The sequence below is a fragment of the Pseudidiomarina donghaiensis genome, assembly GCF_900116895.1.
In the GTDB taxonomy this organism is placed as follows: Bacteria; Pseudomonadota; Gammaproteobacteria; order Enterobacterales; family Alteromonadaceae; genus Pseudidiomarina; species Pseudidiomarina donghaiensis.
In genome coordinates, this window is the sequence record NZ_FPCF01000009.1 from 1 (window position 1) to 57,050 (window position 57,050).

General features: G+C 46.8%; 63 protein-coding genes, 1 tRNA gene and 1 pseudogene (1 of these 65 running past the window's edge). 21 read left to right on the forward strand and 44 right to left on the reverse strand.

The features are described 5' to 3' along the window. Both BM334_RS11560 and BM334_RS12865 read left to right on the forward strand, forming a co-directional pair. Window positions 1-292 (forward strand): integrase core domain-containing protein (locus tag BM334_RS11560; RefSeq protein ID WP_141656140.1); only part of this gene is annotated, 292 nt, incomplete at its 5' end. A gap of 65 nt (window positions 293-357) precedes the next feature. Beyond that, entirely contained in the window at window positions 358-480 is a 123-nt protein-coding gene (locus tag BM334_RS12865) for a hypothetical protein (RefSeq protein ID WP_256209452.1), read from the forward strand. Between the two features lie 277 nt (window positions 481-757). On the opposite strand, the gene BM334_RS11570 is transcribed toward BM334_RS12865, so the two are convergent. The 11 genes and pseudogenes from BM334_RS11570 to BM334_RS11620 form a co-directional block, all read right to left on the reverse strand. Further along, window positions 758-1,747, reverse strand: a complete 990-nt coding sequence (locus BM334_RS11570) for an RHS repeat-associated core domain-containing protein (RefSeq protein ID WP_338052172.1) — start codon at window positions 1,745-1,747, stop codon at window positions 758-760. A 5-nt stretch (window positions 1,748-1,752) separates the two neighbouring features. Continuing rightward, window positions 1,753-2,322 (reverse strand): hypothetical protein, encoded by a 570-nt coding sequence (locus tag BM334_RS11575; RefSeq protein WP_092841910.1) that lies wholly within the window; start codon window positions 2,320-2,322, stop codon window positions 1,753-1,755. Window positions 2,323-2,367: 45 nt separating this feature from the next. Next, window positions 2,368-2,778, reverse strand: coding sequence for a hypothetical protein (locus tag BM334_RS11580; protein WP_092841912.1), 411 nt, complete (start codon window positions 2,776-2,778; stop codon window positions 2,368-2,370). Between the two features lie 814 nt (window positions 2,779-3,592). Then, window positions 3,593-3,757 (reverse strand): annotated as a pseudogene (locus BM334_RS13025) (RHS repeat-associated core domain-containing protein); the annotation flags it as partial. Window positions 3,758-3,787: 30 nt separating this feature from the next. Further along, the gene (locus tag BM334_RS11590; RefSeq protein ID WP_092841914.1) at window positions 3,788-4,051 is read right to left on the reverse strand and encodes a hypothetical protein; all 264 of its coding nucleotides are present in this window, start codon (window positions 4,049-4,051) and stop codon (window positions 3,788-3,790) included. A gap of 164 nt (window positions 4,052-4,215) precedes the next feature. Next, window positions 4,216-4,896, reverse strand: coding sequence for a hypothetical protein (locus BM334_RS11595; protein WP_055438860.1), 681 nt, complete (start codon window positions 4,894-4,896; stop codon window positions 4,216-4,218). Window positions 4,897-4,904: 8 nt separating this feature from the next. Then, window positions 4,905-6,065: an RHS repeat domain-containing protein gene (locus BM334_RS11600; protein WP_092841916.1), complete on the reverse strand. Its 1,161-nt coding sequence runs from the start codon at window positions 6,063-6,065 to the stop codon at window positions 4,905-4,907. A gap of 199 nt (window positions 6,066-6,264) precedes the next feature. Next, a complete protein-coding gene (locus BM334_RS11605; protein ID WP_092841919.1) occupies window positions 6,265-7,134 on the reverse strand; it encodes an NAD(P)-dependent oxidoreductase in 870 nt (289 codons plus the stop codon). Window positions 7,135-7,145: 11 nt separating this feature from the next. After that, window positions 7,146-8,039, reverse strand: a complete 894-nt coding sequence (locus BM334_RS11610) for a diacylglycerol/lipid kinase family protein (protein WP_092841921.1) — start codon at window positions 8,037-8,039, stop codon at window positions 7,146-7,148. Next, window positions 8,032-8,814, reverse strand: coding sequence for a methyltransferase domain-containing protein (locus BM334_RS11615; protein WP_092841923.1), 783 nt, complete (start codon window positions 8,812-8,814; stop codon window positions 8,032-8,034). Before BM334_RS11615 ends, BM334_RS11610 begins: the two co-directional genes overlap by 8 nt. A gap of 26 nt (window positions 8,815-8,840) precedes the next feature. Continuing rightward, window positions 8,841-9,596, reverse strand: coding sequence for a Nif3-like dinuclear metal center hexameric protein (locus BM334_RS11620; RefSeq protein ID WP_092841924.1), 756 nt, complete (start codon window positions 9,594-9,596; stop codon window positions 8,841-8,843). A 190-nt stretch (window positions 9,597-9,786) separates the two neighbouring features. On the opposite strand from BM334_RS11620, the gene BM334_RS11625 reads away from it, so the two are divergent. Next, window positions 9,787-10,155, forward strand: a complete 369-nt coding sequence (locus tag BM334_RS11625) for a hypothetical protein (protein WP_092841926.1) — start codon at window positions 9,787-9,789, stop codon at window positions 10,153-10,155. 59 nt (window positions 10,156-10,214) lie between these two features. Next, entirely contained in the window at window positions 10,215-10,856 is a 642-nt protein-coding gene (locus tag BM334_RS11630) for a hypothetical protein (protein ID WP_126801852.1), read from the forward strand. Window positions 10,857-10,893: 37 nt separating this feature from the next. On the opposite strand, the gene BM334_RS11635 is transcribed toward BM334_RS11630, so the two are convergent. The 10 genes from BM334_RS11635 to BM334_RS11680 are packed head-to-tail and all read right to left on the reverse strand — an operon-like array spanning window position 10,894 to window position 19,395. Further along, entirely contained in the window at window positions 10,894-11,430 is a 537-nt protein-coding gene (locus BM334_RS11635; RefSeq protein ID WP_198677386.1) for a DUF3833 domain-containing protein, read from the reverse strand. Next, window positions 11,427-11,975: a chalcone isomerase family protein gene (locus BM334_RS11640; protein ID WP_241970990.1), complete on the reverse strand. Its 549-nt coding sequence runs from the start codon at window positions 11,973-11,975 to the stop codon at window positions 11,427-11,429. Before BM334_RS11640 ends, BM334_RS11635 begins: the two co-directional genes overlap by 4 nt. Window positions 11,976-12,032: 57 nt before the next feature. Continuing rightward, window positions 12,033-12,596 carry a DUF2878 domain-containing protein gene (locus BM334_RS11645; RefSeq protein ID WP_092841929.1) on the reverse strand — a complete coding sequence of 188 codons (564 nt, stop codon included), beginning with the start codon at window positions 12,594-12,596 and terminating at the stop codon, window positions 12,033-12,035. Further along, on the reverse strand, window positions 12,568-13,818 hold the full coding sequence (locus BM334_RS11650; RefSeq protein WP_241970991.1) for an SAM-dependent methyltransferase: 1,251 nt from the start codon (window positions 13,816-13,818) through the stop codon (window positions 12,568-12,570). Before BM334_RS11650 ends, BM334_RS11645 begins: the two co-directional genes overlap by 29 nt. 11 nt (window positions 13,819-13,829) lie before the next feature. Continuing rightward, the gene (locus BM334_RS11655) at window positions 13,830-14,573 is read right to left on the reverse strand and encodes a DUF1365 domain-containing protein (protein ID WP_092841931.1); all 744 of its coding nucleotides are present in this window, start codon (window positions 14,571-14,573) and stop codon (window positions 13,830-13,832) included. Next, window positions 14,563-15,840, reverse strand: coding sequence for an NAD(P)/FAD-dependent oxidoreductase (locus BM334_RS11660; protein ID WP_092841933.1), 1,278 nt, complete (start codon window positions 15,838-15,840; stop codon window positions 14,563-14,565). The genes BM334_RS11655 and BM334_RS11660 overlap by 11 nt, the downstream gene beginning before the upstream one ends. Window positions 15,841-15,853: 13 nt before the next feature. Beyond that, window positions 15,854-16,567 (reverse strand): SDR family NAD(P)-dependent oxidoreductase, encoded by a 714-nt coding sequence (locus BM334_RS11665; protein ID WP_092841935.1) that lies wholly within the window; start codon window positions 16,565-16,567, stop codon window positions 15,854-15,856. Then, window positions 16,564-17,004, reverse strand: a complete 441-nt coding sequence (locus BM334_RS11670; RefSeq protein ID WP_055437826.1) for a nuclear transport factor 2 family protein — start codon at window positions 17,002-17,004, stop codon at window positions 16,564-16,566. Before BM334_RS11670 ends, BM334_RS11665 begins: the two co-directional genes overlap by 4 nt. 22 nt (window positions 17,005-17,026) lie before the next feature. Next, window positions 17,027-18,436, reverse strand: a complete 1,410-nt coding sequence (locus tag BM334_RS11675) for a cryptochrome/photolyase family protein (RefSeq protein WP_092841937.1) — start codon at window positions 18,434-18,436, stop codon at window positions 17,027-17,029. Further along, window positions 18,433-19,395, reverse strand: coding sequence for a YbgA family protein (locus BM334_RS11680; RefSeq protein WP_092841939.1), 963 nt, complete (start codon window positions 19,393-19,395; stop codon window positions 18,433-18,435). Before BM334_RS11680 ends, BM334_RS11675 begins: the two co-directional genes overlap by 4 nt. A gap of 132 nt (window positions 19,396-19,527) precedes the next feature. On the opposite strand from BM334_RS11680, the gene BM334_RS11685 reads away from it, so the two are divergent. The 3 genes from BM334_RS11685 to BM334_RS11695 all read left to right on the forward strand — a co-directional run bounded on the left by BM334_RS11685 (window position 19,528) and on the right by BM334_RS11695 (window position 21,509). Beyond that, window positions 19,528-20,139, forward strand: a complete 612-nt coding sequence (locus BM334_RS11685; RefSeq protein ID WP_241970993.1) for an LON peptidase substrate-binding domain-containing protein — start codon at window positions 19,528-19,530, stop codon at window positions 20,137-20,139. 118 nt (window positions 20,140-20,257) lie between these two features. After that, window positions 20,258-20,839: a sigma-70 family RNA polymerase sigma factor gene (locus tag BM334_RS11690; RefSeq protein WP_241970994.1), complete on the forward strand. Its 582-nt coding sequence runs from the start codon at window positions 20,258-20,260 to the stop codon at window positions 20,837-20,839. Further along, window positions 20,832-21,509: a ChrR family anti-sigma-E factor gene (locus BM334_RS11695; protein WP_092841943.1), complete on the forward strand. Its 678-nt coding sequence runs from the start codon at window positions 20,832-20,834 to the stop codon at window positions 21,507-21,509. The genes BM334_RS11690 and BM334_RS11695 overlap by 8 nt, the downstream gene beginning before the upstream one ends. A 58-nt stretch (window positions 21,510-21,567) precedes the next feature. Here BM334_RS11695 and BM334_RS11700 read toward each other — a convergent pair whose 3' ends face one another. The 7 genes from BM334_RS11700 to thrS form a co-directional block, all read right to left on the reverse strand. Next, the gene (locus tag BM334_RS11700; RefSeq protein WP_092841945.1) at window positions 21,568-21,864 is read right to left on the reverse strand and encodes an integration host factor subunit alpha; all 297 of its coding nucleotides are present in this window, start codon (window positions 21,862-21,864) and stop codon (window positions 21,568-21,570) included. A 3-nt stretch (window positions 21,865-21,867) separates the two neighbouring features. Further along, a complete protein-coding gene (gene pheT / locus BM334_RS11705) occupies window positions 21,868-24,255 on the reverse strand; it encodes a phenylalanine--tRNA ligase subunit beta (RefSeq protein WP_092841947.1) in 2,388 nt (795 codons plus the stop codon). Window positions 24,256-24,272: 17 nt separating this feature from the next. Beyond that, the gene (gene pheS, locus BM334_RS11710; protein WP_092841949.1) at window positions 24,273-25,253 is read right to left on the reverse strand and encodes a phenylalanine--tRNA ligase subunit alpha; all 981 of its coding nucleotides are present in this window, start codon (window positions 25,251-25,253) and stop codon (window positions 24,273-24,275) included. A gap of 115 nt (window positions 25,254-25,368) precedes the next feature. Next, a complete protein-coding gene (rplT, locus tag BM334_RS11715; protein ID WP_055437818.1) occupies window positions 25,369-25,722 on the reverse strand; it encodes a 50S ribosomal protein L20 in 354 nt (117 codons plus the stop codon). Between the two features lie 16 nt (window positions 25,723-25,738). Beyond that, complete coding sequence (gene rpmI / locus BM334_RS11720; RefSeq protein ID WP_055437817.1) at window positions 25,739-25,936, reverse strand: 50S ribosomal protein L35; 198 nt, start codon at window positions 25,934-25,936, stop codon at window positions 25,739-25,741. A gap of 84 nt (window positions 25,937-26,020) precedes the next feature. Continuing rightward, window positions 26,021-26,563 (reverse strand): translation initiation factor IF-3, encoded by a 543-nt coding sequence (gene infC, locus BM334_RS11725; RefSeq protein WP_072243343.1) that lies wholly within the window; start codon window positions 26,561-26,563, stop codon window positions 26,021-26,023. Between the two features lie 19 nt (window positions 26,564-26,582). Continuing rightward, window positions 26,583-28,499, reverse strand: coding sequence for a threonine--tRNA ligase (thrS, locus tag BM334_RS11730; protein ID WP_092841951.1), 1,917 nt, complete (start codon window positions 28,497-28,499; stop codon window positions 26,583-26,585). A gap of 84 nt (window positions 28,500-28,583) precedes the next feature. Between thrS and BM334_RS11735 the strand changes: the two genes are divergently transcribed. Then, a complete protein-coding gene (locus BM334_RS11735) occupies window positions 28,584-29,489 on the forward strand; it encodes a DMT family transporter (protein WP_092842035.1) in 906 nt (301 codons plus the stop codon). A 107-nt stretch (window positions 29,490-29,596) separates the two neighbouring features. Further along, entirely contained in the window at window positions 29,597-29,806 is a 210-nt protein-coding gene (locus BM334_RS11740) for a CPXCG motif-containing cysteine-rich protein (RefSeq protein WP_092841953.1), read from the forward strand. Here the strand turns inward: BM334_RS11740 and BM334_RS11745 are convergent. After that, entirely contained in the window at window positions 29,803-30,399 is a 597-nt protein-coding gene (locus BM334_RS11745) for a riboflavin synthase (protein WP_055437813.1), read from the reverse strand. The genes BM334_RS11740 and BM334_RS11745 overlap by 4 nt on opposite strands. Window positions 30,400-30,441: 42 nt before the next feature. On the opposite strand from BM334_RS11745, the gene BM334_RS11750 reads away from it, so the two are divergent. The 4 genes from BM334_RS11750 (at window position 30,442) to BM334_RS11765 (ending at window position 34,078) form a co-directional block, all read left to right on the forward strand. Beyond that, on the forward strand, window positions 30,442-31,497 hold the full coding sequence (locus BM334_RS11750) for a DUF3080 family protein (protein WP_092841955.1): 1,056 nt from the start codon (window positions 30,442-30,444) through the stop codon (window positions 31,495-31,497). A 114-nt stretch (window positions 31,498-31,611) separates the two neighbouring features. Beyond that, entirely contained in the window at window positions 31,612-31,989 is a 378-nt protein-coding gene (locus BM334_RS11755; RefSeq protein WP_092841957.1) for a DUF6746 family protein, read from the forward strand. 22 nt (window positions 31,990-32,011) lie between these two features. Further along, window positions 32,012-32,848 (forward strand): AAA family ATPase, encoded by an 837-nt coding sequence (locus tag BM334_RS11760; protein ID WP_092841959.1) that lies wholly within the window; start codon window positions 32,012-32,014, stop codon window positions 32,846-32,848. Window positions 32,849-32,866: 18 nt separating this feature from the next. Further along, window positions 32,867-34,078 carry a vWA domain-containing protein gene (locus tag BM334_RS11765; RefSeq protein WP_092841961.1) on the forward strand — a complete coding sequence of 404 codons (1,212 nt, stop codon included), beginning with the start codon at window positions 32,867-32,869 and terminating at the stop codon, window positions 34,076-34,078. On the opposite strand, the gene BM334_RS11770 is transcribed toward BM334_RS11765, so the two are convergent. Beyond that, entirely contained in the window at window positions 34,020-34,469 is a 450-nt protein-coding gene (locus BM334_RS11770; RefSeq protein WP_055437808.1) for an RrF2 family transcriptional regulator, read from the reverse strand. The genes BM334_RS11765 and BM334_RS11770 overlap by 59 nt on opposite strands. Window positions 34,470-34,627: 158 nt before the next feature. Here BM334_RS11770 and BM334_RS11775 point away from each other — a divergent pair, with 158 nt between their 5' ends. Beyond that, window positions 34,628-34,861 (forward strand): hypothetical protein, encoded by a 234-nt coding sequence (locus BM334_RS11775; RefSeq protein WP_092841962.1) that lies wholly within the window; start codon window positions 34,628-34,630, stop codon window positions 34,859-34,861. Between the two features lie 27 nt (window positions 34,862-34,888). Here BM334_RS11775 and BM334_RS11780 read toward each other — a convergent pair whose 3' ends face one another. Beyond that, window positions 34,889-35,176, reverse strand: a complete 288-nt coding sequence (locus tag BM334_RS11780) for a hypothetical protein (RefSeq protein ID WP_198677387.1) — start codon at window positions 35,174-35,176, stop codon at window positions 34,889-34,891. Between the two features lie 203 nt (window positions 35,177-35,379). Here BM334_RS11780 and BM334_RS11785 point away from each other — a divergent pair, with 203 nt between their 5' ends. From BM334_RS11785 to BM334_RS11810, 6 genes are all read left to right on the forward strand, one after another. Next, window positions 35,380-36,351: a cytochrome P450 gene (locus BM334_RS11785; RefSeq protein WP_092841964.1), complete on the forward strand. Its 972-nt coding sequence runs from the start codon at window positions 35,380-35,382 to the stop codon at window positions 36,349-36,351. A 156-nt stretch (window positions 36,352-36,507) separates the two neighbouring features. Further along, window positions 36,508-37,128, forward strand: a complete 621-nt coding sequence (locus BM334_RS11790) for a TetR/AcrR family transcriptional regulator (RefSeq protein ID WP_198677388.1) — start codon at window positions 36,508-36,510, stop codon at window positions 37,126-37,128. Window positions 37,129-37,150: 22 nt separating this feature from the next. Next, window positions 37,151-38,812, forward strand: a complete 1,662-nt coding sequence (locus tag BM334_RS11795; RefSeq protein ID WP_092841966.1) for an isovaleryl-CoA dehydrogenase — start codon at window positions 37,151-37,153, stop codon at window positions 38,810-38,812. Further along, window positions 38,809-40,296, forward strand: a complete 1,488-nt coding sequence (locus BM334_RS11800; RefSeq protein ID WP_092841968.1) for a class I adenylate-forming enzyme family protein — start codon at window positions 38,809-38,811, stop codon at window positions 40,294-40,296. The genes BM334_RS11795 and BM334_RS11800 overlap by 4 nt, the downstream gene beginning before the upstream one ends. 235 nt (window positions 40,297-40,531) lie before the next feature. Then, window positions 40,532-42,088: an AbgT family transporter gene (locus BM334_RS11805; protein ID WP_092841970.1), complete on the forward strand. Its 1,557-nt coding sequence runs from the start codon at window positions 40,532-40,534 to the stop codon at window positions 42,086-42,088. Window positions 42,089-42,204: 116 nt separating this feature from the next. Further along, window positions 42,205-42,281, forward strand: a tRNA-Val gene (locus tag BM334_RS11810). 249 nt (window positions 42,282-42,530) lie between these two features. On the opposite strand, the gene BM334_RS11815 is transcribed toward BM334_RS11810, so the two are convergent. From BM334_RS11815 to BM334_RS12875, 12 genes are all read right to left on the reverse strand, one after another. Then, window positions 42,531-43,097 carry a hypothetical protein gene (locus BM334_RS11815; RefSeq protein WP_092841972.1) on the reverse strand — a complete coding sequence of 189 codons (567 nt, stop codon included), beginning with the start codon at window positions 43,095-43,097 and terminating at the stop codon, window positions 42,531-42,533. A gap of 89 nt (window positions 43,098-43,186) precedes the next feature. Next, complete coding sequence (locus BM334_RS11820; protein ID WP_126801853.1) at window positions 43,187-43,960, reverse strand: IS3 family transposase; 774 nt, start codon at window positions 43,958-43,960, stop codon at window positions 43,187-43,189. An 18-nt stretch (window positions 43,961-43,978) separates the two neighbouring features. Further along, window positions 43,979-44,332 (reverse strand): cupredoxin domain-containing protein, encoded by a 354-nt coding sequence (locus BM334_RS11825; RefSeq protein ID WP_034732779.1) that lies wholly within the window; start codon window positions 44,330-44,332, stop codon window positions 43,979-43,981. A gap of 37 nt (window positions 44,333-44,369) precedes the next feature. After that, window positions 44,370-46,631: a heavy metal translocating P-type ATPase gene (locus BM334_RS11830; protein WP_092841977.1), complete on the reverse strand. Its 2,262-nt coding sequence runs from the start codon at window positions 46,629-46,631 to the stop codon at window positions 44,370-44,372. A gap of 79 nt (window positions 46,632-46,710) precedes the next feature. Next, window positions 46,711-47,169, reverse strand: a complete 459-nt coding sequence (locus tag BM334_RS11835; protein WP_092841979.1) for an ATPase — start codon at window positions 47,167-47,169, stop codon at window positions 46,711-46,713. Between the two features lie 27 nt (window positions 47,170-47,196). Next, window positions 47,197-47,568 (reverse strand): cation transporter, encoded by a 372-nt coding sequence (locus tag BM334_RS11840; protein ID WP_055437796.1) that lies wholly within the window; start codon window positions 47,566-47,568, stop codon window positions 47,197-47,199. 57 nt (window positions 47,569-47,625) lie between these two features. Next, a complete protein-coding gene (locus tag BM334_RS11845; protein ID WP_092841981.1) occupies window positions 47,626-47,964 on the reverse strand; it encodes a P-II family nitrogen regulator in 339 nt (112 codons plus the stop codon). A gap of 96 nt (window positions 47,965-48,060) precedes the next feature. After that, window positions 48,061-48,429: a hypothetical protein gene (locus BM334_RS11850; protein WP_092841983.1), complete on the reverse strand. Its 369-nt coding sequence runs from the start codon at window positions 48,427-48,429 to the stop codon at window positions 48,061-48,063. Window positions 48,430-48,528: 99 nt separating this feature from the next. Then, entirely contained in the window at window positions 48,529-51,654 is a 3,126-nt protein-coding gene (locus tag BM334_RS11855) for an efflux RND transporter permease subunit (protein WP_092841985.1), read from the reverse strand. Continuing rightward, entirely contained in the window at window positions 51,647-53,173 is a 1,527-nt protein-coding gene (locus BM334_RS11860; protein WP_092841987.1) for an efflux RND transporter periplasmic adaptor subunit, read from the reverse strand. Before BM334_RS11860 ends, BM334_RS11855 begins: the two co-directional genes overlap by 8 nt. A 1-nt stretch (window position 53,174) precedes the next feature. After that, on the reverse strand, window positions 53,175-54,464 hold the full coding sequence (locus tag BM334_RS11865) for a TolC family protein (protein WP_241970995.1): 1,290 nt from the start codon (window positions 54,462-54,464) through the stop codon (window positions 53,175-53,177). A 659-nt stretch (window positions 54,465-55,123) separates the two neighbouring features. Beyond that, window positions 55,124-55,735: a ferredoxin reductase domain-containing protein gene (locus BM334_RS12875; RefSeq protein WP_241970996.1), complete on the reverse strand. Its 612-nt coding sequence runs from the start codon at window positions 55,733-55,735 to the stop codon at window positions 55,124-55,126. A 220-nt stretch (window positions 55,736-55,955) separates the two neighbouring features. Here BM334_RS12875 and BM334_RS11880 point away from each other — a divergent pair, with 220 nt between their 5' ends. Further along, entirely contained in the window at window positions 55,956-56,702 is a 747-nt protein-coding gene (locus tag BM334_RS11880) for a MauE/DoxX family redox-associated membrane protein (protein WP_092841991.1), read from the forward strand. 26 nt (window positions 56,703-56,728) lie between these two features. On the opposite strand, the gene BM334_RS11885 is transcribed toward BM334_RS11880, so the two are convergent. Next, a protein-coding gene (locus BM334_RS11885; protein WP_092841993.1) for an APC family permease crosses the window boundary here: on the reverse strand, window positions 56,729-57,050 show its 3' end. The gene runs 989 nt beyond the window's last position; the window shows 322 of its 1,311 coding nt (coding positions 990-1,311); the start codon falls outside the window, past its right edge; its stop codon occupies window positions 56,729-56,731.

Consider the following 57,050-nt stretch of genomic DNA (forward strand, 5'->3'; position numbering starts at 1 on the left):
GGCGATTCGCTGCGACAATGGCCCAGAATATTTGTCAAGCGAGCTGATTAACTGGGCTGAAAAGCATCAAATTACGATGCTCTACATTCAACCAGGTAAACCGACTCAGAATGCTTATGTTGAGCGATTTAATCGAACAGTACGGCATGAATGGCTCGATTTACACCTGTTTGAAAGCGTCGAACATGCACAAGAACTTGCCACTCAGTGGCTTTGGCTTTATAACAACGAACGCCCTAACACGGCTATCGGAGGCATTCCGCCCAAACAATTAACGCAAGCGGTTCATTAATTCTACGAATAACTGCTGCTTAAAATGGGGGAATTACAACACGACTCGACGTACTCGCCCGAAACATGAAGGTAAACCGGCACAAAACCATGGCCATGGAATACTTGGATGAGCAGGCTGCACTGGAGACCGAGCAAACCAAGGAACAACGAGCCGAAGCCAGCCAAGAGGCTGAACTGGCAGCCTAAGACAACAAAGCCCGCTGATGCGGGCTTTGTTTATCTATTCTAACCATCTAAAAATAGGTGGCACTTGTCCTCTAAAAGTCATGTATGCAAATAAATAGCATCCGACTACACAAGCAAGAATGAAAGCAATACCACTAAGAGTTATACCTTCGACTATCAGAAAATATGCAATGATTAAGAATGCGATCACAGTGCAGAACAATATAAACCCCGCACCAACCCTTGCCACCGCACCTAACTTCACTGGTTGGTTTTCTCGATTCATAATTAATAACCTCTATTCATCGGCAAGGTATCTTGCGAACCTGTTTACACCCACTCGTATACCGCTACCAACAGCATTGCCAAATTCATATGCTGCGGTAACGACTGCTCCATTGATCGCTGATGTTCGTCCTACGTAACCCAAAGTAGCGGCTCTAGTTTGAAGGTGAGGCGCAGGCCTAAAACCAGTCTTAGCCCACTGGCCGAATGTCATCCCGCCATTTGTTTTCGCTAATTGCCCTCCAACAAGCATCCCTGTAGCTTTTTTGTCTAAGTCGGCGATAGGACCTAGCACAATACTTGTTTCAGCGTAATTTCGTCGAAAATCTTCTAGGGCACTGGTATCAGTTCTCCCGCCCGTGAAATTAATAACACCTTCAAGGAAACCTTCAGAAAAATCTTCTGATATTCCGTCAGCTACTGCGTTATAACGCCATGCGATACCATCCGCAACGTCCCCAAACATTTCTTTGGTCGCTCCAAAAGCATCGTCAATAAAGCTTTGTTCTCCATTTGTACCAGAACCTCCGCCTTGATCTTGGAAACTAAGAGTAGCCGTCTGTTGCTGACTTCCTATATCGGTGACACTTACAGTTGCATTACCTTTTGTGGCACTCATAGATGTCACACTGCCGTTATCAAAATTAGCAGTGACTGTCGTCCCGTTAGATTTTGTAGATGATATTGAATCGACCTTAATATAGTCGCCACTACCATCACCGGCACTTACATACTTATTACCATCAGAATCAGAGTAGACTTGAGAATCAGCCGACACTTCTATTGTTTCCTTTTCAGGATCGTAGCCAGTTGGGTCAATTCCGGCCAATGGATTATTCATTAAGTAAGAATAAGGATTGATTCCCTGACTACCGCCTTCCATGTGGATCAGAGGATCTACGCTGAGGAATCGGCCTAAATTGTAGTCATACACCCGCCCGTTCATATGAATCAACTGCGCTTCATTAATGTGCTCATGGTCAAAGCTGTATAAAGATACTATTCCTACTAATGGCTAAACTTGCTTACTGCGGAAAGAAATTGTTTAAAATTTACTTTAACACCTGCTTTCTTCATGGCATATGTAATAATCACCGAATAAAGTACATCATCAGAAACTAATAAGTCATTATTGTATTTCTTGAAAAATAGTGAGTTATCATCAAAAGACCATATATCTTTTAAGAATCGCTCTAAATCAAGAACAAAATAGCAAGGGTAGTTTATTTTATTCTTAAGATATATACATGATTTTTTTTCAAATGAAGACCAGTACACATCATATAAGCGTGCGCCTGATGCATCAGACTTAACACCTCTTATTGTCTGTGCAAAAGCTAGCTGGATAGGTTCTGGTAACATTTTATCCAGTTCTTCATGAGCTTCATTTATATCGCTTGGCTTAAGATAAACACTCTCCTCACCCCCTATAGTTGTTGGTGTCAGAGCTAAGTTGTAATATACGGCTGTGCTACCTTCTAATAATACGCCTGTATTAACTTTAATATACGTTTCTTTTACCCTTCCACATGAAACCACTAAAACAGTGAAGAGCATAAGAGTAAGTATTCTTATCATATCGATACCCTATTATTTGTATGAGGTCGGTGTTTTTCAAGATAATTACTTACTTTCAATTCTTTTATTTAAAATAAAATAGCTTATTGAAAGAACTATGCTCACGATAACCACGAAAAACAATCCTTCTAAATCAATAAAATCGAAGTTAGTAGAGTTATTGTTTTTTGGCTTTTGGTCAATAAACTCCCAAGTAACAAATAACAACAGATTAATCCCCACAGCACCAATAACAAAATATATCTTTTTAAGGGGCTTAAAGTATAAACCACATAAAACCATTAGGTAAAAACCTATAATTCCTAACTTTAAAGTATACACAGCAAGATATACTCCATAATAAAATGTAAGCCCAAATGATATGAAAAATATAACTACATAACTTAAAATTAATGTTATTAACGATGCTAATACACTATTAATTAGCTTTATTCCTGTTTTTTGCTTATTTAACATAGTTTTCTCTCCAATATCTTTCCGCCATCTTATCAAGAGCTTTAAATGCCTTGGGGCCATTTATATCGTTACTTTCTGCTAATTGTTTATTTAAAAAGCGTGAAGATGTTGCCTTATTAATACCTATACCATGAGTCCAGATTCCCAGCTTTCCATCTCTTTCAACAACATGACGTGATATTGTCCCAAAGAATAATGCATGGTCTCTCATCGTAACGTTCTGAATGCCACCACTAGGAAGCCTTAATTGTATAACTCTACCAGCAGGAACGTCATAATCTCTGTAATCCGATGTATCTCCCCACAGCGGATTAACAACATATGCGACTACCGGCCTTCCGTCTAAGGCAGCCTCAGCAGGACTTAAATACATGTCAGGGTAACTGAAATTATCTAACACTTCATTTAGTATGTCCGAACTACAACCAGTCCCTCCTAGAGAACAAAATGGCGTAAACTCATCGTAGTGATGGAAGGTAGGGTCATCTGGATCAAACAAAGAATCACCGAACATAGGATCATGGTCAAAATGATTGTCACTAAAGTCATCACCAGAACCTTTATGATCACTATTAAGGAAACTCTGTCCTGTAAGCGTCGACTTGCTACCTTCAGATCCTATTGAAGAAGTATCAGCCATTGAATTATATAAAGACTGGAAAGCCCCATGCATATCCTTGCCGTTACTAGTTTCTACTGTAAATGATTTTCCGTCTTTGGTATTTACTACCGCATTTCCATCCTTAGTAATTTGAATGTTTTCAACATCTTCTGTTTTTATATCTCCAACTTTACAGCTTCCACCTACTTCTACATCAGCACAGGATGTATACCCACTCGGATCTGTCCCTGCAAGTGGATTATTCATGATATAACTGTAAGGATTCATGCTCTGGCTGTTGCCAGGCGCTTGAATGAAAGGGTCAACCGATAGGAATCTACCGAGATTATAATCATACGCGCGTCCATTCATATGAATGCACATGATTATTTATTCATAAATAACATCCTAAGCACAGTCTTTATAACGCTCCAGCGTATTCAAAACATCGCAAATTAATTTTGCTCTTTTTGGATCTCCATTCCAAGCTACTCTTACCGCTGATTCAATCTCTTCGGGGATTGGCTTTTGATACTGTCCTTGTGAAAGCTCATCCATGGTCTCAACGACTTTTTTAGCATTTTCTGTAAATCTTTTACCAATTCCACGAGACCAATTTGATACCTGCGATTGAGGTACACCAGCTTTTTTGGCCAATGCATTCTTGCTCATGTACTGGCACCGCAACAAATTCCGAGCCCTGCTGTTCCCACTTCCGAGCCCAAACCACAAAGACCTCCGAGGGCTGCTGGTGATGCTCCGAATGCCTATCCGAAAAAGCCAAGCGGGGGCTTGGCTTAATAAGTTACTCTTTTATCATTAAATAATTTACTCAGCTATAAATTATCATCCAGTAATTTAATCGACTGAACAATTGACGTTTCTATCTCTTTTGCGGCAGCTCTCCAATTACTTTCTGACTCTTTAGAATTGGGTGTATAGTCAAAACTAAGCTGTAAGTAATGAGTATCGGACAGTTTTGTCACATAATTAGAATTAGGCTGATTACGATAAGTGATATTATAATATACAAATTCTTTTCCATTAATTTCGATCTCTTCATATTTCTTTGGTAATTCCACAACGGCTACACCATCAATATAATTCCCGATCATTTCTTCATGCTCTTTTCTAGTCTGCTCCTTAAGGTGTGTTTTTAAGGCTTGACTATTTTTCAAGGATTCACTATCTGTAATTTGAACTAAAGCAATAAAAGACAAATTTCCATAAGTGCGGCCAATAAAGCGTGACTTCCATCCCCAAACATTTTTTATAAAAATATGAACATTATGTTTATTGTAAATAGACCTATCAGCTATATTCACAGTCGAAGGAATTTCTTTTTCTTTTCCAAAGATAAACTCTTTATCCTGTTCTTTGGCAGGCAGCGAAATTTCTAATACCTTATCACCAAGGTTAATTTTGTGATGAATCATTTGTTCATTTCCAGAATCTTGTTTACTTAAAGTACAGCTTGTAAATAACAATGTTGTCGCTAATAGTACTACAGTTTTCATGGTTGCTCCTAATGAGTATATTCGCACATTTGGCACGGCATTGTATGAGGACTCCAGTAGGGATCATTCTCACTCCCAACCAAAGATGGTGCGTTCCATATAGACCGAATTATTTTGAAAGGATTTGCTGTATTGAGACCGATAATGTTAGGGACTGCATCACCAGGGTGATTTAAAAAGCCTCGAATGCTCACGTTAGAAGATGCCATAATTATTTTGGTCATCCAAGTATTGCTGGCTGATGCATGAAACGCAACTGTAGTATTAGATAAATCTTTTCCTAAATACCTGACAGCTTCTGCAAAAATGGCACCGCCTTGACTATGGGCAACCCACTTTACTCTTATCCTAGCCTTTTGAGTATCATCCAGTACTCTCGCAAGCCCTTTTGCAACATCAGTAGTCCAACCCATTTTATCTCGGAAGGTTTCCCATGAATCCAAAAACACACCTTCTGTTGGGTTATGGTACAGTGTGTATTCTGTAATTTCGTCATCTTCGTATGCATGCTCTAAATGATCACCCATCAGCCCTGCCGCCCTATCAGCTTCATTCAGAATTCCATTTACAGCCGCATGCGCCGTCGTCACAGAATCGACTTCCCCTGCAATCTGCCACTTACCTTTAACTTTAACTACTTTATAAAGTGTTCCGCCAGATGAGGATTTTGAGCTACTACCTCCTCGCCTTTTCTTGATATATCCATCATCTTCAAGCTTACTCATTAACTTTTCAGCTTCTTGACCCTTAATGGCTTTAGGATGATTTAAGTTAACGTATCCATTCGATACTTCGAAGCCAAGTTTGGTTAACACTTGCTCTAACTCTTCCAACGTGCCTGTTTCGCGATCCCATATGGTTTCCCATTTATACCCACTCGGATCCGTCCCTGCCAATGGGTTGTTCATGATGTAGCTGTAGGGGTTCATGGACTGGCTGTTACCAGGGCTTTGAACGAATGGATCAACGGAGAGGAATCGGCCAAGATTGTAGTCGTACGCGCATCCATTCATATGAATCAACTGCGCTTCATCAATGTGCTCATGGTCGGTGAAGCCGCGTTGGGTGAACGGTGTGCCGCTGGCGATGGTCAATAGCGTGGCCGTGGAGCTAGCCTGCATGGTGCCATAGCGCGGCTTGCCAAATGGGTCGTAGCTACGATGCTCCATAATGAGATTGTGGTGGTTGGTTAGCGTTACCACCGAGCCTAAGCGGTCGCGCAAGGTGTAGGTGATGTCGTAGCGCGGTGCTTCCTTGTTGAGTTTGCATGAACGTCCGTGCTTTTATTGGTTTGTTATATAAAGCCAGTCAGTTACAAACTGACTGGCTTTAGCCGCTATGGCGGTTTTTTTATTCTGACAGTTCACTCTACTTTTCTAAACGCGCCAGTAAGCTAGAGGTATCCCAGCGCGAGCCGCCCATTTTTTGCACTTCAGCATAAAACTGATCAACCAACGCAGTAAGTGGCATACTCAGGCCTTGGCGCTCGGCTTCGGTTAACGCAATTTTTAAATCTTTGCGCATCCAGTCAACCGCAAAGCCATGTTCATAGTGTTGTTCCCACATGGTTTTGTAGCGGTTCTTCATCTGCCATGAACCGGCTGCGCCTTGGCTAATCGCATTAATTAATGTATCAGGATCTAACCCAACCTTGCGCGCAAGCTGCAGGCCTTCCGCTAAGCCTTGTACCACCCCGGCTATGCAAATTTGGTTGACCATTTTGGCCAACTGCCCGTGCCCTGCTGGCCCCATATACTCGCGCGTTTTGGCATAACAAGCTAACACGGCATCGGTGCGCTCAAGCGCCTCGCGATCGCCGCCAATCATCGCTGTTAGCACACCGTTTTCGGCCCCCTGTTGCCCACCAGATACCGGCGCATCCAAAAGTCCAATACCTTTGGCATGAGCAGCTTCGGCAAGTTCTTTCGCTAATTCTGCCGAAGCCGTGGTGTGATCAATCAATATACTGCCTTCGCGCATGGCTGCAAGCACACCATGCTCGCCAAACACCACTTGGCGAACATCATCATCGTTGCCGACACACAGCATTACAACGTCAGCATGTGCGGCCGCTTGCGCGGGCGTTTCAGCATACTTACCAGCAAATTGCTGTGCCCATTTTTCTGCTTTTGTGGTGGTGCGGTTATACACTGTGGTGGTAAACCCATTGCTTTGCAAGTGGCCTGCCATGGGGTAGCCCATCACGCCCAAACCAATAAAAGCACATGCTTGACTCATAACTTCGCCCTCTAACTTTTTTGCGCTGCAACCACTGGCAGCGTGACAACTAAGGCATTTGCAACAGCGCTAACTGTTGCTGGCCCATGAAAGTAAATATCGCCGTCTAATTCAATACGGTGCTCGGCATCACCCAAGCTAAACTGCTGGCCAATGGCATACTCTAACTCGGATACCCTATCAACGTGACCACGCCACACATTAAATAAGGCTTTCAGTTGGCACCAACGTGGCATTTTCGGAATACCAATCCAGGCTAACTGCGTGTGTTGCCGTGTGGCCTGTGGGTACACCGTAATACCACCGCCAATACAGCGCCCTAATGCGACAATTTGGCCGTCATCCCAATGTGACGCGTGCCGTATGCGCGAGCGTAATGACTCACGGCCAAATAAATAGCGCAATAACGCGATTGAATAGCTTAATTTGCCAACCGATTGTTTCAGCCAACGTGGCTGCAAAGCCATGAGATCAACACTTAATCCGCACCCCACATGGTTAACAAAGTACTGCTCTTTCATGTGCGAGTTTGCGGGTTGCACACGACCTATTGCTTGTGTCTGCTGTATAACCTCATTGCGCATGCGCCAGCGCCAGTGTGTCAGCCCCTGACTGTATGCAAAGTCATTGCCGGTACCCATAGGAATGGCGCTTAGGGCGGTTGCCGTATGCGCCAACACATTGGCTGCAATATTCATACTGCCGTCACCGCCAATCACCACACACTCGGTGGCGTGTTTGCAGTGCTGACGTAGCTGTTCGATGTCTTGATGACGGCTAGCGGTGCTGGCAAGGGTTGCTACCTTATATTGCTGATGGTTAAAAAACCGTTCATAGGCCTGTGCATAACGCTTGGCACGTTGGCACAACACATTGTAATAAATAACCACGTGCAACTTAGGCATGCCTGATCTGCCAGTGTAAATACCGACCGATATCGACAAATGGCGCTTGGCGGTTGTACTTCAATTCAAGTGCCAACAACTCATCAAAACGCTGTTGGTCACTGCGGTTACGTAAATAATCATGAAAACACCGAACACCGGTTTTTTCCGTAATCGTTAACCCAATCGCACCAATCCACTGCTCCACTTGCTGCGGCGACAACGGCTGCTGTGGGCTCATGCGAACGGTCTTTTTCACGGTTAAGTCAGCCTGCACATAATCAAAATTACCAAAAATAACGTTGGCTAAAATTTTCGCGTCCCGATTGTAAAACATCAATGATAAATGCCCCTGTGGGCTCATTAGTTGTTTTAGCGTATCAAGCGCTAACCGCGGTTCACTCAGCCATTCTAAAACCGCATGACACAGCACCACATCATAGGTTTGCTTGAGGCTTTCAGGCAGCGCTTGCAGCGGCGCCACTAAATAGCGATAGCGCTCAGCAACACCCGCTTTTTGGTGCACCTGTTTGGCCGCCTCAACAATTTCATCAGAAATATCGGTATGGGTAACATCGCAACCTAGCTCAGCAAAACGCATCGACAATTGGCCTAGGCCACCACCCACGTCTAACACGCGCAGCTTTTGCTGCTTAGCCTGTTCATATAAGGGTTGTAAATCACGTTCGAGTACCGCTAAACGCAATTTCCCCTTAGTGGTGGCATAAATATTCTTGGAAAACTTTTGCGTACGACCATCGAAACTGGTGTCTTTGCGCGCTTGTTTTTTCAACATGGGTTCTGCAGCCTAGAAAGCCCAGACTACGCTGGGTTGTCAATATCAATAAAATGATGTGTCACACCAAATTTTTCAGCCAGGTGCTCACCTAAAGCTTTAATGCCATAGCGCTCGGTCGCGTGATGGCCCGCAGCAAAGTAAGCCATACCTTGTTCGACCGCGCTGTGGGTTGTTTGCTCGGAAATCTCGCCACTTAAAAATGCATCGCAGCCAGCAACTGCGGCTTGGTCAATAAAGCCTTGCCCGCCTCCAGTACACCAAGCTATACGCTGTATAGGCTGTGGCGAGTCAATGCGCACCGTTAATGCACGAGATAAACATGCAGAAATATGCGTACCAAGCTGCTGTGACGTAACCGGCTCGGGTAATTCACAATGCATAACCACGCCTTGTGGCTCTACGCTGGCGAGAACTTGTGGTTGTGGCCAACCAAACACCTTGGCTAATTGTGCGTTATTACCAAGTTCGGGGTGAACATCAAGCGGCAAATGGTAAGCAAACAAATTCATATCAGCTTGCAACAACGCTTTAATGCGACGTTGTTTCATACCGGTAATGATTTCGGGCTCATTTTTCCAAAAATAACCATGATGAACCAAAATGGCGTCGGCATTCAGAGCAATTGCTTTATCAATGAGTGCTTGGTTAGCGGTAACGCCCGTAACAATGGTGTAAATTTGTTGACGCCCCTCAATTTGCAGCCCATTCGGACAATAATCACGAATACGCTCAACCTGCAGTAATTCATTGAGATACTGTTGTAATTCTGTACGTCGCACAATGCCCTCTTTTGTTCTATAAAATGCTAATTTCAGCCACCGTTTTAGCACATTTTGTAACTAATTTGCGCATAAAAGTGTCAGCGATTAGACAATGCTCATAAAAAACGGTATAAATTTGAAACACCTTAGTGAACGCGCGTTTATTGTAACGCATTCTTTGTAACGCATGGCCGATAGGATTATATCCATGAGCAAACTTGATAAAGACCAAGTGCTTGCTGATTTTACTGCAGCGTACCAGCAAGCTCACGGTAAAAAGCCAACTATTGAAGCAAAAGGCGGTTGGTACAGTGTTGATGGCGGCAAAAATGTTCGCCTCGCGCAATTAGCTGAAGAAGCTGAAGCACTTGCCGGTGGTAAGTCAGCTGATAAAGCCAAACCAGCGAAAAAAGCTGATTCTGCACCCAAAGCTGCCAAGAAAACTGCGCCAGCTAAAAAGCCAGCGGCGAAAGCAAAAGTGGCAAAATCGGGTGGTGGTTTAACCGCCAAAGAAGCTTGGCGTCAACGGCTCGAGCAAGACGCGACATTGTCTCGCCTGCCGCGTGGTTACGACTAACAGCACTGCGCCCCATCTAAGGATTCAATTATTAAACACACCGTACTCACGTTGAACCCATGAGTACGGTGTTTTTTCATGGACGTATTACCATGCCGCAACCCACCTTTCGTTCCTTTAGCCTCGTCATAATAATAGCGTTGTGTTTGTATTTGCCCTTGTGGGAAAGCTTAGCTGGAGGAGTCTTATGGCGGGTACATTGGCACTCGCCCTTAATGATGGACTACATCAGTAGTTACTTGCGCTTTATTAAACTGGTGATGGTCTTGATAGGTTTGTATTTATTTATTGCCAAGCAACATCTTATTGCGACAACAATCGATCATTGGCTAGCGCGCAAGGTATTTAATTGTTTTGGTTATTTGTTTGGATACACGCAACTTGTGGTGTTGACGCTAGGTGTCTTCGCCATGTTTATATTCCCCACAAATTTCCAGTATGTTCATAGAAACCAAGACGTAGAAGGCGGAACTATTTATGTATACACGGCTGACCCTGGAGCCATGGGTACCGCGTATCATTACGTTTATTTGCAGTGCACTCTGCCACTTAATCGTTACCAATTAACGTATATTGCACAGCTAACATGGATGCGTAATTTTCAGATTGCCGTCGACAACGACGACGTTGTCATTACCGACACGAATAACCCGGAAACGGTTCACCGTCACCCTATTCCTGATTACCCGTGTGCATTGTAAGGCTGTATTGATGGCTCGATGAAGCCACTATTTCTCGCTACTTTTTACCGATGTACAAGGTGATCTCACCCACTTCAATACCAAACTTGTACATTTTTGTACGATTGATCATGTTGTCTTCATCAACCAAATACAGCCAATCATCCAACTGCACTTCGAACGGTTCGCCGTCACGCTGAATAATCAGCGTATAGCTCCAGTTCAATACGTTACCTGCTGTGGTGCCTACGGCTACGTCGGCTACATCGTCAGCACGGCCTTCGTAGGTGTTTTCACCGGTTTTTGTAATACGCCAAATACGCTCTTGGGTGGTGCCATCGGCGTAATAAAATTGCTCATCTAACACGCCATTATTGCCGTTCCAAGTGCCCTGCAAGTCAGCTTTAAAGCGTTGTATTACTTTGCCGCTGTAGTCTTGAACCATGCCATAGGCCACCAAGTCGCCGTTAAAAAACTCTTCTAGCTTCAGCGCAGGTTGTTCGCCCTTATAGTCCTCAATTTGTGTTGAGCAGCCCCATAACGCCATGGCCACGACCACAACACAGAAACCTTTTACAGTGTTCAACATACTCATTGTTGTGCTCCTATCAATTCATTACGCTCGCTTTTAAAGCGAGACTTTTCATCCAGCCAAATGGCTAAAAAGTCGTTGGTAAATTGGGCTGACCTTATCACCCCTAACTCGCCTTCAGGGCCAAAAAACTGGGCGTGACCAGCGGCGGTTTCAACTAAGGTAATGCAGTCGCCTTTTTGTACGTCAGGCCACATTTGTTGCAGTTGTTGCAACCATTGGTTATGAGTGTCGGTTAGCGCAATATTCAGGCGCTGCCATTCTTCCGCTGTGGTGTCGACTAGGTCTTGCGCTTCAATGTCTCGCAAATAACTTAATTGCAAGGCACGCTGCTCGGCGTCTTCATAGGCGCCAGTTTCAGTGCGAAGTTCGGCGTCATAAACATCCCAAAACCAAACCTGTAAACGAGTTTTACCGACTGGTTTGAGTTGATTAAAAGGTTCCACTGCCGTGCACTGCGAGGCGTAAGAAGCTGCCGCGAAAACCATAAGACAGCCAGCAACAATCACTGTCAAACAGGTATTGGCAAGGCGTTTTACTGAAGTCATAGCAGGCTCCGTATATTGTATTTGAAACAGAGCGTTATCAGCCAGGGCGGCACAGTGCTAGTTCTTTTCGGTAACTGCTAGGCGTGGCATGACATACGCAAATATAACCATATATACGGCCCAAAGTGCTGCATAGATTACCCAGAGTAACCATTCTTTTTCTAACAGCTCAGCAGCCCCTAAACGAATACCAATCGCATAAGTTAGCGGGCCTGAGGCAACACCTAACAAAGCGGCCCAAACGGGTCGTCCGGCTAAGTCGGCAAGGGTGTTCATGAGCATAGCCACAAACCCTAGCCACAGCATAATGAGCCACCAGGGTAAGAACCCCCCGTCGAAGCGCAAAATGCCAAGCCCAACCACACTGGCCTCAAGCCCCATACCTAACACGACAAACAAACCGTAGACGCGCCACGAAAACGGCCCGCTACGCAGCGCGACGAAAATTTGCGCCGCGACCAATATTGCTGTAGCCCAAAGCCACTCGGCACGCCCCGCAACCGCACTAAACCAAACTAAATCAAACAAAAACAGGCCCACTAACTTGGGGGCCCATTTCTTCCATTGCGCGGGGTTTAAAAAGCGCATACGGCTAGCGACACTGCGGTTTGGTTGCCACAAGCTGAACTGCAGAAACCGTGCGCTCTAAAAAACCACCTTCGCAATAACAAAGATAATAATTCCACATGCGCCCGAAACGGTCATCGTAGCCATGCTGCTTTAACTGTGGGTGCGCTTTGTTAAAATTCACCCGCCAGTCTTCAAGTGTCTTTGCATAGTCAAAGCCAATGTCATCCACGTTGCGAACCACCATGTCGGTGTGCTTAGTAAACATTTCGGCCATCATGGTTAACGAAGGTAAAAAGCCACCCGGAAAAATGTATTTTTGAATAAAATCAACGGAATTTGCATAGCTACGCATACGTTGGTCAGCAATAGTAATTGCCTGTAACGCCATTTTGCCTTGTGGTTTTAATAACCGGCTACAGGTTTTAAAGAAAGTAGCCATGTATTTACGGCCCACTGCTTCTATCATTTCAACCGACACTAACTTATCGAATTGCCCCTCTAGATCGCGATAGTCTTTCTTTAATAGCGTAATTTTGTCACCCAACCCTTCACGTTCAATTAACGCAGCGGTGTACGCGTGTTGCTCATCTGAAATAGTGGTGGTGGTTACTTTGCAGCCATAGTGTTTGGCAGCGAAAACTGCTAAACCGCCCCACCCGGTGCCAATTTCCAATAAGTGGTCGTTTTCATTCATCTCAAGGCTGTCACACAAGCGCTTCAGTTTATATTGTTGCGCTTCCGCCAAGCTTGCTTGCGCATTTGGGTAAACGGCACTTGAATATTGTAAGGCGGGGTCTAAAAATGCCTTATACAGTTCGTTGCCTAAATCATAATGCGCAGAAATATTCTCTTTGGCTTGGCGCTTCGAATTATTGCGGCGCCAATGCTGAAATTTTTGAATTGGCAGTAACAACCAACTCAACTTAGCTTCGGCCGCATCTAGCGCCGGTAAGTTGCGTGCAAATACTTGTATCACGTGGGTTAAGTTAGGCGTTGTCCAGCTTTCATCCAGAAACAGTTCTGCTGCACCAATACTGCCCCCAAACAAAAAGCGGCGGAAGAAACCTGGTTTCTGAATATCAATTTCAGCTTTCAACTCACTGTCAGCTTGCCCAAAACGTCCAACAACTTGGCCGCGTTCTTTCACCACCAAACAGCCCTCTTGCAGTTGTTTCAGTAGGCCCAAAACAACATTTCGAAATAGCTTGTCCATGGTTGATAAATCACGACGTAAATCGCTTTGCATAGCCGTTAACGCATTTTCTTCGTACATAACCCTTGTTCTCACTTATCAGTATTGGGATGCGAATACAGCGGCGTCCGTTTCAAAAATAGGCGTAAAGCTTGCCAATAAATCGCTGCAACGGTGCCTAGGGTATTCACAGGATACCTAAGTAATACGTTACGAATACTTTTTGAGTTCAATTCAACGCGGGTTAATTTCATGGTCGCGCTAAAGTCGCGCTTATCACTGTGGCAATCCAAGTGCACTAAGCATTTGTTCCCAGGTTCCTGACGCGGCGGCCGCAGTTGCCAATGATATTTCATGTCCATCGGGTTAAACGGCGACACATGAAACGCTTTGTCGGTTATTAATGCCTGCTGCAAGTCCAACACGTAATAGTGGCGCTCGTTCCAAGGGGTGTTACTTACCTCGGCAAGCATATAGCGGTAATCGCTTGCGTCGTCAGTTTGTATGAAGTAGCAATTAATGGGGCTAAAATACAACCCGAAAGTGCGCAACGCGCCTAAAAAGAACACCCGGCCGTGAACCGGCTGCCCCACTAACTGCGAGGTTTTCTCAAGCACCGCGGTGGCAAGATCACCAGTGCTGCCGCGCATATAATCGGCGCGGCGAAACCACAATGGCGCAAACCGCTGCAACGAAAACCAGCGGCTTTGTGCCGCCACGTTTTCTAATTCGTCTAGCGCTAGCCACCACTGGGCAATGCTATATTCAAAAGCATGCTTGGTGGGCCGGTAACGGGCGTGATGAACACGCCCGCGCAGAATTGCGCTAGCTAACATGCCAGTCTGCTCCTAATCGGTTTGCAACATCCACCGCGCTACGTACGCCATCTTCATGAAAACCGTTATACCAATATGCGCCGGTAAAATGGCTGTGGTTTTGGCCGCAAATATCACCTCGTTGCGCCCGCGCACGCATCGATTCGACGCTGTACACTGGGTGGGCATACTCAAAGCTACGCAAAATCTTATCTGGCTGTATGGCTGCGGTGTTATTTAATGTGACACAGAACACTTCAGGCGCCTCAATGCGTTGCAGAATATTCATATTATAGCTAACCGAACTGGGTCGGGTGCGTGCCGCGTCATCATTATGCAATAAATAATTCCAGCTCGCCCATGCACGCTTGTTACGCGGCAATAAACGTACGTCGGTATGCAACACCACGTCATTCATTTGGTACGGAATCGCCCCCAACACAGCTTGTTCGGCGGCTGTAGGTGCCGCCAACAGCGCCAGCGCTTCGTCGCTATGGCAAGCAAAAATAACTTCATCAAAGGCTTGGCTTGGGCCATCTTCAAACTCAATTAAGATATTGCCTTCGGCATGCTCGCGACGATGCACCGCCTTGATCTTGGTTTGGGTATGAATGCGCTCAGCAAATCCTTGGGTTAACGGCTTGATGTATGCACTTGAACCACCATCAATGGTCGCCCATTGCGGCCGATCAGCAACATTCAGCAAACCATGGTTTTCAAAGAACCGTAAAAAGAAACCTAACGGAAAGGCTTCCGCTTCTTGCAAGCTCGCACTCCAAATAGCAGCAACCATTGGCAACAAGTAAAAATCGCTGACCAACGGCGATATCTGTTGTTCCCGTAGAAACTCACCCAAAGTTACTTCGTCTAAATTGGCACCGCTTTGGTGCGCCTTTTTTGCGGCTTTATTAAATTTCAAAATACCTTGAATTAAGCGATGAAAACGCGGTGAAAATAGATTTTTTCGCTGCGCGAATAGCGTGTTTAAGTTGTGCCCGTTGTACTCTAGCCCAGTGTCTGGGTCACGCACACTAAAACTCATTTCTGTGTCTTGCCAGGTCACGCCAATTTCGCGCATCAATGCTCGAAATTTAGGGTACGTACGATCATTAAACACAATAAAACCGGTGTCGACATTGTACGACTCGCCATGAACTTCAACACCCACCGTATGGGTATGGCCGCCCACGTAATCGTTCTTTTCAAACACAGTGACATCATGATTTTTATGCAACAAATAGGCCGATGTTAAGCCTGCAATACCTGAGCCAATAATGGCTATTTTCATGCCGGTTACTCCGCTAAAAACGCTTAGAAATAGCCACTTGCCACGACTGCGGCAAACGCGACAGAAACTTCAAAAACAAACCAAAAGTGGTGGGAAAGGTAATGTCCGTCGATTTTTTCTGAATGCCTTTGATAATTCGCTCAGCAGCAAATTCAACCGATACACGCATTGGCATTTCAAAATCGTTCGCGTCGGTCATTGGCGTTTCGACAAAACCTGGTGATACGGTTTGCACCACGATGCCACGCGGCGCTAGGTCAACCTGCAAACTACGCGCGATATATTGAATAGCAGCTTTAGAGCCGCCGTACGCTTCTGCCCGTGTAAAGGGCAGTAACCGCGCCGTACTGCCAACGAACACCAGTTGTGAGCCACTTTTCAAATTCGGCAATACCGCTTCAACGCAGCGCATCATGCCAAACACATTGACGTCGAAGACACGTTCAAACATCGCAGCTTCAAAGCGCTCTATGTCGACATACTCGCACACGCCTGCCGAGAGAATCACCAGATCTAAGTTGGTAAACGTACTTAACGTCTGCTGCGTTTGATCGGCGTCGCTAACATCGAGGCGTACGCCAGCAATCTGCTTTGGATACAACGCTTCAAGTTCAGCCAACGCGTCGGAATTTCGCCCACAGGCAATGACCGTATGGCCTTGCTGGGCATAACTTAACGCGACTTGTTTGCCAATACCTGAAGTTGCGCCGGTAATTAAAATATTCATGACGATTTAACTCGCGTTTTGATTTTTTCAATCACATAGCCAAGTACCGGCACATGCTCGTACAACATTGCACCGGCGTCGTAATAATCGGTTTGCTGGTAAATTTTGTCTTCGGCAAGTTTTAAATGGCTGGTGCCCGGCACGATTATTTCGCGCCCCTGTGCGAGCTTCGGATGCTTTAAGCGCATTTGCCAAGTCACAAACACATCATCGCCCTGCCGAGCGCGCTCCGCAAACGCAAAGTGACAATAATCAATGCCCTTGATGGTGTTTAAAAAGTACTGTTTCAGGTTATCTAACCCTTCAACATGATGCAGAGGGTCAGTAAAGGTCACATCATCGGTATAGAGATCACCGAGTGCTTCAATACTTTGTTGGTCAAGATTGTCATACAACCGAATTAACTCATCTACAATATCTGCAACATGACTTGACATGATTCCCTCCGGACAAATTCAGCTAAAGTGATTTAAACGCTGCTAACACGCGTTCTCGTGCCTGTTTATGGTCAACCATAGGCTGTGGGTAGTCCGTTCGTCCCTGTTGTTTTAACCAGTTGCCCGGCGCATGAATGTGTTTCGCCGGACAGTCTTTTAACTCATTCACCCATTTACGAATATAACTTCCGTCAGGATCAAACTTTTCGCTCTGCAAGGTCGGGTTAAACACCCGAAAATACGGCGCGGCATCGGTACCCGTTGATGCACTCCACTGCCAACCACCGTTGTTTGCAGCAAAACTGCCGTCGATTAGGTTTTGCATAAAAAAGCGCTCGCCCCAGCGCCAATCAATGAGTAAGTCTTTCACCAAAAAATGCGCAACAATCATGCGCACACGATTATGCATCCAGCCCTCTGCCGCTAATTGACGCATTCCAGCATCTACTAGCGGAAAGCCCGTTTTACCGTCACACCAGCGCTGAAAGCCTTCGTTATCTTGGCGCCATTGCATAGCGTCAGTGTGGCGCAAAAATGCGTGCCCATAACTTAAGCGTGGCACATGGTGCATAAGGTGCGAGTAAAACTCGCGCCAAATAAGCTCGGTAAGCCAAGTGTCAGCGCCTTTGTCCAAGCCAAAGGGAAAGGTTGGGCTTAACTCAGATAACACGGCAGCGGCCTGCCACGGCGACAACAGCCCTATTTCCCAATACGCTGATAAACGCGACGTACTGTCTAGAGCGGGCATATCGCGTTCTGCTGCATAGTGCGAACTTTGGTTGTTCACATAATCGCGCAGCACTTGCTGGGCATTGGCTTCACCTACTGCCCAAGCCGATGAGTCACGACGCGGGTAGTCAATTTCAGGAATGGTTGCCGGCTTAGCGGCCGCGCGCTTCGGTAATGGTGCACTGCGCGGCACCCCATGCTGCGCCACATAATCGCGCCAAGCCCGCGCAAACGGCGTAAACTTCTGATAAACCTGACCGCTTTGGGTGGTCACCACCGGCGGCACAATGACACTACCATGATGCACCTTCAGGGCCACCTGCATAAGCTGTAACACACCCTGCACAGCGCGATCGCGCCGTTGCTCATGCACTGGGTATTCAGCATTAATATGCACTTGGGTGAGTCCGTGCTGCTCAGCAAAACGTTTCACCGATTTACCGGCGGTACGCCAACTATCAATGACCTCTATGTGCAGCAGAACGCCCTGCTCGGCGGCTTCAACCACAAAAGCTTCTAACTGGCGTACATATAAATCCCATTTTATGGGCGCCCAGTCATGCTCATCCATTTGGGCCGGGCATATCAGCAACAATGCTGGAATACACCGCTGCTCGCCATTCACTTCGCTGGCCGCAGCCAACGCGGGGTTTGCGCTAAGGCGCAAGTCGTTGCGCAACCAAACACCGGCATAGTCACTCATAGCGCATACCTTAGTTTTAAGTCAGCTGGGTACGGGTTCAAATAGCGCTGGCCCTGCAAATAGTCGTTGGGAAACTCGCGCAAATAATGGCGTAACAAGGTCAACGGCGCCAACAAAGGCTGCACGCCGTCGTGATAGTCCATAATGAGTGTGCTAAGTTCTGCTTTTTGATCTTTGTTTAAATGGTTACCAAAGTAGCCTTGAATATGCTGCAACACATTGGTGTGATTGGCTCGTGTTGCGGGCTGCCCAAGTGCTGCCATAATGCCTTCGATGTATTGCTTCGCAAAATTTTCGTCTAGTTGCTGCTGATCAGCTAGTTGCCGGCCAAGCGCACGATACTGCTGTTGATTATGCGCCAGTAGCAACAGCTTCAGTTCCGTATGAAACGCTAATACATCGGCCTTCTTTAGCGGCCGCGGCAACTGCTGCCAGGCGTGATAAACGAACACGCGCATGACAAAGTTTTCGCGCAAAGGCGCGTCATTTAAGCGGCCGTCCTCTTCTAACGGCAACGCTGGGTGTAACTCACGTAACCGGCGCACAAAAATACCTTGGGCTTCTTTTTTGGCGTAGCCGGTGGCTGGGTCGTATAACTTTACCCGCTCCATACCGCAACTCGGCGACTTGGCACATAAAACGTAACCACTTAATTGGCGTAAATGAGGTTGTGCTTTATCGGCAAACTGACTCAATTGCTCAGTCACATCAGCACCGGTTTTCGGCACCACTGCGCGTACTTCACCGGCGTGATTCTCTAACCGAATGGTCGGCCGCGGCACTGGCATGCCAATGCCCACTTCTGGGCACAACTTCACGAACTCAACATGCCGAATCAGTTCATCAGCACAAAACGCTGAGCGTTTATGGCCGCCGTCAAAGCGTACCTCGTCCCCTAACAAACACGCGCTAATTCCTACTTTTATGGTCACCGCTTTGCTCCTTTTAAATCGTTCCATTGAATTACGTATTCTATTGCAGTTTAGATTGACGAAAAGTCAAAGAATTTTCCATAAATCTGATCATGTATGAATCCATTTCTGTTGCCACCGCGTAACCTCTTGCATGATGACTCAAAAGGTACGGTAAAGATGACTGATCGGCTGACAGACGCCCACTTAAATATGCCGCTTTTCCCGCTGTCTGGGCACGTATTGCCGGGCGGCACCATGCGTTTGCGCATTTTCGAGCCGCGTTACATTCGTATGGTGAAAGAAGCCTGCAACGGTACCTCTTGTAACCCTATTGGCATGTGTATGTTGAATGACCAAGGTCAAGTTGACAACAATACGCACATACACCCTATTGGCACCGCGGTGACTATTGTTGATTTTGAGCAGCTAAAAGACGGCTTGCTTGGTATTACCGTGGCTGGTCAAGGTTTGTTTAAAGTGCAACAAATTGAGGTGCAAGACGACGGCCTGCGTGTTGGCCATGTGTGTCGCTTAAGCGGTTGGGCACCGCAGCCGCTTGCTGAGCAAGACCAGTTTTTGGCCACCCAGCTTGAAGAAATTTATAAAACCTACCCCGAGCTGGCCGTTGAGTACTGTACAGAGGATTTGCAGCAAGCAGATTGGGTATGCTTGCGGTGGCTAGAGATACTTCCAATTTCTGCAACTGCAAAACAGGAGCTTTTGCAACACGATGACTGCAATGCGGCGCTCGAATTTTTACGAGATTTAGTCCTAGAAAGTAAACAATGATCCGTTTCAACTTATGCTGCGTAATTAAGCCTAAGTATCGGAAAGTTCAGGTTGTATAAATCGGTGAGTATAGACTACTATGCAAACAGTAATAACACAGACTAAAAAACGAGAAACTATGCCCCCTGCGCAGCCGGATAATGCCGAACATGCTGCCGAATTACTCGCGAAAGTAGCTTCAGAGCAATCGCGGGCCGCTTTTAGTGAGTTATTTCGCTATTTTGCGCCACGTTTGCAAGCCTATGCCACGCGCCAATTTGGTAACGAACAAACCGCCATGGACTTGGTGCAAGAAACCATGAGCAATGTGTGGCACAAAGCCCATCTGTTTAAACCCGATCGTGGTTCTGCTGCGACTTGGATTTTTACCATTGCCAGAAACATTCGGTTTGATTTTTTGCGCAAGAACAAGCACCGCCAGTACGACTTAAGTGCTGACGATTTGTGGCCGGTTCTTGCCGAAACCAATGACTCGCTTGATGACGATTATGCATTGGACGACGATTTGCTGTTGCAACAGCTGTCCGTATTTTGTGAACAGCTACCAAACGCCCAGCGTACCGTTATTGAGCTGATTTACATTGAAGGGAAATCTCAGCAGGAAGTCGCGGATGCACTTCAGATTCCGTTGGGTACTGTGAAATCACGAACCCGTTTAGCCTTACAGAAGTTGAAAGAGTTGATAAAGCACGATGATTAAATTCCATCCTTCAGAGCAGCACTTGGTGCTATATACCGCTGGTGAATTGAGTCCTGCCATGTTGATGATGGTAGGCACCCACGTTGATATGTGCTCACATTGCCAAGCTCATGTACGCGACATTGAACAGCAATTAGCGCGTAAACTGTTTGGCGATGTTGAAAAGCAACCTGTGGAACGAAATAGCTCGCTTGATGAGCAAGCCATGCTACAAGCTATTTTCAACTCACAGCCAGCTACTGAAACTGGGGTTGTTGCGGCAAATGACAGCCTATACCTTGAAGGGAATCACTTTAAGCTACCCGCAACCCTTGCGCGCAATTCGCACCGCATTGGCGACTGGAGCCGCTTGCCAGGCAAATTGTGGCGTGCACCGGTAACTGTTGGCGGCGAAGAAATGCTTAACTTCATCTACATGGCGGAAAACGCGAGCTTACCTGAGCACACCCACAAAGGTAACGAAGCAACCTTAGTGGTCAACGGTGTGTTTAACGATGAGAATAACGAGTATCGTGACGGTGACTTTGTGTTGCTAGATAACCACCACAAGCACTCGCCAGCAACGCAAAACGAAGATTGTTTAACGCTTGCAGCACTTGAAGGCCCACTACACTTTACCTCAGGCCTTAGCCGATTGCTGAACCCGTTTAGTAGCTTATTCTTTAAATAGAAAGCCTAAATAGAAAGCTTAAATGATAAAAAAGCCGCTCAATGAGCGGCTTTTTTAATTAATCAGCAACTTTTGCCTGACTAACGCGTTGTTTCAGCTTTTGCCCTGGACGGAATGTCACCACCCGTCGCGCAGAAATTGGAATATCTTCGCCGGTTTTAGGATTACGGCCTGGACGTTGGTTTTTAGTTCGTAATTCAAAATTACCGAAACCCGAAAGTTTCACTTCCTCACCACTTTCCAGTGCTCGTCGAATTTCCTCAAAGAAGTTTTCGACCAGATCTTTCGCATCGCGTTTATTTAAGCCAAATTTCTCAAACAAATGCTCTGCCATTTCTGCTTTGGTCAGCGCCATAGCTTACTCCCTTAGGGTTGCCCCGAACTCAGATGTTAGCATGTCAACAACCGCTGCAACGGCTGTGTTGATTTCACTGTCTTCAAGTGTGCGCTCTGGGTTTTGTAGAATTAACGATAACGCTAAGCTACGGTGACCTTCAGTAACGCCAGCCCCTTGATATACATCGAATAAGTTTAGGCTAACTAAGTTGTTTACGCCAATATTTTCAATCGCCGCTAAAATTTCGCCTGCCGCAATGGTGTCTTTTACCACAATTGCTAAGTCACGACGAATTGACGGATACTTCGACACCGGTTGTGCTTGCGGTACCGCGCGGGCCGAAATAGCCGCAAGTTCAAGTTCAAATACAAACGTACGACCGTTTAAGCCGAGTTTCTTCTCAAACTGCGGATGCACCGCACCCACATAGCCAACCCGCTTTTCACCACGGAAAATAGCGGCTGACTGGCCTGGGTGCAGCGCCGGGTGTTGGTCGGCCACAAAGCGGAACTGGTGTGCCGCGCCAGTTAATGCCAATATGGCTTCAACGTCGCCTTTAATATCATAAAAATCAACGGCGCGCTCACCGTCAGACCAATGCTCTGGCGCTGCTTTACCGGCCCGAACACCTGCGATCATAGGTTGTTGTACCACACCGTTTTCGGCGTTTTCGTCTGGCAAAAAGCGTAATCCGGTTTCACAAAACGCAAGGCTTTGCTGCTGACGTTTCTGGTTGTGAGCCACAGCACCAATCAAGCCTGGCCACAAGCTTACGCGCATCGACGACATTTCCACCGAAATTGGGAATGGCAGCGTCAAAGCAGCCGTGTCGTCAAACAATAGCGCTTGGTGTTTCGGGTCAACAAAACTATAAGTAATCGCTTCTTGATAGCCACGATCAAGCAAGGTGCGCTTGAAGCTAGTCGCTGTCAGCTGTGCTTCTTGACGAGGAATCATGCGCAGCTGTGCCGCCGGTGCAGCCGCCTGAATACGGTGGTAACCGTAAATACGCGCTACTTCTTCAATTAAGTCTTCTTCAATGCTGATGTCAAAGCGGAACGTCGGTACACTAACCTGCCAACCTTCGGCATTTGTGGTTACCGCAAAACCTAAGCGTTGCAAAATCTCGGTCACTTCGTCTGCGGCAATGCTTATACCTAATACGCGAGCCAAGCGCTCTGAGCGTAAAGTAACTTGCGCGGCCTGTGGCAACGCAGCATCATCTTTCGCTTCAACAATTGGGCCGGCTTCGCCGCCACAAATCTCTAGCAATAACGCAGTGGCGCGTTCCATTGCCGTACGTTGTAGTTCTGGGTCAACACCACGCTCATAACGGTGCGAAGCATCGGTGTGTAAGCCGAAACGACGTGCACGACCAGCGATAGCGTCAGGGCTGAAAAACGCACTTTCTAAAAATACGTTGGTGGTCGCCTCTGTAACACCACTGCCCTCACCGCCGAAAATACCGGCCATGGCTAATGGCTTTTGCTCGTCGGCAATCACCAGTACGTCATTTTGTAACACCACTTCGGTGCCATCTAGCAGCGTCAGCTTTTCGTCGGCATGGGCCATACGCACATGCACAGCACCTTGCAGCTTGTCATTGTCAAACGCATGCATTGGGTGGCCAAGCTCAAGCAGCACGTAGTTGGTAATATCAACCACAGGGTCAATGCTACGAATACCGCTACGGCGCAAACGCTCTTGCAGCCACAGTGGCGAGTCTGCCTGCACATTAACGTTGCGCACCACACGGCCCAAATAGCGTGGGCATGCAGCTGGCGCATCAAGCACCACGGCACGTTGTTCGTCGGTTGTCGGCGCGACCGCGTCAATAACGGGCGCGGTCACTTCAATGCGATTTAATACGCCCACTTCACGGGCAATACCGCGAATACCTAAGCAGTCGGCGCGGTTTGGTGTTAAATCTACGTCCAAAACAACGTCGTTTAAGTCTAAATACTCACGGTAGTCCATGCCCACAGGTGCGTCGGCTGGTAATTCTATAATACCGTCGTGGTCGTCGCTTAGTCCCAACTCAGAGTTTGAGCACAACATGCCGTGTGAAGGCTGACCACGTAACTTTGCTTTCTTAATTTTGAAATCGCCCGGCAACACAGCGCCAACCGTGGCAACCGCTACTTTCAGGCCTTGGCGACAGTTCGGAGCACCACACACAATGGTGGTTGGCTCGTCGGTGCCTAAATTCACTTCGGTTACTTGCAGTTTATCGGCATCTGGGTGCTGCCAGCATTTCACCACTTCACCCACAACCACGCCTGAAAACACTTCAGCAACCGGCTCAATGCCGTCTACTTCAAGGCCTGCCATGCTTAATTGCTCTGACAATGCCACACTGTCTAATGTTGGATTAACCCAGGTACGTAACCACTGTTCACTAAATTTCATTTGCTAACCTGCGGCTGTTAGTTAAATTGTTTTAAGAAACGCACGTCGTTCTCAAAGAACGCACGCAAGTCATTCACGCCATAGCGGAGCATGGTTAAACGCTCAACGCCCATACCAAACGCGAAGCCGGTGTATTTTTCGCTATCAATACCTACCGCTTGCAGTACGCTTGGGTGCACCATGCCGCAACCTAACACTTCAAGCCATTTGCCGTCTTTACGACGTACGTCGACTTCAGCTGAAGGCTCGGTAAACGGGAAATATGAAGGACGGAAACGAACTTCGAGTTCTTCTTCAAAGAAGTTCACCAAAAAGTCTTCCAAAATACCTTTCAGTTGCGTGAAGCTAACGTCAGTGTCAACCATTAACCCTTCTACCTGATGGAACATTGGCGTGTGGGTTTGATCGTAATCGTTACGATAAACGCGGCCTGGTGAGATAATACGCAGCGGTGGCTGTTCTTGTTCCATGGTACGAATTTGCACACCAGACGTTTGCGTTCGCAGCATGGTGGTTGGCGTAAAATAAAACGTATCATGGTCGGCACGGGCCGGATGATTCGCTGGAATATTTAACGCATCAAAGTTATGAAAGTCGTCTTCTACTTCGGGGCCTTCAACAGTGCGAAAGCCCAAGTCACCAAAAAACGCTTCAATACGCGCAATGGTTTTGGTCACTGGGTGAAAGCCACCAACATGCGCTTTACGGCCAGGCAAGCTCACGTCAATACGCTCAGCGGCGAGTTTCTCAGCCAGCTCAGCTTGTTTTAATTCGTTATTGCGTGCGTTGATCAGCTCTTGCACGCGCTGTTTAGCTTCGTTTATCGCTTGTCCTGCCGCCGGACGTTCTTCCGGGCTTAACTTGCCGAGGCTTTTAAGTTGTTCAGTTAATTGGCCTTTTTTGCCCATATACTCAACGCGAACTGCGTCAAGTTGTTGTGGAGTCGTTGCCTCAGCAACGGCTGCTTGTGCGGCAGCAACAATGTCAGATAACGCCATGATCGTCCTCAGTTATGACTCACGCGAATGATTACCAAAAGAAAGTGCTCAATCATACCGAAAAAGCATAAAAAAAGGGAGCGGTTACGCTCCCTTTTTCGACATTTCAACTCGCTTACAGAGAGCCTTTCGCTTTCTCTACCAGCGCAGCAAAACCGTTTTGGTCGTGAACTGCGATGTCAGCAAGGATTTTACGATCGATTTCTACAGATGCTTTTTTCAAGCCATTGATAAAGCGGCTGTATGACAAACCGTTTTGACGCGCTGCAGCGTTGATACGAACAATCCACAATTGACGGAATTGACGTTTCTTCGCACGGCGGTCACGATATGCATATTGACCAGCTTTGATAACGGCTTGCTTCGCTACGCGATAAACACGTGAACGAGCACCATAATAACCTTTCGCCTGCTTCAGGACTTTCTTGTGACGCGCACGCGCGATCACACCACGTTTTACTCGTGCCATTTGCTATCTCCTTCCCTTACGCGAATGGTAACATGCGCTGAATTAAGCCAACATCGGCCTCGTGCACCATGCTCTTAGCGCGCAGGTGACGTTTCCGCTTTGAACTCTTTTTGGTCAGGATGTGACGCAAATGAGACTGTTTACATTTGTAGCCGCCTGAAGCGGTTTTCTTAAAGCGCTTTGACGCGCTCTTTCTGGATTTCATTTTCGGCATGAAAATTACTCCGCATTGTTAATAAAAGTGTAACAGGGTGAGTTTGGTGTTGTTGCCAACAGCCGCCCTACTTGCAAACCACAGTTACTTCTTAGCAGGGGCCAGAACCATAATCATCTGGCGACCCTCAGCACGTCTTGGGAACGATTCGCAAGTTGAGATTTCTTCTAGATCGGTTTTAATGCGCTCTAGCAATTCAATACCCAACTCTTGATGTGCCATTTCCCGGCCACGGAAACGAATAGTGACTTTAGTTTTGTCACCTCCCTCCAGAAAGCGAGTCAGGTTGCGTAGTTTTACCTGATAATCGCCTTCGTCAGTTCCAGGACGGAATTTAACTTCCTTCACCTGGATCTGTTTCTGGTTTTTCTTTTGCTCTTTCGCGTTCTTAGCTTTCTCGTAGAGGAACTTGCCATAATCCATCAGACGACAAACCGGTGGCTCCGCATTCGGACTAATTTCCACCAGATCAACACCAGCCTCTTCGGCTGCAGTAAGAGCTTCTTGAATACCTACGACGCCAATCTGTTCACCTTCGACACCAATGAGTCGTACTTCATTGACGCGAATTTCTTCGTTGATCCGATTTTTGTCACCAGCTTTCTGAGTTCTTTTTCCGCCTTTAATGGGTCATTCCTCCAATCAATTAACTAATCTTGCGGCTGTTTACTTCGTCGGTAAGCTCAGTGATAAATTGCTGTAGCCCTTTAACACCGTGGTCTTCACCGCGACGAGTACGCACCGCAACCGCTTGGTTTTCGACTTCTTTGTCGCCAACAACAAGCAAGTATGGTACACGTTTTAGAGTGTGCTCGCGAATTTTAAAGCCTATTTTCTCATTTCTCAAGTCAGCAATGGCTCTAAATCCAAGTTTATTCAATTCTTTTACCGTTTGAATGGCATAATCGCGCTGATTATCGGTAATATTCATCACCACAACCTGCGTTGGCGCCAACCACGTTGGGAAATAACCCGCGTACTCTTCAATAATGATTCCCATAAAGCGCTCAAGTGAGCCCAAAATAGCCCGGTGAATCATGACTGGGGTGTGACGCTCATTATCTTCGCCTACATAAGTAGCACCTAAGCGGCCCGGTAAAGCAAAATCAAGCTGTACGGTACCGCACTGCCATGCACGGCCTAAGCAGTCATGCAGCGTAAATTCAATTTTCGGACCATAAAACGCGCCTTCGCCCGGTAAATATTCAAATTCAATACCGTTATTTTTCAACGCATCGGCCAACGCTTGCTCGGCGTGATCCCACGTAGCATCGTCGCCCAAGCGCTTTTCTGGACGGGTTGATAATTTCACCACAATGTCATCGAAACCGAAGGTTTTATAGGTTTCGTACACCATTTTGATACAACCGCTTACTTCTTCTTGTACTTGTGCGTCAGTACAGAAGATGTGTGCGTCGTCTTGAGTGAAGCCACGAACGCGCATTAACCCGTGCAACGCACCTGAAGGTTCATTCCGGTGGCACGAACCAAACTCAGCCATACGCAGCGGCAAATCACGGTACGATTTCAAACCTTGATTAAAGATTTGCACATGGCCTGGGCAGTTCATTGGCTTAATAGCGTACTCACGGTTTTCAGACGCTGTTGTGAACATGAGGTCTGAGAATTTTTCCCAGTGACCAGAACGCTCCCACAACACACGGTCCATCATCAGTGGGCCTTTCACTTCTTGATACTGGTATTCACGCAGTTTTTCGCGAATAAAACGCTCAAGCTCAAGGAACACCGTCCAACCATTGTTGTGCCAGAACACCATACCTGGTGCTTCTTCTTGCCAATGGAACAAGTCTTGGGTTTTACCAATTTTACGGTGGTCGCGCTTCTCAGCTTCTTCTAAGCGCTGCAAGTAAGCTTTTAGTTGCTTCTTGTCAGCCCATGCGGTGCCATAAACACGCTGCAACATTTTGTTGTCAGACTTACCACGCCAATAGGCGCCCGCTACTTTCATAATTTTGAAATGCTGGCAAAAGCGCATATTCGGTACGTGCGGGCCACGACACATGTCGATATATTCTTCATGGTGATACAAGCCCGGACGGTCGTCACGGCTAATATCGTCATCTAGAATTTCAACTTTGTACGGCTCATGGCGACTCACGAAAGTTTCGCGGGCTTCAGCCCAGCTGACTTTCTTTTTCACCACGTTGTATTCAGTTTTTGCTAACTCAAGCATACGCTTTTCAAGCGCTTGCAAGTCTTCTGCAGTTAACGTGTGCTCCATATCAACATCGTAATAAAAACCGTTGTCGATAACCGGACCAATCGCCATTTTAACGTCTGGGAACATTTGCTTCAGCGCATGGCCTAGCAAGTGCGCACAGCTGTGACGAATAATGTGTACACCGTCGTCATCTTTAGGCGTAATGATCTGAACCGAGGCATCATCGGTAATTAAGTCACAAGCGTCTGCAAGCTCGCCGTTAATACGCCCAGCAACCGTGGCTTTGGCTAAACCAGGGCCAATATCTTGAGCAACGTCGAGAATAGAAACAGGCTTGTCGAAACTACGTTTACTTCCGTCGGGGAGTGTTACTACAGGCATTTTTTTGTCCTTTTTACAGTGGTGGCACCTACCAAGTGTCACTTGTTATTTTGAAAGGCCACACTATAGCGTATGATGCCCGCCATGGAAACCCTAACAACCACATTCATCGGGCCTTTGGCCGCACTTACCGCTGCGCTTTTTTGGGCGCTGGCAACCTTATTGTATAGCCAAGCTGGTAGCTATTTATCAGCAGCTCAATTGAACCTCGTGAAAGGCATTGTCGCGTGTCCATTGCTGCTGCTGGCCGGTTGGTTTACGGGGCAGCTATTGCAGCTAGAAGGCAACTTCGCCACCTACCTACTTTTGGCCAGTGGCGTTATTGGCATTACCCTTGGCGACACACTCTACTTTGCCGCGCTGCGTCGTTTAGGCCCCTGGCACACCATGTTACTGGAATATTTAGCCCCGCCATTCGCAGCGTTATTGGCCTGGATACTACTTGCACAAGGTATGCGTTGGTTTGAAGTGGCCGCAGCCTTGGTCATTATTGCCGGTATTTTTGTGGTGATTAGTGAAAAACCCCGTGCCGCTGAGCGGGTACAGCTGAGTGTTAGTGGCATTGCTGCTGGTATTGGCGCGGCATTGTGCCAAGCCTTGGGATTAGTGATGTCATTTCATGCCTTGCAAGAATTCGACATGAACCCGCTGAATGCGGCCCTATTGCGTTTGCTCGCCGGTACTTTGGCTCTCACCATTGCCTTAGTTCTACTCAAACCCAGCTTAATTAAATCAACCCGCGCAGCACTGCGTCACACGTCAATTCCGTGGCTGCTTACAGCCATTGTCATGGGCACCTTTTTGGCCATATGGCTGCAACAAACAGCCATCGCTTATATTAACCCCGGGCTTGCACAGACACTGCTCGCTACGGCGCCGCTGTGGTTAATTCCCATTCAATGGTTGCGTGGCCAACCGCTCTCAGCGCGCAGCATCATCGGTGCCCTTATTGCGGTTAGCGGCATCGCGCTGTTATTTGGAATTCAATAAGTTAGCGGCGGGAGCGAATTAAAGCGTTAAATTCAGGTGAACCAACAGGCAAAAATTTGAATCTAAGCCATACTAAACTTAGTTACAAACAGCACTTGGAGGTTTTCATGAATGCCGACAAACTGTACGACGCCGGCTTACGCTGCCCACATTGCGGACACCACATTCACGTGAGTATTGACGCATCAGCGGGTGATCAAGACTACCAAGACGAATGCCGCGCCTGTGGCTCCGACATTCATCTGTTAGTTAAATTAGACCAAGTTAACGACAAGATATTTGTTCGCGTCGCGAGCGACGACGAGAACTTTTATTAACGTTGCGCAAGCACGCGTTCAACCGTTTCCACAATGGTCATGGTTTGCTGATCGAATTCTAAGTTCACCACGTCAGCCGTCTCAATATTGGTTAACCGCAAAGTTTCCGGAATTAAATGTAAGCTAAAACGGTTACTTTCTACCTGGCCCACCGTTAAACTGGCGCCATTCACACTAATAAAGCCCTTGGCGAGCACATAGGCTTTGAACTGCTCTGGAAACTCAATCCATAAGGCCAAATTGTCAGCACTGCGCTCACGCTTTACCACCGAACCTGTACAGTGAATATGACCCGACACATAGTGCCCGCCCATTTCATCGCCCACTTTGAGCGAACGTTCAAAGTTCACGTTATCACCAGTGGTTAATGCACCAAGGTTGGTTAAGCGTAGCGTTTCGTCAATAATGTCAAAACTAACCGTATCAGCCGTAAAAGCCACCACGGTTAAACAGCAACCGTTTATCGCAATACTTGCGCCTAACGCCACGTGCTGCAAATATTCAGGGGCAACCTGTACGGTTAATTGACGAAATTGCTCACGATCATTCAATTGGGCAACGCGAGCTTGGGTTTGTACAATACCTGTGAACATGATGTCTCTTTATGTCGGGGCCTTTCAGTGGCAAAACTATCAATGGGAAAAATTGTAACGTTAAACGCTAGGTTTGACCATAGCTGTGCAGTGCTCAGGCAACGCTTGGCGCTTTGCTGCGCGGCAGCTGTCATGCTCAGTGCCTGCAGCCCCGCCCCAGAAGGTTTAAGCCACCTACATGACTACCAACAACGAGTAGCCAACACGCTAAACCAACCCGTAGCTAATTATCAACCGGTGCCTCGCATTCAGCCCCCAAGCGCTCGTGACTTGCGTTTGCCAATTGCGCGGCTAGAAATCTCATTACTCGACGCCATGCGTCTTGACGCCTGCGCCGCAGGGCCACTGATTGCTGAACGAAATAGCTCGCTAGGGCGCCTGCAACAAGGCGTGCTGCGATATTTTTATGACCGCCAATTAGTCGAAGCTTTGCAACTATGTGCGAAGCAATTGCAAAGCGAAAACCCAGAGTTAGCGCAGCGCATTCAACAACAAGCCGAGGCAAAACGTAAGCTTATGCCCCAGCTACGCACCCAAGCCATCACTCAAGACAACGCCATACAAAATATGATCAGCATGGCGGATCGGCCACTGGCGCAGCCTGATAGTAATACCTTGGCGCCACTATTTAGCGCCCTAAATACGGTACTGCAAGCGCTAGATGATCAAGCTGAATTACCCACTGAACGTGAATTAACCGCAGCGCTAGAGCGCTTAGACAAAAACGTCTACATTGGTCAATTATGGCGTGCACTGCACGATAACCACGCTTACCTACAACAACTTCAGCCACTGGTAAGCAACCTCAGCCAACATGCTGGCTGTTTATCGGCGGGCGTACCAAAGCGTGCACACGTATTGCGCCAGGTGTTCATTGCGCGTTTTAGCGGGCCCGTGCAACGCCACCTGAATGCATTAACCTATCAAGCACAGCAACTTGAACCCTATATTCACGCGTTAGACACCCCTCTTGTGGCGTGGCAATCGCATTTGCGACATATTGTCGCACTTGATGATCAGTTAAAAACAGCTACCCGTACTCACGTTCAGTATTGGCAAACGTTTTTCAGCGATTGCGAGTTCACGCCTGGTGCTTGAGTTAGATCATGCAAGCACTGATGCTGAGGTGATTTGCACTTGGCTAAAGAAGCAATTAATGATACCTTGTTGATAATAATTCTCATTTGTAAAAGTAATTTTTTGGAGACGTCGATGAAAAAGCTATCTGTTCTTTCTGCTGCCCTCGCATTGGTTTTAGTTGCTGCGCCTACTTTTGCTAGTGACGACAAGCGCCCTGACCATTTCAAAGGCAAAAAGTCTGAAACACTTCAGCAAGCACTTGATAACATGCGTGAGTACAATAAAAAGCTTGAAGAGCTGATGCATGGCGAATTAACACCACAGAAAATGGCTGAAATTCACCAACTCACCTACACCCTTGAAGAAGCCTTGCAAAAACTTGACGACGAAGTTGATAACTTGCAAGACGTACTTGAAGAAGTGCACTTAGGCTCTGAGCACATGGATTTCGGTAAAGTGAAGTCAAACGGGAAGAAATACCTCGAGAATTCTGGCAAAATCGTGAAATAAATCGATTAAACCAGAGGAACACATGAGCTTTACAAGTACCGAAAACTACATCGTGGCCGACGACCTCGGCCTCGCTGTTAACGCCGCAGTAACCCTTGAAAAGCCCCTGTTACTTAAGGGCGAGCCCGGCACCGGCAAAACCCGTTTAGCCGAAGAGCTCGCCGCTTCACTCGGCGTGCCGCTTATTCGTTGGCAAATCAAATCAACCACCAAGGCTCAACAAGGCTTGTACGAATATGACGCGGTGTCGCGCTTACGTGACAGCCAGCTAGGCAGCGACAAAGTTCACGATATTGCTAACTACATTAAACCTGGCAAGCTGTGGCAAGCGTTTACCGCGCCCGAGCGTCCCGTATTGCTGATTGATGAAATAGATAAAGCCGACATTGAGTTCCCTAATGACTTGCTGCACGAGCTTGATCAAATGGAGTTTCATGTTTACGAAACCGGTGAGCAAGTACGCGCCGAGCACCGCCCTATTGTCATCATTACCTCAAATAATGAAAAAGAACTGCCTGACGCATTTCTGCGCCGCTGTTTTTTCCACTACATTAAGTTTCCAGATGCCGACACCTTGGCGCACATTGTGCAGGTGCACTACCCGGATATACGCAAAAACCTTCTTACGACGGCGCTCGAAGTGTTCTTTGACCTGCGCGCGGTACCGAATTTAAAGAAAAAGCCCTCTACTTCAGAGCTTATCGACTGGTTAAAGCTACTTTTGGCCGAAGACATTGCACCGGCTGAGCTGCAGAAAACCGATGGCCTGATGCCTATGTTTGGGGCTTTATTAAAAAATGAACAAGACGTGCAGCTGGTTGAAAAACTGGCGTTTATGTCACGTCGAAAAACGTCCTAATTGATGTTTTAGCCAATTATGCTCATTGAATTTTTCTTGTGCCTGCGCAAGCACGGCCTTAAAACTAGCCTCACCGAGCTACTTGATTTGCTCGGTGCGCTTGAGCGTGGCGTAATATTTGCTAGCGTCGACGACTTTTACACCCTAGCGCGCCTGGTTCTGGTGAAAGACGAAAGCCAATACGACCGTTTCGATCGTGCCTTTGCTGAGTACTTCGAAGGGGTTGAGCAAGTGGACTTAGCCAGCGCAATACCAGCTGACTGGCTTGAACGCAGCTTGCAGCGCCAACTTAGCGACGAAGACAAAGCCAAGTTACAAGCCCTCGGCGGCTTAGACGAACTGCTAAAAACCTTCCGCGAACGCTTAGCAGAGCAACAGAAACGCCATGCCGGCGGCAACAAATGGATTGGCACTGGCGGTACCTCGCCATTTGGCGCCTATGGCTACCACCCAGAAGGCATTCGTATTGGCCAAGACGGCAGCAACGCCCGCCGCGCCGTTAAAGTATGGGACAAACGCGAGTTCCGTGATTTAGATGGTGACAGCGAGTTGAGCAACCGTAACTTGCAGTTGGCCTTACGAAAACTGCGTAAGTTCGCACGCACTGGCGCCGCCGATGAGCTCGATTTGAATGCCACTATTCGCGCCACCTCACAAAAAGCAGGCTTGCTTGATCTGCAATGGCAACCCGAGCGTCACAACGCGGTAAAAGTGCTGCTGTTGTTTGACGTGGGCGGCTCAATGGATGACTACATTTACGAGTGCGAACAGCTTTTTGCAGCGGCCCGAAACGAATTTAAGCACTTAGAGTTTTTCTACTTTCATAACTGTGTGTATGAACACGTGTGGAAGGACAACAGCCGCCGCTTTGCCGAAAAAATACCCTTGTTAGAGCTGATTAATCGCTACGGCCGAGATTACAAGTTAATTTTTGTTGGTGATGCAACCATGGGCCCGTACGAGATAGCCTACCCTGGCGGCAGCGTTGAGCACTGGAACGAAGAGCCCGGAGCCGCGTGGATGCAGCGTTTGCTCAATCATTTTACCGACGCGGTATGGCTCAATCCACAGCCGACCGTTCATTGGCGTTATTACCAGTCGATTGACCTTATGCGCCAACTCATGAGCCAGCGCATGTACCCTCTAACCGTTGACGGCATAAGCCAAGCAATTACGACGCTGTTGAAAAAATCTGTCGTAGCTGCGGTGCCTTCACCATCAAACTCTTAAGCGTGTATTGGCTTAAATAGTCGTAAAATAACTCTTTGCCGCGTGCAACAATGCCCTTCAGCTCGCACGCCGGCATTGCCACACAGTATGGGTTTTCACACTCAATCCATTTTTCATCGCCCTCTAACTGACGAATAACAAAGGCAAGCGAGATATCTTCCGGCTGTTTTGCCAATAAAAAACCGCCGTTTTTGCCACGACGCGTTTCAATAAGCTGTAACCGCCCCAAATGGTGAACCACTTTATTCACGTGATTCGCAGACAGATCAAAGGTGTCACAAATTTCCCGAATAGTTGCGAGCTTCGGCTCAGCACACTTGTCATCGGCGTCAAAACTGGCCAGATACATCAAGATTCGTAAGCCATAATCGGTATATTTTTTAAGCTGCATCGCTATTCCTAAGGTCATTCCAAATTTAATTCGAAAAAGAATTCGGAAACCATCCCAAAAGGTACATTTACAACGCATTATAGTACAACAAACCTTGATCTCCCTCAAACATACATTCATAATGCACTTATCATAAACATGCATTAAGGATGTTTCTTATGAATAACCCGCAACCTGGTTACAAATTACTCAAAGGCGCCAACTTGGCCATGGTGGTATTTTTGCTTTTGTTTTTGGTCGTGGCTTATATGGCTTGGGGCTTAGAAGCACAGTTTCCGCTGATGGTGATAGCGGTGCTGCATTTTTTGCAAATACTGTTGGCAGGGTTGTTTAAGCTGTCTTATGTGGTGAGGTTAATAGCGCAGAACCAGCTTGGCCAACCACTGCGCTAGATACTTAGACTAGTTACTCAGGCCGCGCTAATAGCCGCCGCTTTCAAGGGCGGCCATACCAATACCGCCAACAATTGCCATTAAGAAGAAAAGTACGAATGCAACCAGCATCCAAATCAACATGGCTCGCGCCCAGTTACGCTTGCTTAACGGCGTTGAGTGGCTAAACGCCCAAACCAGTAACAAAATGAAGTTCACCAACGGAATACTGGTTAAAAAGATAGTTAAAAACCAACTACCTGTGCTGGTGTGCTCTTGATTAACATACGGCGCTTGCGGTTGAACGCTTTGGCCATTCACTGTTGTCTGCTCCATGGAATTATCCTTATTGTTCTAATAAATGCTTTGTTTGTTATGCAATTTGTTGTTGCTCGTTAAGATTATGATAACAAGCTTAAAAAGCAACCCTTTTGTAAGCTAAAACCTGTTTTGGGTAATTGGTTTGACCAAAATCAAAGAAGTTGACAACCAAGTTGGTATCCTAATTCTGCCTAAAATTCTCAAAACGGGAGGTTGCTATGTCCCCTGTCATTCGCAAACATGCCGATGTTGTCGCCATTCTTCATGCGCCCGAAACATGGAGTAACCAGGTGTCTTCGCACCTGAACGTACCCAATGGCATGGATGCACCGGAACACACGCTGTATCGCAAGCTCATCGAACCATTTTTCGATGCACAAACACTGCACCGGTTTGAGCCGGTTCTTAAAAACATTGTCACCCGATTGTTCCGTGAACTGCCGGAAGAGTTTAATGTTGAAAGCGATCTTGCCTACCCCTTTGCGCTGCAAGCGCAGTGTGCATTTATGGGCTGGCCGTGCGACCTTGAAGCGGCTTTGCTGCAGTGGATACAGCGCCAGCAAAAAGCCAGCGCAGCAGGCGATCGTGAGGCAATGCGCCTGTTAGCCACAGAGTTTAGCCAACTTATGGTTGCCGAATTCAAGCGGGCACGTGCCGGTGAATACCCAGTTGATAGTTTAACTTCAAGGCTGGTTCATCTGCGTATTGAAGGCGAGCCGTTAACTGACGAATACTTAGTCAGCATTGTGCGTAATTGGACCGTTGGCGAACTTGGCACGATTGCCAATGCAGTGAAAGCTATCGTGAACTTCTTCAAGGCTAATCAAGTTGTACGTAAACAGCTCACCCAAGCGCCTGAGCATATTGACCATGCCGTAGACGAAATACTGCGTTTTAACGCACCGCTAGCAAGTAACCGCCGCCGCGCTGTGTGCCCCATGCACATCAACGGCCAAGCGGTAAAAGCCGACACCGTGGTTACGCTTGACTGGGGCGCCGCCAACACCGACCCCGAGGTATTCGAGCAACCACACCAGTTTCGTTGGGATCGCGACCCGCGCGACAACTTATTGTACGGCACCGGCATTCACGTCTGCCCCGGCGCACCGCTCGCGCGCCTAGAACTGCGCGCCTTTACTCAAACCCTGCTCACCCAAAAAACCCGTAGCCCGGCGTTCCACGCCGGGTAGCGCGCAGCGCCGTAACGCATCACCGTAGCCCGGCGTTCCACGCCGGGTAGCCGCAGCGCTGTAACCCATCACCGTAGCCCTCAAAAAATAATCATTGATCCAAAAAATGAATCATGGTTCACTTCTTGCTATCGATAATTAGATAGCAAGAACACCATGGCCTATCGCGAAACAACTCAAATACGCCAGCGTAAGCAGGCAACCCAAGAAAACATTCTTAGCAATGCACTCACGTTGCTTAACGAAGTAGGATTCAGTGGCTTGCAAATGGCCTCTTTGGCCAAGCGCTGTAACCTAGCTACAGGCACCCTGTATCGCTACTTTGCCAACAAAGAAGCCTTATGTACCGCCGTATTTGAACACGCCACAAATATTGAGGTAACCCAAGTTCAGCAGCAGCTTAGCGCCCCCGAAAAACCGATACCCGAGCGCATTGCTAACGCATTAACCACATTTGCAAAACGTGCCCTTCGCGCACCTGTCACTGCATGGGCTTTAATTGCAGAACCCGTTGAGCCCGCAGTTATTGCCGCACGCATAAAATATCGAGAACGCTACGCCAACTTATTCGCCCAAGCTATTGAACAAGGCATTAGCGAACAAAGCTTACCACCACAAAATAGTGCGTTGAGCAGCCGCGCTTTAGTTGGAGCCATTGCTGAAGCTTTAATTGGCCCATTAGCCCATCAGCATGAGCTCGAACCGAATAGCGCAATTTTGGAAAGTGTACGCTTTTGTCTTCAAGCAATAACAGCGCGGCCTCACTCGTGTGTGTAAAACAAACATATGGAGAACAAAAATGACTATTCCAGACCAGTATCTCGCTCAAACCCACACGGTAGAAAACCAACCACCAGAGCTTGAAAACTATAACCTCTACGCCGAAGATAAAGCATTGCAAGAAGCGGTAAAGCGCGAAGGCGCTAGCTGGGCTGAACAAGACATTGCGCGCTTTGGCGCTGAATGCGGGCTACCTGAGCGCATCGCGCTGGGTTTTGCGGCCAACATCAATAAGCCGCAGCTTGTTACCCACGACCGTTTTGGCAACCGCGTTGATCAAATCGACTTTCATCCCAGCTATCACCAGCTAATGGATATTGCGATAACTGAAGGTTTACATGCCAGCCCATGGGCTGCTCCCAAACCGGGTGCTCATGTCGCGCGTGCCGCCAAATACTACTTGCACACCCAAGTAGAGGCTGCTCATGGCTGCCCTATCACCATGACCTTTGCCGCCATTCCTGCCTTGCAACATCAACCCGATTTACTGGCTAAATTTGGTCCTAAAATAATGGCGCCCGAATATGATAGCCGAAACGTACCCGACAGCATGAAACGCGGGCTCACCATTGGAATGGCAATGACTGAAAAGCAAGGCGGCTCAGACGTGCGCAGCAATAGCACGCGCGCTCACCCTATAGCAGCTGAAGGTCCTGGCGAAGCATATGAGTTAGTTGGTCATAAGTGGTTTGTTTCAGCACCAATGTGCGATGCCTTCTTAGTTCTGGCGCAAACAAACAAGGGCCTATCATGCTTTTTACTGCCACGCTGGCGCCCAGACGGCACTAAAAATGCACTACAAATTCAGCAATTAAAAAACAAGATGGGCAACGTCGCTAATGCCTCCAGTGAGTGCGAATTACGTGGCGCGTTGGCGTGGATGGTTGGCGAAGAAGGCCGTGGCGTCCGCACAATTATAGAAATGGTTTCTATGACCCGCTATGACTGCATGATTGGTTCATCGTCAGGCATGCGTCAAGCCACTGTGCAAGCTATTCACCACGCTAGGCATCGCCAAGCCTTCGGCGCTCACCTAGTTGACCAGCCCCTCATGCAAAACCTATTAGCCGACTTAGCGCTAGAAAGTGAAGCTGCCATGACCTTAACCATGCGCTTGGCTCGAGCAATGGACCAGCAAAGCAATGAGCACGAGCGCTTACTAGCACGCATTGCCACACCTATCGGCAAATACTGGATTTGCAAACGAACACCGCAACATGCCTACGAGGCCATGGAAGTTATTGGCGGTATGGGCGTGATGGAAAATACCATGATGCCGCGGCTATTCCGCGAATCACCCGTCAACGCGATATGGGAAGGCAGCGGCAATGTTCAATGCCTTGATATGCTTAGAGCTATTCAAAAAGAACCTGAAGTGCTTGAAGCATACTTTAATGAACTGGCGCGCGCCGGCGGTACCGATCAGCGCTTTGACGCCTTTGTAAATAACCTTAAAGCCAGCTTTAGCCGAACTCCAGCAGACCAATGGCAATATCAAGCACGTCATTTCGCCGACCATATGGCCTTGGCATTGCAAGGTGCGCTGCTGTTACAGCACGCACCGAACGAGGTTGCCGATGCGTTTTGTGCCAGCCGACTCAACGCTCATACCACCGCCAATTACGGTTGCTTGCCTAGCGGCCTAAACTTAACAAATATTATTAACCGGAGCTTCGCATGATTATTCCAGCCTACGTTGCCCGCAATGCGCGCAAATATCCAAACCATGAAGCCGTGATTGATGGCTCACTGCGCGCTACTTGGCAACAACTCGAGCAACACGTCAATCAGTTTGCCGAGCATCTTGCCTGCGACCATCATATAAAAGCCGGTGATCGGGTGTGCTTGGTGCTGCCCAACAGCTACACCTTTATTGTCGCGCATTTCGCAATTCAACGGCTAGGCGCTATCGTATCGCCGATAAACGTCAAATTAACCGCCTCTGAACTGGCATACATATTTGAAAATGCTGATGCAAATTTGGTTATTACCTGCGACCTAACGAGTAGCCATGCGCTTAAAGCCTGCTCCGAACTAAAACTAACTAGCCTGGTTATTAACAACATTATTGAACATGTAGCGCAATACAGCAGCGGTCGAACGTTTACTCAACTCGATCAGCAAGCATTGTTTGAACCAGCAACCCTGCTTTACACGTCAGGCACTACCGGGCGACCAAAAGGCGTATTGTTCAATCACAAAGCACTATTATTTGTCGGCATGATGTTTGCCACCGAAATGCACTACCGCCCGGAGAGCCGATTACTATCGTTAATGCCATTTACCCATTCAGCCCCATTAAACTTGACCTTAGTTGGCGGTACGCTAATTGGCAGCACGCATATAGTCGCCCCCACATTTACCCCTGATCTTTTGCTAAACCTAGTGCAACAAGAACGCGCCACCCACTTTTTTGGCGCACCTGTAGCCTACTTGCTCACCGCCCAACACCCTGCCATACAAAAAACCAATTTAAGCAGTATGACCCACTGGATTTATGGTGGTGGACCATTGGCCGGCGACCATGCCCGACGCGTACAGCAGGCATTCGGTAGCGACCAGTTTTACTGCGTATATGGCCTAACCGAAGCAGGCCCAACCGGCAGTCTGTTGCTACCTAATGAACATGCGGAAAAAGCCGGCTCTGTAGGCCAACGAGCAGCTGCTTTTACCGAGATACGGGTGGTCAACAAAAGTGGCGACATTTGTGCTAACAACGAGCCTGGGGAAATTCACATTGGCGGTGAAGGTGTCATGACCGAATATTGGCGCAACGAGCAAGCCACTCAAGACATATTTACTGAAGACGGATGGATACGTACCGGCGATATTGGTCTGCGCGACGATGACGGATTTTATTGGGTTAAAGATCGTATTAAAGATCTGATCATTAGCGGCGGCGTTAACGTGTACCCTCGTGAAGTTGAGGACGCTTTAGCAAGCCACCCTGCTGTGCTTGAAGCCGCTGTCATTGGCGTGCCGCACGACGAATGGGGAGAAACCGTTAAAGCATGCGTGGTCTTGCGCGAAGCCATTGAAGAAGAAGCCTTGCGCGCGCACGTAGCTGAACGCCTCGCCGACTACAAATGCCCACGCGTATACGCATTTATGGACGAGCTGCCTCATAACGCCAACGGCAAAGTCCTCAAACACCAACTGCGCTAACCCGTAGCCCGGCCCGCGCATCACCGTAGCCCGGCGTTTCACGCCGGGTAGCGCGCAGCGCTGTAACCCATCACCGTAGCCCGGCGTTTCACGCCGGGTAGCGCGCAGCGCTGTAACCCATCACCGTAGCCCGGCGTTTCACGCCGGGTAGCGCGCAGCGCTGTAACCCTCGACACCACAACCAATCTTTAATACCATCACCGCACCAATAAAAATAAAAAGATAGGAAACTCCCGTGTCATCCAAACCAACACCAGCCAACGAAACAGGCGGCTTTATCGCTTTTGTCGAACGCGCCGGCAAGCGTATTCCCGACCCCGTTATTATTTTTATCTATTTCTTAGCAGCAGCCCTACTGCTCACCTGGGCCATTGGCGGCTTAAGCTTCACCACATACGGCGGCGACGGCCAGCCCATTGAATACGAAATTCGTAACATGCTCGCCACCGAAAACGTCGTATGGCTATTCGACAACGCGTTACTTGCCAACTGGCTCGGTTTTGGCGGCGGCGTACTAGGCGTTATTTTAATCGTTATGCTTGGTGTCGGCGTTGCTGAAAACTCTGGTTTATTCGCAGCGATTTTGAAAAAAGTATCACGCGGATTACCACTTAACTGGTTGCCACTGTTCTTAGTATTTATTGGCATTATGAGCTCTATCGCAACCGACGCCGGCTACCTCATTCTTATCCCATTAGCCGGCCTGTTATACGCGGGGCTTGGTAAAAACCCACTGATCGGTATGGCCGCCGCTTTCGCAGGCGTTTCTGCGGGCTTCAGTGCCAACTTAATTCCGGCAACCCCCATTGATGTCATTATTGGCGTAAATGCTAAAGTATTCGCTGAGTCACAAGGCATTCCGTTTGTAAATGCCGCTGGCGAAGCCCTCACACCAGCCACCATGAACTACTACTTCATTTTGGCCTCAACCTTTATTCTTGGCGGTGTTGGCGCTTGGGTAACCTTAAAATTCGTACAACCACGGCTAGAGCAAAAACCCTACACCATTCCAAAAGAGCTTGAATTAGGCGACTTCGAAGTCTCCCCAGCAGAAAAGCGCGGCCTACGTGCCGCAGGTATTGCATTAGTGGTGGCGTTAATTGCCATTTACGGCCTAGCAGTTGGCCCGTTGGCGCCCTATGAAAACGCGCAAGGCGCCACGGTAACGCCATATTTAAATAACGTTATCTTGCTTATTACCTTTGTGTTTATTGCCGTCGGTGTGGCTTTTGGGGTAGCTAGTGGCAACTTCAAATCACTGCAAGACGTGGTAAAAGCCATGGTTAAGCAAATGGACACCATGGGCTACATTTTGGTGCTCACCTTCTTCTGTTATAACTTCTTAGGCGTATTAAGCCACAGTGGCCTTGGCGCATACATCACCTACCTTGGCGCCACGCTGTTGACCAACCTGGGCCTTCAAAGCTTCCCAGTATTGCTACTTATTGGTTTTATTATTGTCACGGCTATTATTAACATTTTTGTTGGTGGCCTAACCTCAAAATGGATGCTCTTAGGGCCTATTTTCATTCCTATGCTGTATTTGGTAAATAGTGAAATGACGCCAGATTTAGTCGCCGCGGCCTTCCGCGTAGCCGACTCGTCAACCAATATCATCACCCCTATGATGAGCTACGCAGGCATTATCTTGGCCTTCATGCGTAAGTATAATCCGCAGCTTACTTTTGGTGAGATGATTGCCATGATGGTGCCATACTCGTTGGCCTTCATGGTGGTATGGACAGCCCTCTTGGTCGCGTTCTTCAGCTTCGGCATACCACTGGGCTTTTAACGGTTGGTTGAAACTTACGCAATTGAAACGCGGTGGCGCAAAAACCACTTGCACCACCGCAGCGTAATGACTAATATAGCGCCCGTTCGCATTCGCGAACGTCAGCAATACAATGTGCGTCCGTAGCTCAGTTGGTTAGAGCACTACCTTGACATGGTAGGGGTCGGTAGTTCGAGTCTACTCGGACGCACCATCTTCCTTTCGTTTTAAACCCCTTGAATTTATTGACTTGTAGCCGTGTTGGTTGGCTTGATGCTTTGTGCATTTTTGCGACCATTTGGGGGCTTGTGACCAAATGGTGACCAAACCGTGACCATGTTTGATTTCATACCTTAAAAGCGACTGTCTTTGATTCTTTAAATGTACTGGTGACAATTGCCAACTAAGGATGAATAATTATGCAGCTAATAAGTTAATTTGCATTGTTTATTCGACAACTAATTCATTCTTCCGAATCTGATTCTGCATCAGGTGGCTTTTTAGAGATTTTTCGAGCTTTCGCTTGCAACTTCCCAGCACTTTTTTGCGCTTCAGGATTATCTCGTATAGCCATTTCTAACGCTGCTGCCGCGCGCTGCGCCTCTCCATTCCATAGACTTTGAGCTTTCATAATGTCTTTTATGGCGCTATGTTCTTTTAGGAATGCTAGTTGACCTTGCAATGCCCGATACACATCACCACCCCATTGACTTTGAGCAGTCACGCTATTTTTAAATGATTCAAAATCATTCAATGCCGCCATTTGACTAGCAATGGATTGAGCAATGCCGATGCTTGATCTTTCGTTAAATTCACGGATTTGGTCCGCAATAATTAGCGCTTGTTCCTCATCCGTAATTTCGTCTAATTCATCCTCTGTTAACTCAATATCAAGATCAATGTTGTTATTCTTCGCGAAGTGTTGAATACCTTCAACTAGCTTATCAAAAAGAAAAACCTCGGGAGAATTTGGTAGTGTCTTAATCTCTCGCATTAATAAAGCATTTAGATATAACTCACTATTATGCATAGTGCAAAAATCGCTATCACTAGTTATTAACCAAAGGTACTTTTTACCATTAAGGTTTGTTAAAACTTGTTCCCATAACAGCTCGTCGCCTAATGTGGTAAGGCCTGATTTTTCCAGACACCTTCTACCCGTTTAAAATATTCACGCTTAAAGTTGTTTGGCGACACTCTGTTATTTTTTGTATGACGTCGAGTTGGATTGTAAACCATCTCAATATAATGAAACACTGCCTGCTTGGCTTCAGCCCGGTTTGGATAAATACGACGGCGTATTTTTTCCTTCTTTAAATTACTGAAGAAGCTCTCAGCAACCGCATTTTCATGACAGTTACCACGTCGACTCATACTGGTTTTAATATTGTATGCATCGAGTAACTTTCTGAACTGTCGACTGGAATACTGAGATCCCTGATCGGAGTGCAAACTGACTTGTTGCTGCGGCTTTCGTCGCCAATAAGCGGCTGTAATGGCTTGCATGGCCAAGTATTCCGTCATTCGGTCGCTCATCGACCAACCAACGACATTACGTGCAAATAAGTCCATGACGACTGCCAAAAAAAGAAAGCCTTCATGTGTTTTAATGTAAGTGATGTCCGTCACCCACCATTGATTAGGGTGTTCGACGTTAAACTCGCGATTTAACGCGTTATCGGCAACAATATCGGTCTTACCGCCGTAGTAGCCTCTGGGCGTGTTATAACCCCGCTGTGCACGGATGCCTTCTTTTTGCATTAAGCGTAAGATCCGATCTCGGCCGCAATATTGGTTGGCATCACGAAAGTCCATATAGATATTGCGGTAGCCATGAAAACCACCGCTCTCTATCCAAAACTGCTTAATTTTTTGCGCGAGTTGTTGTGTAATCCCCCCATTTTAAGCCATTTAACCGACAACTAGCTTTCCCCGATACATTTGCATCTGGCAATGAAAGTCGTACTCTCCGGGTTCCAGCGCTGGTATTTGAATTTGCTTTAATTTGTTAGAAGGCAACGTTTCACTTATTTCTAGCTTGGGAATGAGCAAAGTTTCAGAACAAGGCGATTGATCCTTCCGCAGGAACTTAAGTTCAACCGGTTTACCTTCAGGTATTTTTATTCTCGAAGGCGAGTAGATACCGTTTTCGACGGCAATCACCAAATCACCTTCTCCCAGCTTCAGCTGCTGGGGCTTGTAAAGCCAAAACCACCAGACGATCAGCGCGATCAAAGTGATACCAGCAATATTAATGAATAACATGTTTATTCTCCTGAATGCGTCAGTGTTAGAAGGTGCGTTAATGTTTCTTGGCTTTGAAAAAGCGTAACCGGTTAGCGTTACTCACTACCGTAAGAGAAGAAAAAGCCATTGCTGCGCCAGCAATAACCGGGCTCAATAGCATTCCCAAAAACGGGTACAGAACGCCTGCGGCAAAAGGAATACCCGCTACGTTGTAAATAAAAGCACCAAATAAGTTTTGCTTAATATTGCGCAGCGTGGCCTTGCTCACCGCGATCGCATCGGCAAGCCCATGTAACGACCCACGCATCAATGTAATATCGGCACTTTCAATAGCAACGTCCGTCCCAGTGCCAATAGCGAAGCCTACATTGGCAATAGCTAGCGCTGGCGCATCATTAATACCGTCTCCCGTCATACCAACAATTTCGCCTTCCATCTGCAGTTCCTGAACCTTTTTTGATTTTTCTTCCGGCAGAACTTCGGCAAAAAATTCTTTAATTCCTACTTTTTCAGCAACCGCTTGTGCAGTCGCGCGATTATCACCAGTAAGCATTACGACTCGCACACCGTTATCTTGCAAACGTTTAATGGCGGCTACGGAGTCGTCTTTTATTGGGTCAGCAACTGCAATTATTGCAGCCAATTCATTATTAACAGCAAAGTACATTGGTGTCTTAGCTTCAGCTGCTAATTCTTGGGCTTTTTCAACAAAGTTACCGAGCTCAACTTGACGTTCACGCAACAGCTTTTCATTACCGAAAAGGAGGGACTTCCCGTCTACTTTAGCCTCCACGCCATGGCCAGCAATCGCATTGAAGTTTGAGACTTTAGTTGTTTCAATTCCTCTTTCCCGAGCTGATTCAACTATCGCCTGTGCCAGCGGATGTTCAGAGCCAGACTCAAGTGTGGCTGCAAGTTGCAGTACTGTTTGCTCATCGTACTCACTCGCTACTAATACGTCGGTGACTTTAGGAGAACCAAGTGTAATGGTGCCCGTTTTATCCAGGATCATAGCCGATACTTTCGACGCTGTTTGCAATGCTTCGCCATTGCGAATCAGCACACCTGCCTCTGCGGCTTTTCCTACACCCACCATTACCGACATAGGCGTCGCCAGGCCTAATGCGCAAGGGCAAGCAATAATCAAGACAGTGGTCGCTGATACCACAGCAAAGGCCAGTGCCGGCTCAGGCCCAAAGTTAAGCCAAGCTAGAGCACTGATAACAGCGATAATCATAACGACTGGCACAAAGTAAGCTGAAATAATATCGGCAAGACGACCGATTGGGGGCTTAGAGTTTTGCGCCCGTTTCACCATGTTAATAATTTGAGCAAGTGCTGTATCTTTTCCGACTCTTGTCGCTTGAAACAAAAAGGAACCACTTTTATTTATCGTGCCCGCCACAACGTCATCACCAACTGATTTTTCCACGGGCATGGGTTCACCCGTTAGCATAGATTCATCAACGGTGGTACTTCCCTCTATAACTTTTCCATCAACAGGGATTTTTTCTCCGGGACGAACACGTACTACGTCCTCCTCGAGTACGTCTTCGATGGCGATATCCAATTGTTTATCGTCACGAATCACCCTAGCTGTTTTGGCTTGCAAACCAATGAGACGTTTTATGGCTTCGGACGTGCGCCCACGAGCTTTCAGTTCAAGTGCCAACCCCAGATTGATCAAACCGATAATCATCGCAGTCGCTTCAAAGTAAACGTGACGCGCCATTTCCGGAACTAGGTGTGGAACGATTACAACCACCATGGAATACAACCAGGCTGTACCAGTACCAAGCGCGATCAGCGTATCCATATTAGCGGAATGATTTTTCAGGGACTGCCAGGCACCAACAAAGAAATGTTTGCCAGAGAAATAAAGTACACCTAACGTTAGAATACCTACGACTAACCATGTCACACGTTCTGAGGTAGTGGTCACCGTCATTTCACCACCAAAAAGGCTATAAATCATTAGGGGTACACCTAACGACAGCGCGACGGTCATCTCACGCATCAGTCGCTTATAATAAGCCCAGTCGGCTTGCTCTTTTTCTGCCAACGCATCATCGCCACTTTGGGAAGTGGCTACTTTAGCGCTATACCCCGCCTTCTCTACCGCTTTCACTAAAGCGCTCGGACTTGCTGTTCCTGTCACACTGACTGTTCGCTGCGCAAAGTTCATCTCTGCATTTTCCACACCGGATACAGACTTTAGTGCACTCTCGATTTTGCCAACACAACTCGCGCAACCGGCTCCCTCGATAATGAGTTCCTCAATGGAACGACTACGAACGTCCTCAGTTTTCACACCCATACCAGTGCTCCTTATTGATGGGAAAAAAGCCAAGCAACAGCTATTTCCCGTAAAGTACCAACGATAAAACCGTCACTCACTACATATCCGAAAATCGATTCGCAGTTTGCACCATTCGTTTAATTTCATTTTCTTCAACGTTCTTTACCGTTTCTAGCAGCTCTTTTGCGCTATCTATATCAACACGGGAGTATAGGTGTTCATACAGTTCTATGACTTGCTCATGATGGTTTACAACCTTCTCCATAATGTGATCGGTATCTAACTCTTTAAAAGGCGAATCGCAGTGCCCATGCTCAACGATGGGATGTTTCCCAATATAGTCATAACACCAAGTGTCTAATGCATTTCGGTTTGCTGTACTCAAAAAACCTTCGACCATTCGCTCTAAGCTAGCCTCATGACCCGACACGTAGTTTAGAATCATCCGAGCTCGTTCATCTTGGTTTTGTTTAGAGCAGTGAGTAACACACTCCTTCAGGTTTTTGTGGAAATCAACGGTCCAACTCAGCACATCTTTGATTGTTTCTATTTGCATTTTTTACTCCTTACCTATAATTAATCGTTACTTTCGTTTGCTTTTGTTAACTGGCGGACTTCTGTGACAACTCCACGGTGTATGTTCCGAATTATCTTTAATATTTTGGTCAATAAACTTGTAGTACTCTTCTTTCAGATGAGTCCACCACCCACTATTTATTTCAACACCAAACTTCCTGAGCTTTTCCTCTATAACATTGAGATCCACTTTAGAGGCATCATAAGCTACCAATAACAAGTTACGCTCAGAGTCATAGGCAACGCTATCGAGACCAACCAAGCGATCGATTTCGTTAATCGCTTCGCGAACTTTTTTCACACTCTCAGTGTTTAGCTTTAATGTGCGATTGACTAAGTTAATTTCCCGCACTCCGGCTCTATGATCGTTATTTGACATCAATACTGTCCTGTTAATTAAAACTACCAATACGTTTCAGGCAACATTTGCTCGGTGTTAACTTTGTAACGAAAGCTCTTTATTAGTGGCTGCTCGTTTATCGTGAACCCAGAACAATTCATCGATTGGCGAGATAGAAACTAATCCCTCGTTAGATACCCCAGTATGGGCCGCTTCAACTACCAAGAGGGCAACATCACGCGCATCATCACTGTTCACATAAACTTCAAGCTGTACGTGATCAACTAAGTGATCATCGTTATAGCTATCGAAGTAGTAACCCCGTCCTCGCACAGGAAGCAGCGTAAAGCCGCTAACGCCACGGCCGATGAGAGCCTCTTCCACTGAGTCTTGTCGAAGTTGATCAAAAATAGCGGTAATTTTAGATAGGTTCATATACCCCCCTAAAAGCCCTAAAACATATAGCTTATGGACTGTGTTTAGTCTAGTTACTTAAATTTCGAGAAAATCTAGAGTTGTAATTTAGTAGTGCTATTTCGGAGGGTAGTAAATATCGAAGAGTATTTGCTTCACATCACCTTTATAAGACAAGGGATGTGGCAAGTTGCTAGGAGAGTTTATCGAGGTGTCGAATTGAATAAATACTAGAGGTGAGTTCGCAGAGTTACACTCTTCATCCATAGAGCATTTATCAGCTACGCAGCAATAACAGTCGTCAATGATAGATTGCTCACTTTCATCGCAATGAAAGTTATCTTTGCTTTCGTTGCTAACATCCATATGGCTAACACTTTTTTCGTGCTGTACATTGGAAGCATTGTTATAAGGAGGAGCGGCTGGGAAGGATAGCTGTATCACTATTCCTAACATAAGCACAACTAAAAATTTTGCTTGAAACATATGTGCGCTCCTATTGCCATGCTATAAATTAGCATACTACCCCCTGCACATCATTGATCGAGATCAAAGATGCGCAGGTGATATTTACAGAGTAAGGTATCATCTAACCTTAACGTCTTTCTTTCGCCACAAATAGTAAACAGCAGGTAATACGAGCAAGGTTAAGATAACAGCGCTGATCATTCCTCCAACCATTGGCGCCGCTATTCTACTAACCACCTCAGCCCCAGTCCCTGTACTAAACATTATAGGCAATAAACCAGCAATTGTAGAAACGGCCGTCATCATGACGGGGCGAACACGAAGTCCTGCCCCTTCCATTACGGCAAGAGAGAGACCCTCTTTCGTTAATGCTTTACCATGCTCTAACTGACTTTTTTCATATTCATTATAGGACTGGTTTAGGTAAGTCAGCATTAGTATTCCTATTTCTACAGTGACACCTGCTAGAGCTATAAAACCAACCGCTACAGCAACTGAGAAATTATAATCTAAAAGATACATTAGCCAGATTGCCCCCACCAATGCGAGAGGCAAAGTTCCCAATATAATGGCTATTTCTGTAGCGTTTCGAAAGTTCATATATAAAAGAACGATAATAATCGCGAGCGTTAACGGAATCACGTAAGTCAGTTTTTCCTTTGCCCTTTCCATATATTCGTACTGCCCGGACCAGGTAACTGAATACCCTGCTGGCAACTCGAGTTCTTGTTCTACAACCTTCATTGCTTTTTCAACATAAGTGCCGACATCAACTCCCTCAATGTCGACAAAAGTCCAGCCATTAAGTCTTGCGTTTTCGCTTTTAATTGCCGGCGGTCCAAGTTCAACGTAGACATCAGCCACATCCGCCAAACTAATACGCTGCCCGTTTGGCGTAACTAAAGGTAGCTTCTTTAATTCTTCCGGCGAATCACGGTAATCTTGAGGGTAGCGCAAGTTTATTGGGTAACGTTCAAGCCCTTCAATGGTCTCTGAAACATTCATTCCGCCAATAGCCGTGGCAACAACCTGCTGAACATCCTCAATGTTCAAGCCATAACGTGCAGCCTGCTCTCTTTTTATGTCGACTTTGACATAGCGTCCACCAGCCACTCGCTCTGAATAAACAGAAGCCGTACCATCGACATCATCAAGTATCGTTTCAAGCTGCTGACCGATCTTCTGAATTTCATTAAGATCAGCTCCGGCAACTTTTATACCTACCGGCGTTTTTATACCTGTCGATAACATATCAATGCGAGTTTTAATGGGGTAAACCCACGCATTGGTCAGCCCCGGAAACTTTACAAGCGCATCCAGTTCTTTTTTCAACTTCTCAGTGGTCATACCGTCTCTCCACTGATCTTTCGGTTTCAGTTGAATAAAGGTTTCAATCATCGTTAGGGGTGCCGGATCAGTGGCGGTATCCGCTCGACCAATTTTGCCAAAAACCGTCTTCACTTCCGGTACCGTTTTTATGAGCTTGTCGGTTTGCTGCAACAGCTCCCTTGCTTTACCAATTGATAATCCGGGATAGGTAGTGGGCATATACATCAAATCGCCCTCATCCAAATCTGGAATAAATTCACTACCAATTTTGTCAATCGGCCAGACACCAACGGCCAGGATAACAAGCGCTCCGCCAACTGCTGTCTTGGGGTATTTCAAAATGCCTTTTAAAAGCGGTTTATACCCGGCGATCAATAACCGATTAAGCGGGTTTTTCCCCTCAGGTGTTACCTTTCCTCTGATAAAATATCCCATCAACACGGGGATAACGGTAATCGCTAAGGCTGCACTGGCTGCCATTGCGTAAGTTTTCGTGAAAGCAAGCGGAGAAAACATCCGCCCTTCCTGGGCTTCTAAGGTAAATACCGGCATAAAGCTGACGGTAATAATGAGCAAGCTAAAGAAAAGAGCAGGGCCCACCTCTGAAGCAGAGGCGGCAACCACCCGCCAGCGGTTCTCTGCTGTCAGTGGCGTTTTTTCCATATGCTTATGCATATTTTCAATCATGACGATGGCACCATCGAGCATAGCGCCAATAGCGATTGCGATCCCTCCAAGTGACATAATATTCGCGTTAATTCCTTGCCAATACATGACAATAAACGCGGTTAAAATACCCAAAGGCAAGCTGATAACGGCAACCAGCGAGGAGCGGACATGGAAGAGAAATATCACACAGATAAACGCGACAATAGCGAGTTCTTCTATTAAACTTTTCCAGAGACTTTCCACGGCATCCGAGATAAGCCCCGAACGATCATAGACAGTGACTATATCGACACCTTCTGGTAGCCCAGACTTTAATTCTTCCAACTTTTGTTTAACGCCATCAATCGTTTTTTGGGCATTTTCTCCGAAACGCATTACCACAATACCACCCACGGCTTCTCCCTCACCGTTGAGTTCGGCGATACCGCGTCTCATTTGGGGGCCCACACCCACATCAGCAACGTCTTTAAGCAATAATGGCGTGCCATTTTCATCAACGCCAAGCGGGATACTCTCTAAGTCTGACACACTATCAATATAGCCTGAGGCCCGGACCATATACTCAGCTTCCGCCATTTCAACCACCGACGCCCCCACTTCCCGATTGCCTCGCTGGATAGCATTTTGTATGTGAGCAAGAGGAATATTGAATGCGCGCAGCTTCTCCGGATCCACTTTCACCTGGTACTGCTTTACCATCCCGCCGAGGGCGGCAACTTCCGAAACCCCCTCGACCGTTTGCAGTTCATACTTTAAAAACCAATCCTGCATACTGCGTAACTCACTCAAATTGTGGTTACCCGTGCGATCAACCAAGGCATACAAATACACCCAACCAACCCCTGTTGCATCAGGACCTAATTGCGGTCTTGCATTAGAAGGCAGTTTCGGAGCAACCTGAGACAAATATTCCAGCACTCGCGAACGCGCCCAGTAAGCGTCTGTATCTTCGTCAAAAATGACATACACATAGGAGTCGCCGAAAAACGAATATCCACGGACGGTTTTAGCGCCGGGGACAGACAGCATAGCGGTTGTTAATGGATAGGTTACTTGATCTTCTACCACCTGCGGCGCTTGACCCGGATAGCTGGTTTTAATGATCACCTGGACATCCGACAAGTCCGGCAGTGCGTCTACGGGCGTATTCTTAACCGCAAAAGCACCAACACCCACGAGGATTAATGTCGCCAGAAGAACGAAAAAACGGTTACTCACTGACCATCGAATGACTGACTTAATCATGGTTATGCTCCTGCTCTGTCACTTGTTTTTGCTCAGGAATATGAATCGATGTGAGCTGGTACTGTTGCTTCCCGACTTGCGTTATTTCCGCATGCAAGGATAACCCCGTGCTAAGCTGAGAAAGTTCAACATCCGAAGCAACATCGAAGTCCATCGTCATTGCAGGCCAGTCCCATTCAGAAATCTCACCGTGCTCCAGCGTAACCATCGAGTGCTGAGGCATAACATTTTTAACGGTTGCTTCAACCCAGACAGCTTGAGGTGCTGTGTCACTTGACATGCTGCCATGGCTCTCGTTATCAACATGCGTGTCATGTTGCATGCGCTTAAAGTCAGAGGACTTACTGGACTCAGAATCAATCAAAAACTGAGCTGAAGTAACGATGTCATCACCTGCCATGAGACCCGATAAAATTTCAACTCGCGAGCTCCCTAACCGCCCAACATCAACATTAACTGATTTAAATTTCCCATCACCCAGTGCCAGGACAACTCGGTTCGAATCACCCATTCGGATAAGCGCTTCTTTAGGGATGATTAAGTTTTTGTCGCCTAAACCAGCCTTAATGTTAAGATTCGCAAACATGCCCGGTTTTAAAAAACCGTCCGGGTTGTCGAAGTGAATTCGAACTTGTCCCGTCCGAGTTTTAGAGTTGAGTGACGGATAGACATAATCAACCTTTCCTTGCCACTCTTTACCTGGAGCATACTCAAGGTTCATTTGAACGTCATTGCCTACCTCAACCTGGTTCAATTGCCGCTCAAAGACTTCTGCAATAACCCAAATTTTATCCAGTTGAGCAATGGTCATTAAATTCATACTCGGCGTTACAAACGCACCTTCACGCACAGTCAGTCTATCCAATACCCCGGACTGCTTTGCTTTTACCGTGATTGTTTTCTGAATTTTACGAGTTTCTTTTAACTTCTTAATCTCAGATTCAGAGACTTGCAGAGCTCTTAAGCGTTCTTCAGCGGCATCAATTAGCACCTGATTACCTCTTTGCGAGGCCAATACAAGCTCCTCTTGCGCATTAACCATTTCAGGAGAGTAAATACTGTATAAAGGCTCGCCGGCTTTAACCGAGTTACCAACCGCTTTTACGAAAAGCTTCTCAATCCAGCCTTCAACACGAGGACTTACTGTTAATACTCGGTCCTCATCAAACTGAACATAGCCAACTGTTTCGATATCTAGGTTGAGTCTCGAGGACGTGACGGTTGCAGTTGTAACCCCAAGGTTATTAATAACGTCGGGATCAATTCTCACCGTACCAGGTGAACTCTCTTCTGCATCATCGCCATAGTAAGGAATAAGGTCCATCCCCATTGGAGACTTGCCTGGTTTGTCTCGACGATAATTGGGATCCATCGGAGCCACCCAATATAACGGCTCTTTTTCTGCATTGCCCGATGAACGATCAGACACTTCAGTCGATTGCATTACATAGCCAATAGCGCCAGCGCCAACTGCAAAGCCTACAGCTAAACTTATAAGAGATTTGGTGACTGTTTTCATTTTACACTCCTGAAAGTAATAAGTAGTTTGCTTCGGCAATCAATTTTTGGCGGTTGATGGCGATTGCTAATGCATCAATTTTTGCGTCGATTTCCGCAATCTGTGACCGTACCGCCTCGGCAAAGTCGCCATCATCATTGTTGTAGGCAGTCAATGCGGCTTCAGACTGGGCGGACATTTGTGGAAGTAGCTCTTCGTGATATAGGGCAGCACGTTCATTCAAACGGTTCAGTTCTACAAAGGTACTGCGTAAATTGGCTATTAACTGCCTGGCAACCAATAACTTCTCAGTTTTTTTTGCTTCCGTTTTAAACTTTGCTGAGCGTACCTGCTTATCCTGTTTGTTATCAGTAAATAAAGGGACATCGAACGTAACCCCGACTGACAGCAAGTCGGCACGATCATTGCCGCTTGGATCGTCGTTTCTATGGCCATATTTCAGATTGGCTGACCATTGCGGTTTATAACCTTGCTGAGCGAGCTCGACAGACGTCTCCGACGCCAAAATGTCTTGATCGATCGCTTGCAAAACCGGGTGTTCTTTTATCAATTCGTACAAGGCTTGTTTCGGTATTGTCGAAGGTGATAGCAATGTCTTCTTCAGCGTAAGACTCGGAAGGTCATCCGGTAACCTTGATTTCGCTATAACACCTATCCATTCCGACAGTTCGCTTAGAAGTCGCTCCTCTTTTTGTCGCAGTAATGTCAACCGATCATCCAGGCGTGTAAGTTCAAGTTGGGCTCTAATAACATCTTGCTGCCGTGCTTTTCCCTCGGTACTGGTATAACTCGCCTTAGCGGTTGACACTAACTGTTCAAAAAGCGCTCTATCCGATTCAATCAAGCGGATACTTTGCTGAGAGAAAAAGACATCCAACCACAACTTAGTGACCGTTGTTTTGACTTTAGCAATGCGATCCGCTCTCAAAAACGGTTGTTTTTGAGCTAATTGGTTTTTCTGCTTACGAGACAACGATAAAGTGTCTCCTCTGGGAAATGCTTGTGAAACACCGACGACTAACTGGGCCATCCCTTCCTGTCTTGAACTAAAACTGTCAACAGGGAAACTGGCAGCCGTGAATGATATTGTAGGGTCAGGCAAACTGGAAGAGGCTATCGCTTCACTCGCGAATGCCTCTTGGGTTTGCTTACTTGCTGTTAGCCAAGGGTCTTCTTGTACAGCGATACTTACTGCGTCTTGCAAATTCAAAGGCGGCTCTTGCGCATTTGCAAAATTTGGCACCACTACAGTCAGAACACTTAAATAAGCCATTCTTCTTAAAAGTTTCATATTGTTACTCTCAAAAACTGTGAATTTTTAAATTAAACACAGACCAAGTTATGAGTCGGACCGTAACGAGGACGACGAACGACGTCGTAACGACAATGACCGAACCAAAGCTTATAGCTGTGCTTTTACCTGGACGATAAACGCGTCAGGAGCGAGAAATTTAGTACTTTTTAAGAGTAGATTGGGGGCCGAAATAGCGAGAGAGAGTGCTTTTCTTTAATATTCGTATCTAAGAATGAGGAAGCGTTAAAAACCAGCTTCTCAATAGGCGGAACGGTGGATTGCTCAGAATAAACGACAGTAATTGACGGGCTGTAACAATGACGCATCATTGAATCAGAGCAACAGTTATCGGTAAGAGAATGTGACACTTCGCAATCTGCAAGATCGCAAACTTGCTCAGTAGGATCGTGCATACATGCCTTTTCCGTACTGATAGTTTGTGAAAATGACATTGTTGTTACTGCCAATAGCAATAGAGCAATGATTAAACGATACATGCGAAGTTCTACTGTAAAAACATGCTTGAAGTGTATATCTTTTGCTGATAAGGATCAATCAATTAAAAGAGGTACTCATAGCGAGGTAGTCAATCCAGGTGGCGATACGACTACTATATCACCACCCAGATTTACGACTAACTTAGGCGATTTTAAAGTCTAAATACCAAAGTCATCGAACTTTATGCGTTCTCGCGGAATACCAAAGTCAGCAAGAGACTTTAACGTTGCTTCTAGCATCGGCGGAGGACCACACACGTAAATATCTAATGTTTCTTTGTTTTTGCCGGCCAACCACTTCATTGCGGTTTCGTGCACAAAACCAGTTGGTCCAGTCCAGTCATCCGACTTGGCGCTCTCAGAAAGAACAGGTATATAAGTTAACCGCTCTTCTCTTTCAAACTCGTTTCTATAACAGAGTTCCTTTTCATATCGAGCACCGTAAAAGAATATGCAACGACGAGGAGAATCTGCTGCTAATTCACTTTGTATTAACGCTCTTAACGGTGCAACACCTGCGCCGCCTCCGATAAAGACTTGCGTGTAATTATTTTGTTTCGTCAGCTGAAAGTCACCAAATGGTCCTACAGCATCGACACTCGCACCAGCCTCCAGGTTACATAGGTAGCTTGAACCGATACCTGGGGGAATCCCTTCGCTTGGCGATGGCAGCAGCCTTATGTTAAATACAAACCGAGTCGGGTGAGGCCGCGTAGCAACCGAGTAATGCCGTGACAATATTTCGTTTATATGTGGAATACGGAACTGCATAAATTGCCCGGCTTCATAACTAACGGGGTCTGAACTTACAAAAGTAAGCTCTTCAAGATGACTAGAAAAGCTATAAAAAAAAGTTGTCCACTTTTTTCAAAATAAAAATAATTTTTCATTTTTAATGAATTTTTACCCTTTTCTGATTATTGATGCTTTTAATCTTTTGCCGACTATAATGCATACACGAATACATAACTTTTACGTAAGGAACTTGGCTATGAGTCAATCAACTAAAAAAGCCACGCTTTACAGAATGTCGACACCTGACCACCAATGCCCTTTCGGTTTAAAAACCCGGCACTTACTTAAAGCCAACGGTTACGATGTGGACGACAACCTACTGGAAAGCCGCGAGGAAACCGACATATTCAAGGAAAAACACAACGTCGATACCACTCCACAAGTGTTTATTGGTGATAAACGTATCGGTGGGTACGAAGAGGTTCGAGCCTTTCTAGGAAAACCTCTTCCTGACCCTGACGCAACCAGTTACCGACCCGTTATTGCATTATTTATTATGACAACGCTCCTCTCTGTAGCCACGTCGTGGCTGTCTTTTGGTCGCGCATTTACCGTACAAACCATCGAGTGGTTCATCAGTTTCTCTATGGTGGTTCTGGCCTTGCTCAAACTCCAGGACGTAGAGAAATTCTCTACCATGTTTCTCAATTACGATCTTCTTGCCAAAAAATGGGTGCCTTATGGCCGTATTTACCCCTACGCCGAAGGCTTGGCGGGTCTGTTAATGGCAGCGGAATTTGCTCATGTCATTTCCATCCCTATTGCGTTATTCATAGGCATCGTGGGTTCTGTCTCCGTGTTTAAAGCCGTTTATGTCGACAAACGTGAGCTAAAATGTGCCTGTGTCGGTGGCTCAAGTAATGTGCCGTTAGGCTTCATTTCGCTCACTGAAAACCTCATGATGGTCGCTATGGCTGTCTGGATGTTTTTTACAATGAACTAGAAAAAGAGCGCATAGCGCTCTTTTTCTTAACGCTTTTTACGTAAAAACAAAATCTCACCAGCGGCAATCAATGCCATACCGATAAGAGACGCCCAAATCACCAGCGGATCGCTCGTCCATTTCACCCATATAAAAGCGACTAAAACGATGACGTCTAGCGTGATTGCGCTGACAAGTATGTAAATATTGGCATTCACCTTTTGCCTTAGATGCCGTAATACGCCCCAGTGGATCGCAATGTCCATCACGATATAAAAAATAGCGCCCAATGACGCAATTCGACTCAAATCGAAGAATGCCGCTAAGATCATAGCCATAACAATGGTGTAAACCAGCGTATGCTTCTGA

Coding starts and splice junctions, on each gene's coding strand:
- BM334_RS11695 (WP_092841943.1), top strand. CDS start 20,832: ATGATTAAATTCCATCCTTCAGAGCAGCACTTGGTGCTATATACCGCT.
- BM334_RS11835 (WP_092841979.1), bottom strand. CDS start 47,169: ATGCAAATAGAAACAATCAAAGATGTGCTGAGTTGGACCGTTGATTTC.
- BM334_RS12865 (WP_256209452.1), top strand. CDS start 358: ATGAAGGTAAACCGGCACAAAACCATGGCCATGGAATACTTGGATGAG.
- BM334_RS11655 (WP_092841931.1), bottom strand. CDS start 14,573: ATGTTAGCTAGCGCAATTCTGCGCGGGCGTGTTCATCACGCCCGTTAC.
- BM334_RS11640 (WP_241970990.1), bottom strand. CDS start 11,975: ATGACTTCAGTAAAACGCCTTGCCAATACCTGTTTGACAGTGATTGTT.
- BM334_RS11650 (WP_241970991.1), bottom strand. CDS start 13,818: ATGTACGAAGAAAATGCGTTAACGGCTATGCAAAGCGATTTACGTCGT.
- BM334_RS11575 (WP_092841910.1), bottom strand. CDS start 2,322: ATGATAAGAATACTTACTCTTATGCTCTTCACTGTTTTAGTGGTTTCA.
- BM334_RS11700 (WP_092841945.1), bottom strand. CDS start 21,864: ATGGCGCTGACCAAAGCAGAAATGGCAGAGCATTTGTTTGAGAAATTT.
- BM334_RS11775 (WP_092841962.1), top strand. CDS start 34,628: ATGAATAACCCGCAACCTGGTTACAAATTACTCAAAGGCGCCAACTTG.
- thrS (WP_092841951.1), bottom strand. CDS start 28,499: ATGCCTGTAGTAACACTCCCCGACGGAAGTAAACGTAGTTTCGACAAG.
- BM334_RS11840 (WP_055437796.1), bottom strand. CDS start 47,568: ATGTCAAATAACGATCATAGAGCCGGAGTGCGGGAAATTAACTTAGTC.
- rplT (WP_055437818.1), bottom strand. CDS start 25,722: ATGGCACGAGTAAAACGTGGTGTGATCGCGCGTGCGCGTCACAAGAAA.
- BM334_RS11780 (WP_198677387.1), bottom strand. CDS start 35,176: ATGGAGCAGACAACAGTGAATGGCCAAAGCGTTCAACCGCAAGCGCCG.
- BM334_RS11770 (WP_055437808.1), bottom strand. CDS start 34,469: ATGCAGCTTAAAAAATATACCGATTATGGCTTACGAATCTTGATGTAT.
- BM334_RS11760 (WP_092841959.1), top strand. CDS start 32,012: ATGAGCTTTACAAGTACCGAAAACTACATCGTGGCCGACGACCTCGGC.
- BM334_RS11680 (WP_092841939.1), bottom strand. CDS start 19,395: ATGGAACGATTTAAAAGGAGCAAAGCGGTGACCATAAAAGTAGGAATT.
- BM334_RS11670 (WP_055437826.1), bottom strand. CDS start 17,004: ATGTCAAGTCATGTTGCAGATATTGTAGATGAGTTAATTCGGTTGTAT.
- BM334_RS11595 (WP_055438860.1), bottom strand. CDS start 4,896: ATGAAAACTGTAGTACTATTAGCGACAACATTGTTATTTACAAGCTGT.
- BM334_RS11675 (WP_092841937.1), bottom strand. CDS start 18,436: ATGAGTGACTATGCCGGTGTTTGGTTGCGCAACGACTTGCGCCTTAGC.
- BM334_RS11795 (WP_092841966.1), top strand. CDS start 37,151: ATGACTATTCCAGACCAGTATCTCGCTCAAACCCACACGGTAGAAAAC.
- BM334_RS11580 (WP_092841912.1), bottom strand. CDS start 2,778: ATGTTAAATAAGCAAAAAACAGGAATAAAGCTAATTAATAGTGTATTA.
- BM334_RS11865 (WP_241970995.1), bottom strand. CDS start 54,464: ATGAAACTTTTAAGAAGAATGGCTTATTTAAGTGTTCTGACTGTAGTG.
- BM334_RS11685 (WP_241970993.1), top strand. CDS start 19,528: ATGACTGATCGGCTGACAGACGCCCACTTAAATATGCCGCTTTTCCCG.
- BM334_RS11845 (WP_092841981.1), bottom strand. CDS start 47,964: ATGAACCTATCTAAAATTACCGCTATTTTTGATCAACTTCGACAAGAC.
- BM334_RS11590 (WP_092841914.1), bottom strand. CDS start 4,051: ATGAGCAAGAATGCATTGGCCAAAAAAGCTGGTGTACCTCAATCGCAG.
- rpmI (WP_055437817.1), bottom strand. CDS start 25,936: ATGCCGAAAATGAAATCCAGAAAGAGCGCGTCAAAGCGCTTTAAGAAA.
- BM334_RS11605 (WP_092841919.1), bottom strand. CDS start 7,134: ATGAGTCAAGCATGTGCTTTTATTGGTTTGGGCGTGATGGGCTACCCC.
- BM334_RS11825 (WP_034732779.1), bottom strand. CDS start 44,332: ATGTTATTCATTAATATTGCTGGTATCACTTTGATCGCGCTGATCGTC.
- BM334_RS11755 (WP_092841957.1), top strand. CDS start 31,612: ATGAAAAAGCTATCTGTTCTTTCTGCTGCCCTCGCATTGGTTTTAGTT.
- BM334_RS11735 (WP_092842035.1), top strand. CDS start 28,584: ATGGAAACCCTAACAACCACATTCATCGGGCCTTTGGCCGCACTTACC.
- BM334_RS11800 (WP_092841968.1), top strand. CDS start 38,809: ATGATTATTCCAGCCTACGTTGCCCGCAATGCGCGCAAATATCCAAAC.
- BM334_RS11785 (WP_092841964.1), top strand. CDS start 35,380: ATGTCCCCTGTCATTCGCAAACATGCCGATGTTGTCGCCATTCTTCAT.
- BM334_RS11750 (WP_092841955.1), top strand. CDS start 30,442: ATGGGAAAAATTGTAACGTTAAACGCTAGGTTTGACCATAGCTGTGCA.
- BM334_RS11615 (WP_092841923.1), bottom strand. CDS start 8,814: ATGTTGAAAAAACAAGCGCGCAAAGACACCAGTTTCGATGGTCGTACG.
- BM334_RS11660 (WP_092841933.1), bottom strand. CDS start 15,840: ATGAAAATAGCCATTATTGGCTCAGGTATTGCAGGCTTAACATCGGCC.
- BM334_RS11850 (WP_092841983.1), bottom strand. CDS start 48,429: ATGTTTCAAGCAAAATTTTTAGTTGTGCTTATGTTAGGAATAGTGATA.
- BM334_RS11600 (WP_092841916.1), bottom strand. CDS start 6,065: ATGGAGCATCGTAGCTACGACCCATTTGGCAAGCCGCGCTATGGCACC.
- BM334_RS11740 (WP_092841953.1), top strand. CDS start 29,597: ATGAATGCCGACAAACTGTACGACGCCGGCTTACGCTGCCCACATTGC.
- BM334_RS11630 (WP_126801852.1), top strand. CDS start 10,215: ATGAGTACGGTGTTTTTTCATGGACGTATTACCATGCCGCAACCCACC.
- BM334_RS11690 (WP_241970994.1), top strand. CDS start 20,258: ATGCCCCCTGCGCAGCCGGATAATGCCGAACATGCTGCCGAATTACTC.
- BM334_RS11830 (WP_092841977.1), bottom strand. CDS start 46,631: ATGGGTGTGAAAACTGAGGACGTTCGTAGTCGTTCCATTGAGGAACTC.
- BM334_RS12875 (WP_241970996.1), bottom strand. CDS start 55,735: ATGCAGTTCCGTATTCCACATATAAACGAAATATTGTCACGGCATTAC.
- BM334_RS11610 (WP_092841921.1), bottom strand. CDS start 8,039: ATGCCTAAGTTGCACGTGGTTATTTATTACAATGTGTTGTGCCAACGT.
- BM334_RS11665 (WP_092841935.1), bottom strand. CDS start 16,567: ATGAATATTTTAATTACCGGCGCAACTTCAGGTATTGGCAAACAAGTC.
- BM334_RS11625 (WP_092841926.1), top strand. CDS start 9,787: ATGAGCAAACTTGATAAAGACCAAGTGCTTGCTGATTTTACTGCAGCG.
- BM334_RS11860 (WP_092841987.1), bottom strand. CDS start 53,173: ATGAAAACAGTCACCAAATCTCTTATAAGTTTAGCTGTAGGCTTTGCA.
- BM334_RS11635 (WP_198677386.1), bottom strand. CDS start 11,430: ATGAGTATGTTGAACACTGTAAAAGGTTTCTGTGTTGTGGTCGTGGCC.
- BM334_RS11745 (WP_055437813.1), bottom strand. CDS start 30,399: ATGTTCACAGGTATTGTACAAACCCAAGCTCGCGTTGCCCAATTGAAT.
- BM334_RS11765 (WP_092841961.1), top strand. CDS start 32,867: ATGCTCATTGAATTTTTCTTGTGCCTGCGCAAGCACGGCCTTAAAACT.
- BM334_RS11855 (WP_092841985.1), bottom strand. CDS start 51,654: ATGATTAAGTCAGTCATTCGATGGTCAGTGAGTAACCGTTTTTTCGTT.
- pheS (WP_092841949.1), bottom strand. CDS start 25,253: ATGGCGTTATCTGACATTGTTGCTGCCGCACAAGCAGCCGTTGCTGAG.
- BM334_RS11815 (WP_092841972.1), bottom strand. CDS start 43,097: ATGCATAATAGTGAGTTATATCTAAATGCTTTATTAATGCGAGAGATT.
- BM334_RS11880 (WP_092841991.1), top strand. CDS start 55,956: ATGAGTCAATCAACTAAAAAAGCCACGCTTTACAGAATGTCGACACCT.
- BM334_RS11790 (WP_198677388.1), top strand. CDS start 36,508: ATGGCCTATCGCGAAACAACTCAAATACGCCAGCGTAAGCAGGCAACC.
- pheT (WP_092841947.1), bottom strand. CDS start 24,255: ATGAAATTTAGTGAACAGTGGTTACGTACCTGGGTTAATCCAACATTA.